Origin of the sequence: Nocardia sp. NPDC019219, assembly GCF_040632645.1 — a bacterium.
In the GTDB taxonomy this organism is placed as follows: domain Bacteria; phylum Actinomycetota; class Actinomycetes; order Mycobacteriales; family Mycobacteriaceae; genus Nocardia; species Nocardia sputorum.
On the sequence record NZ_JBEYCG010000005.1, the window covers coordinates 229,997 to 286,237 of the forward strand.

Annotated in this window: 53 protein-coding genes (2 of these 53 only partly in view); 23 read left to right on the forward strand and 30 right to left on the reverse strand. The window is 69.5% G+C overall.

Features of this window, described 5'->3' with window-relative positions:
* From ABZ552_RS12555 to ABZ552_RS12570, 4 genes are all read right to left on the reverse strand, one after another.
* Positions 1-688, reverse strand: partial view of an SCO1664 family protein gene (locus tag ABZ552_RS12555; protein ID WP_357437066.1) — the 5' portion only. It extends 116 nt beyond the left edge of the window; only the first 688 of its 804 coding nucleotides appear in the window; its start codon is at positions 686-688; its stop codon lies off the left edge, out of view.
* A gap of 4 nt (positions 689-692) precedes the next feature.
* Positions 693-1,277: a DUF3090 domain-containing protein gene (locus tag ABZ552_RS12560; protein WP_039798216.1), complete on the reverse strand. Its 585-nt coding sequence runs from the start codon at positions 1,275-1,277 to the stop codon at positions 693-695.
* A gap of 73 nt (positions 1,278-1,350) precedes the next feature.
* Entirely contained in the window at positions 1,351-2,109 is a 759-nt protein-coding gene (locus tag ABZ552_RS12565) for a histidine phosphatase family protein (protein ID WP_281880498.1), read from the reverse strand.
* 16 nt (positions 2,110-2,125) lie between these two features.
* A complete protein-coding gene (locus ABZ552_RS12570; RefSeq protein WP_357437231.1) occupies positions 2,126-3,055 on the reverse strand; it encodes an undecaprenyl-diphosphate phosphatase in 930 nt (309 codons plus the stop codon).
* A 280-nt stretch (positions 3,056-3,335) separates the two neighbouring features.
* On the opposite strand from ABZ552_RS12570, the gene ABZ552_RS12575 reads away from it, so the two are divergent.
* The 4 genes from ABZ552_RS12575 to ABZ552_RS12590 all read left to right on the forward strand — a co-directional run bounded on the left by ABZ552_RS12575 (position 3,336) and on the right by ABZ552_RS12590 (position 7,378).
* Positions 3,336-4,295: an aldo/keto reductase gene (locus tag ABZ552_RS12575; RefSeq protein WP_281880496.1), complete on the forward strand. Its 960-nt coding sequence runs from the start codon at positions 3,336-3,338 to the stop codon at positions 4,293-4,295.
* 20 nt (positions 4,296-4,315) lie between these two features.
* Positions 4,316-5,374: an ABC transporter substrate-binding protein gene (locus ABZ552_RS12580; RefSeq protein ID WP_281918592.1), complete on the forward strand. Its 1,059-nt coding sequence runs from the start codon at positions 4,316-4,318 to the stop codon at positions 5,372-5,374.
* Complete coding sequence (locus tag ABZ552_RS12585; protein WP_281918591.1) at positions 5,371-6,465, forward strand: iron ABC transporter permease; 1,095 nt, start codon at positions 5,371-5,373, stop codon at positions 6,463-6,465. Before ABZ552_RS12580 ends, ABZ552_RS12585 begins: the two co-directional genes overlap by 4 nt.
* A 94-nt stretch (positions 6,466-6,559) precedes the next feature.
* Complete coding sequence (locus ABZ552_RS12590) at positions 6,560-7,378, forward strand: heme ABC transporter ATP-binding protein (RefSeq protein WP_281880984.1); 819 nt, start codon at positions 6,560-6,562, stop codon at positions 7,376-7,378.
* A 248-nt stretch (positions 7,379-7,626) separates the two neighbouring features.
* Here the strand turns inward: ABZ552_RS12590 and ABZ552_RS12595 are convergent, their stop codons facing one another.
* The 3 genes from ABZ552_RS12595 to ABZ552_RS12605 are packed head-to-tail and all read right to left on the reverse strand — an operon-like array spanning position 7,627 to position 10,634.
* A complete protein-coding gene (locus ABZ552_RS12595) occupies positions 7,627-9,786 on the reverse strand; it encodes an MMPL family transporter (protein ID WP_281880492.1) in 2,160 nt (719 codons plus the stop codon).
* Positions 9,738-10,271, reverse strand: coding sequence for a hypothetical protein (locus ABZ552_RS12600; protein ID WP_281880491.1), 534 nt, complete (start codon positions 10,269-10,271; stop codon positions 9,738-9,740). The genes ABZ552_RS12595 and ABZ552_RS12600 overlap by 49 nt, the downstream gene beginning before the upstream one ends.
* A gap of 6 nt (positions 10,272-10,277) precedes the next feature.
* Positions 10,278-10,634: a hypothetical protein gene (locus tag ABZ552_RS12605; protein WP_281880490.1), complete on the reverse strand. Its 357-nt coding sequence runs from the start codon at positions 10,632-10,634 to the stop codon at positions 10,278-10,280.
* 153 nt (positions 10,635-10,787) lie between these two features.
* Here ABZ552_RS12605 and ABZ552_RS12610 point away from each other — a divergent pair, with 153 nt between their 5' ends.
* Genes ABZ552_RS12610 through ABZ552_RS12620 form a run of 3 tightly spaced genes read left to right on the forward strand, consistent with a single transcriptional unit; the run spans position 10,788 to position 13,181 of the window.
* Positions 10,788-11,801 (forward strand): hypothetical protein, encoded by a 1,014-nt coding sequence (locus ABZ552_RS12610; RefSeq protein WP_281918590.1) that lies wholly within the window; start codon positions 10,788-10,790, stop codon positions 11,799-11,801.
* Entirely contained in the window at positions 11,801-12,100 is a 300-nt protein-coding gene (locus tag ABZ552_RS12615; RefSeq protein ID WP_245676123.1) for a DUF5703 family protein, read from the forward strand. The genes ABZ552_RS12610 and ABZ552_RS12615 overlap by 1 nt, the downstream gene beginning before the upstream one ends.
* 4 nt (positions 12,101-12,104) lie before the next feature.
* On the forward strand, positions 12,105-13,181 hold the full coding sequence (locus ABZ552_RS12620; protein WP_281918589.1) for a quinone-dependent dihydroorotate dehydrogenase: 1,077 nt from the start codon (positions 12,105-12,107) through the stop codon (positions 13,179-13,181).
* Positions 13,182-13,191: 10 nt separating this feature from the next.
* Here the strand turns inward: ABZ552_RS12620 and ABZ552_RS12625 are convergent, their stop codons facing one another.
* Positions 13,192-13,575 carry a hypothetical protein gene (locus tag ABZ552_RS12625; protein WP_281918588.1) on the reverse strand — a complete coding sequence of 128 codons (384 nt, stop codon included), beginning with the start codon at positions 13,573-13,575 and terminating at the stop codon, positions 13,192-13,194.
* A 745-nt stretch (positions 13,576-14,320) separates the two neighbouring features.
* Here ABZ552_RS12625 and ABZ552_RS12630 point away from each other — a divergent pair.
* The 3 genes from ABZ552_RS12630 (at position 14,321) to ABZ552_RS12640 (ending at position 18,560) form a co-directional block, all read left to right on the forward strand.
* Positions 14,321-15,802: a carbohydrate kinase family protein gene (locus ABZ552_RS12630; RefSeq protein WP_357437075.1), complete on the forward strand. Its 1,482-nt coding sequence runs from the start codon at positions 14,321-14,323 to the stop codon at positions 15,800-15,802.
* A complete protein-coding gene (locus ABZ552_RS12635) occupies positions 15,799-16,536 on the forward strand; it encodes a GTP cyclohydrolase II (RefSeq protein WP_281918586.1) in 738 nt (245 codons plus the stop codon). Before ABZ552_RS12630 ends, ABZ552_RS12635 begins: the two co-directional genes overlap by 4 nt.
* 191 nt (positions 16,537-16,727) lie before the next feature.
* Positions 16,728-18,560 (forward strand): long-chain fatty acid--CoA ligase, encoded by a 1,833-nt coding sequence (locus ABZ552_RS12640; RefSeq protein ID WP_281918585.1) that lies wholly within the window; start codon positions 16,728-16,730, stop codon positions 18,558-18,560.
* A gap of 67 nt (positions 18,561-18,627) precedes the next feature.
* On the opposite strand, the gene ABZ552_RS12645 is transcribed toward ABZ552_RS12640, so the two are convergent.
* Positions 18,628-19,215 carry a TetR/AcrR family transcriptional regulator gene (locus ABZ552_RS12645; RefSeq protein ID WP_281880477.1) on the reverse strand — a complete coding sequence of 196 codons (588 nt, stop codon included), beginning with the start codon at positions 19,213-19,215 and terminating at the stop codon, positions 18,628-18,630.
* A 115-nt stretch (positions 19,216-19,330) separates the two neighbouring features.
* On the opposite strand from ABZ552_RS12645, the gene ABZ552_RS12650 reads away from it, so the two are divergent.
* On the forward strand, positions 19,331-20,410 hold the full coding sequence (locus ABZ552_RS12650; RefSeq protein ID WP_281918584.1) for a Gfo/Idh/MocA family oxidoreductase: 1,080 nt from the start codon (positions 19,331-19,333) through the stop codon (positions 20,408-20,410).
* 224 nt (positions 20,411-20,634) lie between these two features.
* Here ABZ552_RS12650 and ABZ552_RS12655 read toward each other — a convergent pair whose 3' ends face one another.
* Entirely contained in the window at positions 20,635-21,165 is a 531-nt protein-coding gene (locus ABZ552_RS12655) for a CYTH domain-containing protein (RefSeq protein WP_281918583.1), read from the reverse strand.
* Between the two features lie 195 nt (positions 21,166-21,360).
* On the opposite strand from ABZ552_RS12655, the gene ABZ552_RS12660 reads away from it, so the two are divergent.
* Positions 21,361-22,491, forward strand: a complete 1,131-nt coding sequence (locus ABZ552_RS12660; protein WP_281918582.1) for an NAD(P)/FAD-dependent oxidoreductase — start codon at positions 21,361-21,363, stop codon at positions 22,489-22,491.
* A 105-nt stretch (positions 22,492-22,596) separates the two neighbouring features.
* On the opposite strand, the gene ABZ552_RS12665 is transcribed toward ABZ552_RS12660, so the two are convergent.
* Together ABZ552_RS12665 and ABZ552_RS12670 are read right to left on the reverse strand one after the other, a co-directional pair.
* On the reverse strand, positions 22,597-22,845 hold the full coding sequence (locus ABZ552_RS12665) for a hypothetical protein (RefSeq protein WP_357437080.1): 249 nt from the start codon (positions 22,843-22,845) through the stop codon (positions 22,597-22,599).
* Positions 22,838-23,329 carry a DNA-directed RNA polymerase subunit beta gene (locus ABZ552_RS12670; protein ID WP_357437083.1) on the reverse strand — a complete coding sequence of 164 codons (492 nt, stop codon included), beginning with the start codon at positions 23,327-23,329 and terminating at the stop codon, positions 22,838-22,840. The genes ABZ552_RS12665 and ABZ552_RS12670 overlap by 8 nt, the downstream gene beginning before the upstream one ends.
* Positions 23,330-23,609: 280 nt before the next feature.
* On the opposite strand from ABZ552_RS12670, the gene ABZ552_RS12675 reads away from it, so the two are divergent.
* The 4 genes from ABZ552_RS12675 to ABZ552_RS12690 all read left to right on the forward strand — a co-directional run bounded on the left by ABZ552_RS12675 (position 23,610) and on the right by ABZ552_RS12690 (position 26,351).
* Positions 23,610-24,452: a helix-turn-helix transcriptional regulator gene (locus ABZ552_RS12675; protein ID WP_357437233.1), complete on the forward strand. Its 843-nt coding sequence runs from the start codon at positions 23,610-23,612 to the stop codon at positions 24,450-24,452.
* Positions 24,449-24,655: a DUF397 domain-containing protein gene (locus tag ABZ552_RS12680; RefSeq protein ID WP_281880466.1), complete on the forward strand. Its 207-nt coding sequence runs from the start codon at positions 24,449-24,451 to the stop codon at positions 24,653-24,655. The genes ABZ552_RS12675 and ABZ552_RS12680 overlap by 4 nt, the downstream gene beginning before the upstream one ends.
* 119 nt (positions 24,656-24,774) lie before the next feature.
* Entirely contained in the window at positions 24,775-25,182 is a 408-nt protein-coding gene (locus ABZ552_RS12685; protein WP_281880464.1) for a YciI family protein, read from the forward strand.
* On the forward strand, positions 25,179-26,351 hold the full coding sequence (locus ABZ552_RS12690) for a DUF6596 domain-containing protein (protein ID WP_281880463.1): 1,173 nt from the start codon (positions 25,179-25,181) through the stop codon (positions 26,349-26,351). Before ABZ552_RS12685 ends, ABZ552_RS12690 begins: the two co-directional genes overlap by 4 nt.
* 63 nt (positions 26,352-26,414) lie before the next feature.
* On the opposite strand, the gene ABZ552_RS12695 is transcribed toward ABZ552_RS12690, so the two are convergent.
* The 4 genes from ABZ552_RS12695 to ABZ552_RS12710 form a co-directional block, all read right to left on the reverse strand.
* Positions 26,415-26,834 (reverse strand): hypothetical protein, encoded by a 420-nt coding sequence (locus tag ABZ552_RS12695; protein WP_281880982.1) that lies wholly within the window; start codon positions 26,832-26,834, stop codon positions 26,415-26,417.
* Between the two features lie 354 nt (positions 26,835-27,188).
* Entirely contained in the window at positions 27,189-27,722 is a 534-nt protein-coding gene (locus tag ABZ552_RS12700; protein WP_281880461.1) for a YbhB/YbcL family Raf kinase inhibitor-like protein, read from the reverse strand.
* 22 nt (positions 27,723-27,744) lie between these two features.
* Complete coding sequence (locus tag ABZ552_RS12705; protein WP_281880460.1) at positions 27,745-29,106, reverse strand: M20/M25/M40 family metallo-hydrolase; 1,362 nt, start codon at positions 29,104-29,106, stop codon at positions 27,745-27,747.
* A gap of 105 nt (positions 29,107-29,211) precedes the next feature.
* The gene (locus tag ABZ552_RS12710) at positions 29,212-29,733 is read right to left on the reverse strand and encodes a GtrA family protein (RefSeq protein ID WP_281880459.1); all 522 of its coding nucleotides are present in this window, start codon (positions 29,731-29,733) and stop codon (positions 29,212-29,214) included.
* A 107-nt stretch (positions 29,734-29,840) separates the two neighbouring features.
* Between ABZ552_RS12710 and ABZ552_RS12715 the strand changes: the two genes are divergently transcribed.
* From ABZ552_RS12715 to ABZ552_RS12725, 3 genes are all read left to right on the forward strand, one after another.
* A complete protein-coding gene (locus ABZ552_RS12715) occupies positions 29,841-32,234 on the forward strand; it encodes a beta-ketoacyl synthase N-terminal-like domain-containing protein (RefSeq protein ID WP_281918578.1) in 2,394 nt (797 codons plus the stop codon).
* 173 nt (positions 32,235-32,407) lie between these two features.
* A complete protein-coding gene (locus tag ABZ552_RS12720) occupies positions 32,408-32,809 on the forward strand; it encodes a VOC family protein (RefSeq protein WP_281880455.1) in 402 nt (133 codons plus the stop codon).
* Between the two features lie 167 nt (positions 32,810-32,976).
* Positions 32,977-34,431, forward strand: coding sequence for a serine/threonine-protein kinase (locus tag ABZ552_RS12725; RefSeq protein WP_281880453.1), 1,455 nt, complete (start codon positions 32,977-32,979; stop codon positions 34,429-34,431).
* Positions 34,432-34,444: 13 nt separating this feature from the next.
* Here the strand turns inward: ABZ552_RS12725 and ABZ552_RS12730 are convergent, their stop codons facing one another.
* Positions 34,445-35,485 carry a zinc-binding dehydrogenase gene (locus ABZ552_RS12730; RefSeq protein ID WP_281880452.1) on the reverse strand — a complete coding sequence of 347 codons (1,041 nt, stop codon included), beginning with the start codon at positions 35,483-35,485 and terminating at the stop codon, positions 34,445-34,447.
* Positions 35,486-35,539: 54 nt separating this feature from the next.
* On the opposite strand from ABZ552_RS12730, the gene ABZ552_RS12735 reads away from it, so the two are divergent.
* Entirely contained in the window at positions 35,540-36,328 is a 789-nt protein-coding gene (locus ABZ552_RS12735) for a helix-turn-helix transcriptional regulator (RefSeq protein ID WP_281880450.1), read from the forward strand.
* A gap of 59 nt (positions 36,329-36,387) precedes the next feature.
* On the opposite strand, the gene ABZ552_RS12740 is transcribed toward ABZ552_RS12735, so the two are convergent.
* A complete protein-coding gene (locus ABZ552_RS12740; RefSeq protein WP_281918577.1) occupies positions 36,388-37,014 on the reverse strand; it encodes a TetR/AcrR family transcriptional regulator in 627 nt (208 codons plus the stop codon).
* A 100-nt stretch (positions 37,015-37,114) separates the two neighbouring features.
* On the opposite strand from ABZ552_RS12740, the gene ABZ552_RS12745 reads away from it, so the two are divergent.
* Together ABZ552_RS12745 and ABZ552_RS12750 are read left to right on the forward strand one after the other, a co-directional pair.
* Positions 37,115-37,768, forward strand: a complete 654-nt coding sequence (locus ABZ552_RS12745) for a CatB-related O-acetyltransferase (RefSeq protein ID WP_281918576.1) — start codon at positions 37,115-37,117, stop codon at positions 37,766-37,768.
* A 43-nt stretch (positions 37,769-37,811) separates the two neighbouring features.
* Complete coding sequence (locus ABZ552_RS12750) at positions 37,812-39,008, forward strand: macrolide family glycosyltransferase (protein ID WP_281918575.1); 1,197 nt, start codon at positions 37,812-37,814, stop codon at positions 39,006-39,008.
* 90 nt (positions 39,009-39,098) lie between these two features.
* Here the strand turns inward: ABZ552_RS12750 and ABZ552_RS12755 are convergent, their stop codons facing one another.
* The 8 genes from ABZ552_RS12755 to gmd all read right to left on the reverse strand — a co-directional run bounded on the left by ABZ552_RS12755 (position 39,099) and on the right by gmd (position 49,210).
* The gene (locus ABZ552_RS12755) at positions 39,099-40,448 is read right to left on the reverse strand and encodes a cytochrome P450 (RefSeq protein ID WP_281880442.1); all 1,350 of its coding nucleotides are present in this window, start codon (positions 40,446-40,448) and stop codon (positions 39,099-39,101) included.
* 11 nt (positions 40,449-40,459) lie between these two features.
* Positions 40,460-41,737, reverse strand: a complete 1,278-nt coding sequence (locus ABZ552_RS12760) for an NAD(P)-binding domain-containing protein (protein WP_281880441.1) — start codon at positions 41,735-41,737, stop codon at positions 40,460-40,462.
* Between the two features lie 259 nt (positions 41,738-41,996).
* Positions 41,997-43,565, reverse strand: a complete 1,569-nt coding sequence (locus ABZ552_RS12765; RefSeq protein WP_281880440.1) for a glycosyltransferase family 87 protein — start codon at positions 43,563-43,565, stop codon at positions 41,997-41,999.
* 54 nt (positions 43,566-43,619) lie between these two features.
* Positions 43,620-44,798 (reverse strand): nucleotide disphospho-sugar-binding domain-containing protein, encoded by a 1,179-nt coding sequence (locus ABZ552_RS12770; protein ID WP_281880438.1) that lies wholly within the window; start codon positions 44,796-44,798, stop codon positions 43,620-43,622.
* Between the two features lie 4 nt (positions 44,799-44,802).
* The gene (locus ABZ552_RS12775) at positions 44,803-45,987 is read right to left on the reverse strand and encodes a class I SAM-dependent methyltransferase (RefSeq protein WP_281880437.1); all 1,185 of its coding nucleotides are present in this window, start codon (positions 45,985-45,987) and stop codon (positions 44,803-44,805) included.
* A gap of 1 nt (position 45,988) precedes the next feature.
* Positions 45,989-46,936: a GDP-mannose 4,6-dehydratase gene (locus tag ABZ552_RS12780; protein WP_281880435.1), complete on the reverse strand. Its 948-nt coding sequence runs from the start codon at positions 46,934-46,936 to the stop codon at positions 45,989-45,991.
* Between the two features lies 1 nt (position 46,937).
* Complete coding sequence (locus ABZ552_RS12785) at positions 46,938-48,191, reverse strand: class I SAM-dependent methyltransferase (protein ID WP_281918574.1); 1,254 nt, start codon at positions 48,189-48,191, stop codon at positions 46,938-46,940.
* Complete coding sequence (gene gmd / locus ABZ552_RS12790) at positions 48,188-49,210, reverse strand: GDP-mannose 4,6-dehydratase (RefSeq protein WP_350356395.1); 1,023 nt, start codon at positions 49,208-49,210, stop codon at positions 48,188-48,190. The genes ABZ552_RS12785 and gmd overlap by 4 nt, the downstream gene beginning before the upstream one ends.
* A gap of 86 nt (positions 49,211-49,296) precedes the next feature.
* Between gmd and ABZ552_RS12795 the strand changes: the two genes are divergently transcribed.
* Positions 49,297-50,055 (forward strand): polyprenol monophosphomannose synthase, encoded by a 759-nt coding sequence (locus tag ABZ552_RS12795; protein WP_281918573.1) that lies wholly within the window; start codon positions 49,297-49,299, stop codon positions 50,053-50,055.
* Here ABZ552_RS12795 and ABZ552_RS12800 read toward each other — a convergent pair.
* The 4 genes from ABZ552_RS12800 to ABZ552_RS12815 all read right to left on the reverse strand — a co-directional run.
* Entirely contained in the window at positions 50,033-50,758 is a 726-nt protein-coding gene (locus ABZ552_RS12800) for an NAD-dependent epimerase/dehydratase family protein (protein ID WP_281918572.1), read from the reverse strand. The two genes, ABZ552_RS12795 and ABZ552_RS12800, sit on opposite strands and share 23 nt — an antisense overlap.
* A 103-nt stretch (positions 50,759-50,861) precedes the next feature.
* Entirely contained in the window at positions 50,862-51,278 is a 417-nt protein-coding gene (locus tag ABZ552_RS12805) for a hypothetical protein (protein ID WP_039798180.1), read from the reverse strand.
* Between the two features lie 15 nt (positions 51,279-51,293).
* Entirely contained in the window at positions 51,294-53,168 is a 1,875-nt protein-coding gene (locus ABZ552_RS12810) for a thioesterase domain-containing protein (protein WP_281918571.1), read from the reverse strand.
* On the reverse strand, positions 53,165-56,241 hold the final stretch of the coding sequence (locus tag ABZ552_RS12815; RefSeq protein ID WP_357437101.1) for a thioester reductase domain-containing protein. Its footprint extends 9,118 nt past the window's final position; only the last 3,077 of its 12,195 coding nucleotides appear in the window; the start codon falls outside the window, past its right edge; its stop codon occupies positions 53,165-53,167. Before ABZ552_RS12815 ends, ABZ552_RS12810 begins: the two co-directional genes overlap by 4 nt.

Sequence of the window (56,241 nt, forward strand, 5' to 3'; positions counted from 1 at the left end):
CGCTGAGGGTGTCGGCGAACGCGCCCGGCAGCTGTTTGGCGAACGCGGTGATGTCCGCGATGAGCGCGTCGTCGATGGGCTGACCGGCCCAGCCCCACAGCACGGTGCGCAGTTTGTGCTCGGCGTGCAGGCAGATGCCGTGGTCGACGCCGTAGACCTGCCCGTCCACCCCTTCCAGCGCGTGGCCGCCCTTGCGGTCGGCGTTGTTGAGCAGCACGTCCAGCACCGCCACCCGGTGCAGCCGCGGATCGTCGGCGTGGATCAGCGACACCTCGTTGCCGACGTCGTCCACCGCGCGCAGCACCTCGCGGAATCCGTCGGGTACCGCGCCCGCCGGGCACAGGTCGATCAGGTCGAGCCGGTCGCCTCGGTCGGTGTGGTTGTCCACGCTCACGACCCAGCGCTGCACCATGCCGACACCGAAAGGGCCGTCGCGCAGGATGGTTTCGGGGATCACGCCCCAGCCGATGGCCTCGGAGATCAGATAGGAGGCGACCTCGCGGCCTGCGAGGGTGCCGTCGGGGAAGTCCCACAGCGGTCGTTCGCCGCGGATGGGTTTGTAGACCACCCGCAGCGGCGTCGCGGCGGTGCCGTCGACGTCGCAGACCAGGGTCACGTTGCTGGCGGTGCTCACCCGCCCGATCACCGTCAGCTCGCCGCTGTGGAATCCGTCCCCGGCCTCGGCCACCGAATCACTCCTCTAGTTCGGCCGCGCCGAAGATGTCACCGCGTTTGTAGCCGTTGGTGCGCACGCACATGTGCCCGCGCGCCGAGAGCGGCTCACCGCACAGCGGGCACGGCGGGCGGCCCGCCGCGATCACCCGGGTGGAGCGCAACGCGAATTCGCGGGCCTGGATCGGGGTGAGGAACACCCGCACCGCGTCGGGGCCCTCCTCGGTGTCGTCGAGTACCACCGACTCGTCGACCTCGGTCTCGGTGATCGCCAGCAGTTCCACCACCACCGCGCCCGCGTCGGCGTCCCAGCCCAGGCCCATGGTGCCGACCCGGAATTCGGCGTCGATCGGGGTGACCAGCGGCGCGTTGTCGCTGACGTCCTCGGCCTGCGGGGGCACTTCGGCGCCGAAGCGGCGCGCGACCTCGTCCAGTAGCAGGCCCATCCGGTCGGCGAGCACCTTGACCTGCTGCTTTTCCAGCAGCACGCTGACCACGCGCGGCTCCTGCACCGCCTGCAGATAGAACGCGCGATCGCCCGGCTCACCGACGGTCCCGGCGACGAAACGATCGGGGGTGCGGAATACATGGATTGCGCGTGACACATGCACCTCCTGATACGTGACCCTGAACGACTACCCGCGGTGCGGGGATTCCATCCGACGACCGTCCGGTTGTCTACAAGGAATCTCGGCGCTCCGCATTCCCATTATCCGCACTCCCGGTATTGCCGAGTTCGCCACCGGGGACTGGTCCGGAGGTTTCGGGTTCCGGCGACGCCGACCCGGCCGCGCGGGGTTGCCCGCCGGACGCGGCGAGGGCCGACAGGTCGGCGCCGGTGTCGTTGAGTCGCCAGACGTACGGTGCGGTCGGGGTGTAGCGCACGACGCTGATCGAGGCGGGCTCGACGACGATGCGCTGGAAGCCGTCGAGGTGGATGCCCAGCGCGTCGGCCAGCACCGACTTGATCACGTCGCCGTGGGTGCACGCCACCCACAGCGCGTCGCGGCCGTGCTGTTCGGCGAGGGCGCGGTCGTGCTCGCGGATCGCGGCGACCGCGCGCGCCTGCACCTGCGCCAGGCCCTCACCGCCGGGGAACACCGCGCCGGAGGCGTGCCGCTGCACGACCTTCCACAGCGGTTCCTCCAGGAGTTCGGCGATGGGGCGGCCGGTCCACGCGCCGTAATCCACCTCGAGCAGCCGGTCGTCGAATACCGGTTCCAGCCCGAACTTTTCCGCCAGCGGCGCGACCGTGCGCTGGCAGCGCAGCAGCGGGGAGTGCACGATGCGTTCGATGGGCAGCCCGGCCAGTCGTTCGGCCACGGTCCTCGCCTGCTCCTCGCCGCGCTCGGTGAGCTCGACGCCGGTGCTGCGACCGGCCAGGGTGCGGGCGGTGTTCGAGGTCGACACACCGTGCCGCAACAGGATCACCGTCATGCGGCCAGCCTAGCGATCATGTCGCCGAGACCACCCCGCCCGCCAGCAGACCCAGCAGGATCGCGCCGAGCACGATGCGGTAGCCGACGAACCAGTACAGCGAATGCCGTGCCACGAAACGCAGCAGCCACGCCACCGAGGCGTAGCCGACCGCGAAGGCCAGCACGGTGGCCACCAGCAGTTGCGGGCCGCTGGCGTTGAGTCCCTCACCGGCGGGTTCGAACGCGTCCGGCAGGCTGAACAGGCCCGAGGCGGTCACGGCGGGGATGGCCAGCAGGAACGAGAACCGTACGGCGGCTTCGCGTTCCAATCCCAGGAACAGGCCCGCGGTGGAGGTCGCGCCCGAGCGGGAGACGCCGGGGATCAGCGCCAGGCACTGGGCGAAACCCATGACCAGCCCGTCGCGGGTGGTGAGTTGCTCGATCGGGCGTTCCTTGCGGCCGAAGTGCTCACCGGCGGCGATGACCAGCGCGAAGAAGATCAGCATGAACGACACCAGCCACAGATCGCGGGCGCCGGTGCGGATCTCGTCTTTGAACAAGAAGCCCAGCACACCGATGGGGACGGTGGCGATGATCACATACCAGCCGATGCGGTAGTCGAGTTCGCGCTGGGCCTGCTCGTCGAGCAGGTGCCGGTGGTCGGCGGTGAGGACCGGAAGTTTCGTGGTGGGCTGATCGTGCAGGGGCAGCTGTTGGCGACCGCGCGCGGTCGCCCGTTCGCGCAGACCCGCGAACCAGGCCAAGACGATCCGCCAGATGTCCTTGGCGAAGTAGACCAGTACCGCGGCCTCGGTGCCCAGCTGGGTGACCGCGGTGAAGGAGGCGCCCGCGTCGTCGCCGAAGAAGACCGACGACACGATGCGCAGATGCGCCGAGGAGGAGATCGGCAGGAACTCCGTCAGCCCCTGCACCAGACCCAGCACCAAGGCTTGCACCCAGGTCATCGACTCGCCAACCACGAACCATCCTCCACTTCCGCCCGAAATACGGGTTGCTACCTGGGCATTGACGCGGCGTCCGGTCGTGTCGTCGTGCCTGGCGCCCCAATCACGCAGCGACAGTACAGTGTCGAGGCCCCGGCAGCGTGCCCGGCTGTTGCGCCGGCGCCGACGCGCAGGTCCGCGGGTTTCCCGCGCACCCGAGCGCGACCCACTGTGCTGGTGGGCGTCGAGTCGCGTCTCCACACTCTAGGCTTGGCGCCGTGACGAATGCGCGGACACGGTGATGGAACAGCGGACGGTGGGCCGTAGCGGCCTGCGGGTGTCGCGGATGGGCCTGGCGACCCATACCTGGGGTTCGCACACCGACGCCGAGGACGCCGCGGGGCAGCTGGTGGCGTTCGTCGAGGCGGGCGGCACGCTGGTGGACACCTCCCCCGCCTACGCGGGCGGGGCTTCGCAGCGGATCCTGGCCGAGTTGCTCGGGGATCTGGTCTCGCGCGACGAGCTGGTGCTCAGCGGGTGCGCGGGGACCGCGCCGTGGGGATTTCCCGATGCCGGGGTGCCGGGGGCGGCGCGGGTGACGGTGGACACCTCGCGGCGGGCGCTGCTGCGGCAACTGGATCGCACGCTGCTGGAGTTCGGCACCGATCACCTCGACGTGTGGAATGTCGCGGTGTGGGATCCGCGCACCCCGCTCGAGGAGGTGGCCTCGACGTTGGAGCAGGCGGTGCGGTCGGGGCGGGTGCGGTACGCGGGGGTGCGCGGGTTCGGGGCCTGGCAGCTGGCCAGTCTGGCCGCGGTGGCGCCGGTGACGGCGGCGCAGACACCGTATTCGCTGCTGGCGCGGGACGCGGAGGCCGATGTGGTGCCCGCGGCGCAGTTCCACGGGGTCGGGGTGATCGCCTCGGCGCCGTTGGCGGGCGGCATCCTGACCGGCAAGTACCGCGACGGTGTGCCCGCCGATTCGCGCGGGGCCGACGAGGCGACCGCGGCGGAGATCCGCAGTGGTCTCGATGATCGCGCCACCCGGGTGGTGGATGCGCTGGTGACCGCCGCGGACGGGTTGGGTACCTCGCCGCTGGCGGTGGCGCTGGCCTGGATCCGGGACCGGCCGGGTATCGCGAGCATGATCGTCGGCGCCCGCGACATCGGGCAGCTCACCGGTGTGCTGGCCGCGGAGACGCTGGAGTTGCCGCGGGCGATCGCCGCGGCCCTGGACGACGTCAGTGCACGCGCCGAGTAAGACAGATTAGCCTTGCCCGCATGAGCACTGCAGCGACCGGGGGTGGGCGTGGGAACGGAGTCCGAGCCGGGTGGTGGCGTGCCGTCGCGGCGTTGTTCGCGGTGGGTCTGCTGGCGGGGACGGTCGCGTGTGGCGCCGACGCCGGGTCCTCGCACGGCGGGCACGGGCCGACGACGGCGACGCTGACCGATCTGGATCCGGTGCCCATCGGGCCGGAGCCCACCCCGGCGCTGCCGGTGACGGTGCGCTCGTTCGACGGCGCGCAGGTCACCGTCACCGACGCCTCGCGCATCATCGCCGTGGACCGCTACGGCACCCTCGCCCAGATCGTGTACGCGCTGGGGCTGGGGCCCAAGCTGGTGGGGCGCAGCACCTCGGCGGCGTTTCCCGCGGTGCGGGACGTGCCGAACGTGGCCGGGGGCAACGGGTCATTGAATGTGGAGTCGGTGCTGGCGATGCGGCCGTCGGTGTTCCTCACCGACACCACCAGCGCCGCGCCCGCGGTGCGCGAGCAGTTGCGCGCGGCCGGGGTGACGGTGGTGTATTTCGATCCCGAGCGCACCATGGATGGTGTGGTGCCGCAGATCGAGGCGGTGGCGGGCGCGTTGGGGGTGCCGGAGCGGGGGCAGGCGCTGGGGCAGCGCACCCGCGACGAGATCGCCGCCGCCAGTGCCGCGGTGCCCGTCCAGGATCCGCAGCTGACCATCGCGTTCCTGTATCTGCGGTCCACCGCGATCACGATGCTGGCCGGGCCGGGGTCGGGGGCGGATGCGTTGATCGCGGCGTTGCGTGCGCGGGACGCGGGCACCGTCGCGGGATTGACAGAGCCGTTCACCGCGATCACCAGTGAGGCCATGATCGGTGCGGCGCCGGATGTGCTGCTGGTGATGTCGGACGGGTTGAAGTCCGTCGGCGGTGTGGAGGGTTTGCAGAAGGTGCCCGGGATCGCGCAGACCCCGGCGGGGCGCGACCGGCGGGTGGTGGACATGTCGGATGCGGTGCTGCTGAGTTTCGGGCCCAACACCGGCCGGGTGATCGCGGCGCTGAGTGCGGCGGTGTACGGCACCGGTCACGCATGAGTGCTTCGGGGACGCGGACGGCGCGGCCGCCGGTGCCGCCGCTGCCGAAGTCGCGGGGCCGCTCGCGGGTGCTGCTGGTGTTCGTGGTCGCGGTGGCCGGGCTGGTCGCGCTGGCGGTGGCGTCGGCGGCGATCGGGCAGGTGCCGACGACGCCCGCCGAGGTGGCCGGCAGTGTGCTGCATCGGATCGGGGTGGATCTGGGGCCGATGCCCGCGCATCCGGCGGGTGAGGTGACGCTGTGGGAGGTGCGGTTCCCGCGGGTGGTGCTGGCGATGCTGGTCGGTGCGGCGCTGGCGACAGCGGGTGCGTTGTTGCAGGGTGTGTTCGCCAACCCGCTGGCCGAGCCCGGTGTGATCGGGGTGTCGGCGGGGGCGGCGGTGGGTGCGGGCACGGTCATCGTGGTGGGCGGGGCGTTCGTGGCGGCGTGGTCGGTGGCGGCGGCGGCGTTCGTGGCGGGGTTGGCGACCACGTTGCTGGTGTATCTGCTGGCGCGCTCGGGCGGCCGCACCGAGGTCGTCACCCTGGTGTTGACGGGTGTCGCGATCAACGCGTTCGCGGGCGGGTTGATCGCGCTGCTGCTGTTCGTGGCCTCCCCCGCCGCGCGGGATCAGATCGTGTTCTGGCAGCTGGGGTCGCTCAACGGGGCCACGTGGGAGTCGGTGGGTGTGGTGGCGCCGCTGAGCGCGGTCGGTGTCGCCGCGGCGGTGCTGCTGGCGCCGCGACTGGATCTGCTGGCGCTCGGGGAGTCGGCGGCTCGTCATCTCGGCGTGGATGTGGAGCGGTTGCGCCGCAACGTGATCGTGGTGGTGGCGGTGCTGGCCACCGCCGGTGTCGCGTTCACCGGCATCATCCTGTTCGTCGGGCTCATCGTGCCGCACCTGGTGCGGATGCTGGTCGGTCCCGCGCACCGGATCCTGATCCCGCTCAGCGCCGTCGTCGGCGCGGTGGTGCTGCTGGCCGCCGATGTCGCCGCCCGTTCCCTGGTCGACAACGCCGACCTCCCGTTGGGCATGCTGACCTCCCTCATCGGCGGCCCGGTCTTCTTCTGGCTGCTGCGCCGCACCCGAGCCCGCTCCGGGGGCTGGGCGTGATCGGGCATCGTCGAGTGGCACATGGCTGCGGTGACTGCCGAGAAGTGCTGTCGGTGGTGTGCCACTCGACCGGAGGTGTGGGGTGAGGGTGCGGATGGTGCACGAGGTGCCCGGCTGGCCGGTGCGGGGGGATGTGACCGTGCGGGCGTCGGGGGTGAGCGTGCAGCGGCGCGGAGGCGGGCAGGCGCGGCGGGTGCTCGACGGTGTGGATTTCGAGGCGGTCGCGGGGCAGGTCGTGGCGCTCGTCGGGCCCAACGGCGCCGGTAAGTCGACGCTGCTGGCCGTGCTGGCCGGGGAGCTGGCGCCGAGCGCGGGGACGGTGGAACTCGAGGGGCGGCCGTTGGCGCACTGGACGACGTTGGACATGGCCCGGCGGCGGGCGGTGCTGCCGCAGACCCACACCGTCGGGTTCCCGTTCACCGCGCGGGAAGTGGTGGCGATGGGTCGCGCGCCGTGGGTGCGCACCGAACGCCGCGAACACGACGAGCAACAGATCGCCGCCGCGATGGCCGTCACCGACGTCGCGCATCTGGCCACGCGCTCGTTCCCCACCCTGTCCGGCGGTGAACGTGCCCGGGTCGCGTTGGCGCGTGTGCTGGCGCAGGACACCGCCACCCTGCTGCTGGACGAGCCGACCGCCGCCTTGGATCTCGGCCACCAAGAGGCAGTGCTGGGTCTGGCCGCCGAGCGCGCCGCGGCGGGCGCGGCCGTGGTCGTCGTCCTGCACGACCTCGGTGTCGCGGCCGCCTACGCCGATCGGGTGGCCGTCCTGGATGCCGGTGGTATCGCCGCGGACGGGCCGCCCCGGGAAGTGCTGACCACCGAGCTGCTCACGAAGGTCTACCAGCACCCGGTGGAGGTGCTCGACCATCCGGTCACCGGCGCCCAACTGGTGCTGCCTGTCCGCCGCTGATCGAGTCGACCGGCCGGTCATCTCTTCCGGGCCGAGGACCTGTGCCGAACGGCGGTGGAGACGTCACGGCTCGGGCGTGGGGCCGGTGCCCGAGGCCGCGGCGACCGCCCGGTGTGGGGCGGCCCGGGTGGTCCGACCGGCGATCGTCGGCGTCGCCCGTTCGCGGCGCGGCGCACCCGAAGCTTCGGCTGCCGGTTCTTCCAGCGGCCGGCGCCGGTGGCGCAGAGGGGGAAGCGGACCGGCGCGACCTACCGCCAGATCAGTTTCAGTACCGCGGGGGTCAGCAGCATGCGGATCACGGTCGCGTCGAGGATCAGCGCGGCGATCATGCCGTAGGCGATGTATTTCATCAGCACCAGATCGGAGAAGCCGAACGCGCCGGTGACCACGATGAGGATCGCGGCGGCGGAGGTGATCACGCCGCCGGTGTGGGCGATGCCGTAGCGGATGGCCTCGGGCGCGTCCGCGCCGGCGGCGCGCGCTTCGGACACGCGTGACAGCAGGAAGACCTCGTAGTCGGTGGACAGCCCGAACACCACCGTCACGATCAGCGCCAGCACCGCGAACATCAGTGGTCCCGGCGTGAAGTGGAAGATCCCCGCGCCGTGGCCCTCGACGAACACCCAGGTCAGCACGCCGAGGGTGGACACGAGGCTGAGCGCGCTCATCGCCACCGCCTTCACTGCCAGTATCAGAGAGCGGAACGCCGCGTACATCAATGCCAGCGCCGCGGCGACGAGGATGGCCAGCAGCACGGGCAGGCCGTCGAGCAGTCCGTTGATGCTGTCGCGTTCCAGGGCGGGCACCCCGGCGACCATCACCTGCACGCCGGGCGGTTCGGGGATGGCGCGCAGCGCGGCGATCACCCGGTCGGCGTCGCGTTTGTCGGTGAGCCCGGCGGCGAGCACGTTGAGGCCGTCTTTGGTGGGTGCGGCGGGTTCGAAACGTCCGGTCAGGCCGGGGACCTGGTTGGCGGCGTAGCGGATGTCGCCGAGCTGCTGCGGGTCGGCGCCGAGGACCACCAGTTTCAGCGGTTCGGTGCGGAAGCTGGGGAACAGGGCGTCGAAACGTTCCTGCGCCACCCGCGCCGGGTTGTCGTCGGACAGGTAGCGTTCGCTCAGGCCGCCGAATTCGATGTGGCGCATCGGGATGCTCAGGGCCAGCAGGGCCAGCACGATCGGCACCGCGACCGCCCAGGGGCGGCGCATCGCCCACAGTGCGAGGCGGGAGAAGAATCCGGCGTCGATCTGCGCTTCGGTTCTGGTGCGGGAGAACCGTTTCCAGCCCAGGAAGTCGATGCGGCGTCCGATGATGCTCAATGCCGCGGGGAGCGCGGTGACCGACAGCAGCGCGGCCAGCAGCACCGAGCTGATGCCGCCCAGCGGCACCGAGCGCAGCACGCCGTTGGGGAAGATGAACAGCGCGCCGAGGCTGAGGGCGATGATGGCCGCGGAGAACAGCACGGTGCGCCCGGCGGTGGCGACGGTGCGGGCGGTGGCTTCCTCGACGGTGCGTCCGGCGGCGAGTTCCTCCCGGAAACGGGTGACGGTGAACAGGCCGTAGTCGATCGCCAGGCCCAGGCTGACCAAGGTCATCACGGCGCTGGCGAACACGTTGACCTCGATGTGGTCGGTCAGCGCCCGCAGTCCGCCCTGGGTGCCCAGGATCGTCATGCCGCCGATGAGCACCGGCAGCAGCGCCCCGACGACGCCGCCGAACACGAAATACAGCAGGATCGCCACCAGCGGCAGCGCGATCATCTCCGCGCGCTTGATGTCGCGCTGCATGCCGGTGTTGATGCCTTCCACGATCGGCTGCAACCCCGCCAGCTGCACCGTCGTGCCGCCCGGGCCGCCGCCGGCGCGCCCGGCGCCGAGGTGATCCTTGATCGCCAGGTAGTTCTCCACCGTCGCGGTGCCCGAGCCGCGCAACCCGACGCTGGCGAAGGCATGGGTGTGGGTGGCGTCGGTGGCCTGGGCGGAGAACGGGCTGTCCCAGTAGCTGTCGATCTTCTGGATGCGATCGGGATAGGTGGCCAGCAGCCCGGCCAGGTGCCGGGTGACCGGGCCGCGGACGGCCGGGTCGTCGACGGTGGCGCCGTCGGGGGCGGTGTAGAGCAGGATCAGGTCGCTGTCGGTGTCGCGGCCGAAGGTGCGGTCGGCCAGTTCGGCGGCGGCCACCGATTCGCTGCTCTCGTCGAACCAGCCCTCCTGGGTCAGCCGTCCGGCCAGGTCGCGGCCGTACCAGCCGGAGACCAGCACGAACAGGATGAAGAAGCCGAGCACGAGGACGCGGTGGCGGTGCACGAACCGCCCCCACCGCAGTGATCCGGAACGGTGCATCGCGTCGCGGCGCCCGGTCAGCCGCAGGCCGGGGTGCGGTAGTCGGCCGAGCGCAGGATGCCGCACAGGTCGGTGCGTGAGATCTTCCACTTGCCGTCGATGAGCACGAAATGTACGACGGTGGTGCGGACCGCGGCGCCGGTGCCGTCCTTGTCCAGCCGCATGGTGGCCGTCAGCGTGCCGTCGTGGTTGTCGAACACCGGGTCGGTCACCCCGTAGACGGCGCGCGGATTGTCCTGCAGCGCCTTGTACATGTCGGGGATGGCCTGGCGGAAGGAGTCGCCGTCCTCGATGAGGGCGGTGCGTTCGCTGTCGGGCAGCGCCGGGTCCAGCGCCCGCTTGATCTGGGCGTCGAGGTCGGCGGCGGTGGGCAGCGGCGGGTGGGCTGCGCTGGAGGAGGCGGCGATCGAGGACGACAGCGAGGCGTTCGCCGAGGAGCGGGCGGCGTCGACGGCGGCTTCGTCGGTGCCGCTGTCGCAGGCGGCGGCGGCCACCGCCGTCAGCAGGCCCGCGACGGCGAGCGCGGTGCGGGCGAGTCGTGTGTGGGTCATCGCTTCCTACATACCTTCGATGACGGAGCTGATCCGTCCCAGCAGGGCACGCACGGTCGTGACGTCCCGTTCCGCGGCGGCGTCGATCGTCGCGGCGTCGGGGATCATATCCCGCACCAAGGCCGCGACACTGCGTTCGTCGTCGAGGTCGATGTCGGCGACCGTGGCTTCGGCGACCGCCAGCACGTCCTCGGGACCGGGGACGGCGTCGCCGAGGTCGCGGCGGTAGATCTCGAGCGTCAGGGTGGCGCGGATGGTGCGGAAGGTGAAGGGGTGGCCGTCGGCGGTGGTGCCGAAGCCGTGCGCGTACGCGCCGACGGTGATGTCGTCGATGACAAATCCCGACGTATGGTCGGCTTTCAACCCGGATCTCCCTGTATCGGACGGTGTGGTCTCCACCGTAACTCCGGTTACCGACATTCCGCTCGAGCCGGCACCCCGGTCGGTCGGTTGGTTGCGTCATCATGGTCAGATGGTGAGGTTGCGGAAGATTCGTCGGTAGAAGGAGTTCGGTCGATGCGCCCTCGCGGCTCGCTCGTCTCGGCATTCGCGGGTGTGGCGGTGCTGGTGCTGCTGGCGGGATGCTCCTCCGGCGCCGGCGGTCCCGACCTGCCGACCAGGGAGCCGGCCACCGCGGCGGTCGCGCCGGCGGTGTCGACGACGCCGGCCGGGCGCGTGCTGCCCGCCGGTCCGGTCGCCGAGCTGGCCGCTGATTCCGCCGGCGGGTTGCTGGCCGCTCTGGACGGGACCACCCTCACCGTCGTCGACCCGGACGCGGCCCAGCCGGTGGTGCGGACGGTGACGTTGCCCGAGCGCGCGCGCGGTCTGAGCGCGGGCAGGCCGGGTGAGATGCTGGCGGCCGCGCCGGGGCGGGTGCTGCGGGTGGAACTGTCCTCCGGCGCGGTCGGTGCGGTGGCCGTGGACGGCGAGGTGCGGTCGGTGCTGGCCCGCGCCGACGGCGGGCTGCTGGTCGGCACCGCCGACGGCCGGGTGCTGGATGTGGCGGCCGATGGTGCGGTCACCGCCACGGTGTCGGGGCTGGTGTCGGCCGACGAGCTGGCCGAAGCCGGCGGCGAGGTGACCGTGCTGGACCGGCATCAGACCGCGATCTTCGAGCTCGACCCGGGCGAGCGGCGGCCGGGATTGGCGTTGCGGGCCGGTGACGGGGCCACACGCCTGATCGGCGACACGCGCGGCCGGTTCGTGGTCACCGACACCGCGGGCGGTGAACTGCTGGTCTACACCGCGGGACCGCTCGTGTTGCGCCAGCGTTTCCCGGTAGGATCTTCGCCTTACGCACTCGCCTACGATCAGCGGTCCGACACCGTGTGGGTGACGTGTACGCAGCGCAACGAAGTCGTCGGATTCGACCTGTCGACTGGTATACCGAAGGAAGTGGGCCGCTACGCCACCGTCCGGCAACCGAACTCGGTGGCCGTCGAGCAACGCACCGGTGATCTGTTCGTGGGGTCCGCGACCGGCGACGGTCTGCAACGGATCGGTGCGGAGGATCGGAAGAGAGGGCACTGATGGCTCGGACACCACGCGCGGGCGAGGATTCCGCGGCAGCTGCCGATCCGGCAGCACACCGGGGGCGCGGGCGCGCACTGCCCGCGGGCTGGGAGACCACCAGCGACGACTACGAATACGTGCCGCTGCGGCTGCCGCCGGATGTCACGCGGGTGACCGCGTCCATGCGGCTGGCCATCCAGGCCGAGTTCGGCGGCTGGGAACTCTCGCGGGTGCGCGCCTACACCGACGGCAGCAGGCGGGTGCTGCTGCGGCGGCGAAAATCCGCCCTACTACCCCAGCCCGAACCCGGAATGTGAGCCGATGTACGCCCTGCTACTCCGACTGATGTTCCTGGTCGCGCCGGAACGCATCCATCATCTCGTCTTCGCCGTCATGCGGTTCGCCGCCTGGTTCGCGCCGCTGCGCTGGACGATGAGCAAACTCCTCGTCACCCGGGATCCGATCCTGCGCGCCGAGGCGTTCGGGGTCGAGTTCCCCGCGCCGCTGGGCCTGGCCGCCGGTTTCGACAAGAACGCCGACGGCGTCGACGCCTGGGCGCCGCTGGGGTTCGGTTTCGCCGAGATCGGCACCGTGACCGCGCAACCGCAGCCGGGCAATCCCGCACCGCGGCTGTTCCGGCTGCCCGCCGACCGCGCCCTGATCAACCGGATGGGTTTCAACAATCACGGCGCGGCCGCGGCCGCCGAACGGCTGCGCGCGCGTCGCGGCGGAGTGCCGATCGGCGCGAACATCGGCAAGACCAAGATCGTCGAGCCGCAGGCCGCGGCCGCGGACTACGCCGTCAGTGCCGCCCTGCTGGGCCCGCTGGCCGATTTCGTGGTGGTCAACGTCAGCTCCCCCAACACGCCGGGTCTGCGGGATCTGCAAGCGGTGGAGTCGCTGCGCCCGCTGCTGCGGGCGGTACTGGACAGTGTGCGGGTGCCGGTGCTGGTGAAGATCGCTCCGGATCTGTCCGACGAGGACATCGACGCGGTCGCCGATCTGGCCGTGGAACTCGGGTTGGCGGGCATCGTGGCCACCAACACCACCATCCGCCGCGACGGTCTGCGCACCGATCCGGAGGAGGTGGCCGCCATGGGCGCGGGCGGGTTGTCCGGCCCGCCGGTCGCCGACCGTTCACTCGAGGTGTTGCGGCGGCTGTACCGGCGGGTGGGTGATCGGCTGGTGCTGATCTCGGTCGGCGGCATCGAGACCGTGGACCAGGCGTGGGAACGCGTTCTCGCCGGGGCGACGCTGTTGCAGGGCTACACCGGTTTCATCTACGGCGGCCCGTTCTGGATGCGCCGCATCCATCGAGGCCTGGCGCAGCGGTTGCGCGCCGGGGGGTATCGCAGCCTCGGTGAGGCCGTCGGCGCGGAGCACACAGCGCACGCCTGAACCGCGGCGCTCAGCCGTGCACGAACGGCGGTTCGGGAGTGCGCACGCGCCGGGTCCACGGACTGTGCCCCGGCGGCGCCGGATCTCCCTTGGGTCGCAGTTCCCGGCCCAGCCGCGCGGCCATGGCCTTGGCGAGCAGGATCACCGCGTGGTCGCGCAGGATGCCCAGTTGGTCGGCGTAGACCTCGACGCGGGCCTGGGTCATGCGGTCGTGTACGACGTGGGGGTCGCTGAGCAGTTCGTCCAGCGACATCCCGGCCAGGGCCTGAGTGCGGGTCAGCCGCCGGTCCGGTAGCCAGCTCAGCCGCCAGCTGTCGGGCGCGTCGGTGTCGCGGTAGGCCGATTCCGGGGTTATGTCACTGGTCATCGTCCATTCGGTGGTGTGGATGGTCATCGCGGTCTCCGGTGCGACAGGTGGAGTGAGGCCGGCTCCAGGGCGCTGAGTCTGATGGTCACGAATGCCTCGCGTCGTGCCTCCACTGGTGCGGCGCGGCGGGGGCGCCGCATCGTGCATTCCGCCGGGGCCGGCGGTGTGGTCGGCCGGGCGGAGAACTCCGCTGCCGGGCCTGGTGGTCCAGGGGGCGGCTCGCAGGTGTGCGGCGGTCGGGGGAATCGCAGCGCGGGGCGAGCGGGGTGGATAGGGGCGACCGGGGTGTGCGCGGTCGGATCGGTGTGACGGCCGGCGCCACGAGGGTGACCGGATCCGTGGAGCCCGCCGCGTGGCGGGCGCGACGCCGAGGGGGCGAGCCCGAGACGGTGTGTGCTCGCGCGCCGGCGTGGAGCGGGCGATGACGGGTGCGTTGCCGTGCGGGGTGTGCGGCGGCTCGTTTAGTCCATCACCGGCTTCGGCACCAGCTCGGTATCGGATCCGGCGGGGCGGTGGCGCCGTCGCCGTCGCGGCTGCCGTATCTGAAGAATCATTCTGCTCACCAGCCCTCCCGATGTGCCTGGTGGTGCGATGGGGATCGCCACATCCAGTGTGGCATTTGCCGTTCCCCGCGCGCAATTGCCGTTGTAGTTTGGTAATTGACTATTTGCCCGCTGGCTAAACCCGATTTGCGTGGCCAACATGCGCGCGACGCCCCGGTATCGCGCCGATAGAGGAGGGTGGCATCGCCATGGTCGCGCAGGATTCGGCAATGGTTGCCGTTCGCAATATCCTCACCCGGTTGTGCAAACGGTCGGGGCTGAGTTCGGATCGGTTGCGCAGCACCGAAATCGACGTGCTGCCCCTGCTGGATCTGCTGGCCGTGCGGCAGTACGCGCGGCGCGCGGGCATCGATCGGGAAGAGGCGGTGCTGCCGCTGGTGCGTGATCTGGCCCTGCGGTTGGACCCCACCGACCGGCTCGTCGTCGACGCGGAATTGGCGCTGGGGTTGTTGCGCGAAAACCCGCCCGCCGGTGTGGATCCCGGTCTGCTCTACGCCGGGGATCTGGGTGAGCGGCGGGAGTACCTCGCCGAGCAGTGGGCGGTGCTGCACCAAGCCGTTGGGGCGCAACCGGTTCCGAGCACGCTGACGGTGCGCTCGCTGCGCGGTGCTCCCGAGCGCCGGGCGTTCACCGAGCTGGCCGCGCAGCTGGCCACGGCCTCGGTGTTCGACGGCGCGCACGTCGTCGACTTCCGCGAGCCCGCGCGAACCGTTGCGGCCGAAGCTGTTACGGCGGATTCCCGCGGTGTGGTCACGGTGATCGGTGACGCGGTGATCGACCACATGTACGTGGTCGACCGGATCCCCGGGCCGGGAGGCACCACACGCGGCAGTTATCGGGAACATCCCGGCGGTAAGGGGCTCGCCCGTGCGGTCGCGGCGGCCCGGCTCGGGTTGCGGGTGCGGCTGATCTCGGCGGTCGGCGACGACGACGCCGGCGGCCGCATCCTGGAATACCTGCGCAGCGAACGCGTCGACACCGAACTGGTCAAAGTGGTGCCCTACGCCCCGACGCCGGTGACCGCGGTGATCGTGGCCGGTACCGGGGCGGCGAGCACGATCGGCTGCAAGGACGAGCGAATCCGATTGAGCGCCCAGGATCTACGCAGCGACGCGATCCGCTCGGCGATCGCGGCGTCGGAGGCGGTGTTGCTGACCTTCGAACAACCGACCGGGGTGATCGAGCAGGTCATGGGGCAGCTGCGCAGCCTGCCGCGGCGGCCCCTGGTGGTCGTGCATCCGGCGCCGCGGCTGGATCGGCCCCAGTACTTGTATCAGCACCTGGGCGTGGTCGATTACCTCGTCGGTGGCGACAAAGACCTGCACGCGCTGGCGATGGCCTCCGACGGCGTTCCCGCGAACGGGGAGCAGACCGCCACCCGGCTGCGCGCACTCGGGGTCGGCGCGGTCTGCGCGATCCAGGATTTCCGGTGCGCCGTGTGGTCGGACCAGCTCAGCGACCGATTCCAGCCGTTCCCGACGGCGCTGGACGACTCGGTCGGCGCTCACGCTGCCTTCTCCGCCGCCCTGGTATATCGTCTCGTTTCGACGCGCCGCCCCGCCGCACGCAAGGACTACGTCTGGGCGACCGCCGCAATGGTGGCGACGCAATCGATCGGGGATGTCCCCGGGGCAATGCCACTGGTGAGTGAGGTCGAGCGAATTTACAAACTCGCTACGGAGGAGCATTGACCAACGTTGTGGATCCTGCCGACACCGAGCATCGGTTCCGTCGCAACGGGCAAGATCTGCGAGTTCGGGTGGTGGAGTTACGCGGGGGCGGTGAGCAGGGGCACCTGCTGTTGTTCGGGGCGGTCGCCGACGGCTGCCTGGTGCGGGTGCATTCGCGCTGCCTGTACGGGGAAGCGCTGCGGTCGCAGGACTGCGACTGCGGGCCGGAACTGGACAAGGCGCTGGATCTCATCCAGGCCGCCGGCTCCGGGGTGCTGGTCTACCTCGAGCAGGAGGGCCGCGGCGCGGGGCTGATCGCCAAGGCGCTGGGTTACCGGGAAAGCGAGCGCTCCGGCGCGGATACCTTCACCAGCTACGAGACGCTCGGCTATCCCGCCGATGCCCGCACCTATTCGGCCACCGCCCGGGCGCTGGCCGAACTCGGGCTGCGTTCGGTGCAGCTGCTGACCAACAATCCCGCGAAGGTCGACGCGCTGCGGCAGGAGGGGTTACAGGTCACCGCGGTGCCGCTGCGTACCAGGGCGCTCAGTGAGCGGGCCCGCGAGTATCTGGAGGCCAAACGCACCCGGCGCAAGCACTGGATCCCGACGGATTCCGCGCCGTGGGCACTGGACGACGGCGACCGCGCCGCGGCCGAACAGCCGACGGCCGTCGACCCGGTCGTGATCACTCCCGGTGACCACGTCCGTCCGCGTCCGGGCCCCGGCTCCGCGCCGGATCTGATCGGTGCCTGAAGGATTGTTGAAGTTTGCCCCACCCCGCCTCCCGCCTGTGGCTACCATGAGTGAGCCGCGCCACATGTGGCGCGCCGACTCGTGAGAGGCTGACAGCGCAATCGCCGCGCCGTGTCAGGGCTTCGAGTCCCGGATCGGGCGCCGGCGCAGACCGGCCTCCGGTTCACGCCAGCGCTACCGGGAACAGGGATATGACGACAACAGAAATCGGATACGCGCACCAGTCGGGCAAAACGGTGTACACCGTGCCCGCCGCATTCCAGGAGACCGCGCGGCTGCGCCCCGACCAGATCGCCTTGCGCAAAGTGGGCGGCACCCAGGAATACACCTGGCGCGAGTACGCCGAACGGGTGCGTTCGATCGCCGCCGGCCTGGCCGGCCTCGGCGTCGGCCACGGCGACACCGTCGGCATCATGCTCACCAACCGCCCCGAGTTCAATCTCGTCGACACCGCCGCGCTGCATCTGGGCGCCACCCCGTTCTCCATCTACAACACCAGCTCCCCCGATCAGATCTCCCACTTGTTCACCAACGCGGGCAACAAAGTCGTGGTGACCGAACAGCTGTTCCTCGACCGCATCATCGCGGCCGGAGTGCCGGTCGAGCACATCATCATGGTCGACGGACCTGCCGAGGGCGCCGTCACGCTGGAGGAAGTCGAGGCCGCACCCGCCGCCGACTTCGATTTCGACGCCGCCTGGCAGGCCGTCGGCGCCGATGACCTGGCCACCCTGATCTACACCTCCGGTACCACCGGCCCGTCCAAGGGCGTGGAGATCACCCACCGCAACGTGCTGGCCCAGATCATCGTCCTGGTCAACGGCCCGTTGCAGGTCGGCCTCGACGACCGGGTGGTGTCCTACCTGCCTGCCGCTCACGTGGCCGACCGGATCTCCGCCCATGCGCTGAACCTGCTCACCGGCATCCAGATCACCACCGTGCCCGACCCGCGCGAAGTCGCCGCCGCCCTGCCCGACGCGCGCCCGACCACCTTCTTCGGTGTCCCGCGCGTCTGGCAGAAGATCAAGGCCGGTGTCGAGGGCAAACTCGCCGAAGAACCGAGCCCGGTCAAGAAGGCGCTGGCCAACTGGGCGATCGCCACCGGTGTCGCCGCCGCTCGCGCCGATCTGGCGGGCAAAGGCCGCGGTCCCCTGCTCAGCGCGCAGCACAAGATCGCCGAGACCCTGGTGTTGTCCAAACTGCGCCACGCCCTGGGCCTGGAGCAACTGAAAGTCGCCTCCTCCGGCGCCGCCCCCATCCCGCCGGAGACCCTGGAATACTTCCTCGGCCTCGGCTTCACCGTCAGCGAGGTGTGGGGTATGTCGGAAACCACCGGCGTGGGCACCTACACCGAACTGGACAAGCCGCGTCCCGGCTCGGTCGGGCGCGCCGCCGACGGCGTGGAACTGCGGCTGGACGCCGACGGCGAGGTGCTGGTGCGCGGCGCGATCGTCACCCGCGGCTACCGCAACATGCCCGACAAGACCGCCGAGGCCATCGACTCCGACGGCTGGCTGCACACCGGTGACATCGGCACCCTCGACGCCGACGGTTACCTGCGGATCGTGGACCGCAAGAAGGAACTGATCATCAACGAGGCGGGCAAGAACATCGCCCCCAGCAATATCGAGAACTCGGTGAAGGCCGTCTCCTCGCTGATCGGCCAGGTCGTCGCCATCGGCGACGCCAAGCCCTACATCGCGGCCCTGATCGTGCTCGACCCCGACGTCGCCGCGCTGCGGGCGAAGGAACTCGACGCCACCGGCGAGGACATCGCCGCCCTTGCCACGCGCAAGCAGATCGTCGACGAGGTACTCGCCGCGGTCCAAGCGGGCAACGCCAAACTCTCGCGCGTGGAACAGATCAAGCGCTTCACCATCCTCGGCGCGGTCTGGGAACCCGGCGGCGACGAGCTGACCCCGAAGATGTCGCTCAAACGCGCCCCCATCGCGGCCAAGTATCAGGCCGAGATCGAGGCCCTGTACGCCAAGGAGCCCTCCGAACAGGTCATCAGCGTCAAATAGGCCCGACGGAAAGCGCTGTGGCCCAAGTCTTTTCGGGCTCACAGCGCTTTTCGGCTCCCGGCGCGGTCTACGCGCCTTCGTCCAGGAGTGTGCGCAGCGCCGAGGTGCCGATCCGCCGCAGCTCGTCGCGGCTGCGCCCGGCCGCGGCCTGGACGGCGATGCCGTCGGAGATCGTGTGCACGAGTGCGGCCAGGGCGGCCGGCTGGTGGCGAGACGGAAGGTCGGTGGCCTGCTCGAGCCGCCTGCGCAGCGCCGCCTCGCCGGCTTTGCGTACCGCGACGGCGTCCTGGCGTGCGGCGTGCGCGTCGGGTCCGCTGGCGTGAACGGTTTTGACGCACAGACAGCCGGGGGGCGTGTTCTCGCCTGCGGTCAGGTCGATGGCCCCGTGGATCAGCCGCTCGATGACCTCGCGGCCGGTGGGCGCGTCCAGCGCGTCGGCGGCGTAGGCGCCGGGACCGTCGAGGTAGCGGGCAAGAACCTTGCCGAACAGTTCCTCTTTGTTCCCGAAGGCGGCATAGAGACTGGGCTTGTTGATGCCCATGGCGGCGGTCAGGTCGGCCAGCGAGGTGCCCTCGTAGCCCTGCCGCCAGAACACCTCCAGCGCGCGGTCGAGTGCCGTGGCTGCGTCGAACGAGCGTGGGCGTCCGCCAGGCATGCCGTCCCTCCATGCTCTCTCCACGTTTTTTACCTATCGGTACATTACCTCTTGTGCGAGCCCGGCGTGCCGCCTAGTTTGATACCGAAAGGTACATAACTAAGGAGCGACGTACATGATCCGAGTCGGGGTTGTCGGGGCCAGCGGTTGGGCCAACAGCTCACACCTGCCCGCGCTCACAGCGCTCGAGGAGTTCGACGTGACCGCGGTCGCGACGACCAGCCAGGCCAGCGCGGACCGCGCGGCCGCCGCCCACGGCGCGCGGCACGCCTTCGCCGACGCCGACGAACTCATCGCACACCCTGAGGTCGACCTGGTCGTGGTCTCGGTGAAGGCTTCCGGGCATGCCGCCGTGATCCGGGCCGCGCTCGCCGCGGGCAAGCACGTCGTGTCCGAGTGGCCGCTGGGCGTCGACGCCGACGAAGCGGGCGAGCTGACCGCCGCCGCCACCGCCGCGGGCGTCGTTCACGCGGTCGTCCTCCAGGGCCACCACTCCCCGAGCGCCCGTTTCGCCGCCGACCTCGTGGCCGACGGCCGGATCGGCGCGCTGGAATCGGTCGCGCTGGTGGCGGAGGGCGCCCCCTGGGGCGGCAGTCGAATATGGCCGAACCTGGTATTCGGCCTGGATCCGTCGGAGGGAACCAACATCCTGACCATCATGGCCGGTCACTTCCTGGCCGCACTCGAACGAGCCGCGGGCCCGCTGACCGAAGTCTCCGCACGGCTGCCCCGCACGCACGACCGCGTGCTCGTCACCGGGACGGAGCGGGGCGTGCCCAACGCCACGCCCAGCCACGTGCTGCTGCACGGACAGCTGGCCGGTGGCGCCACCGCGTCGGTCGCCGTGCACGGCGGCAACGGTCCGGCCCGGTACGGGTTCCGGCTCGAGCTCGTCGGCAGCGACGGAACGTTGACCGCCACCCCGGCCCAGCCCGGGACATTCATCCACTGGGGCGACTGGGACATCCGGATCGGCGACGAGGTCCTGACCGTGCCCGACACCTATCGCACCGTCCCCGTCGGCGTCCGGTCCGGCCCACCGGCCAACATCGCGGCCCTCTACCAGGAAGTCGCCCAGGCCATCGGCGAAGCCCGGCAACCGCATCCCAGCTTCGAGACCGCCCTGCGCCACCACCGGCTCCTCGCCGCCATCGAACAGTCCGCGGCCGAGGGAATCGTGCGGACCATCTCGTAGCCGAAATGTAGCGCGTATCGACCGACCCGGCTTCCGTCGCCTGCTCGACGAATCCCGGACCACCGACCCGGACCGAATCGTCAGCGGTGCGGCGCGCCGCCGCATCGGTGCGCGGGCTTACCAGCCCATCCGGGCCCACACGAAGGCGAGCGTATTCGGCCGGCGGCCGCACCGAGGCGTGCCACTCAGGTGCATCGGCATCGGCGCGGAGCCGGGATCGCTACTCAGAACCGGAGTTCGCGCACGGTGTTGAGGTCGATGCCGTGCCGTGCGTAGATCTTGATCGTGTTCTCGCCGGTCAGATCGGCTTCGGTGTAGCCGAGCAGTCCGGCGATGCGGACTACTTCGTCCTTGGTCGCGGCTTCGATCTCCAGGTACGGCGGGATCCGCGGCCAGGTATCGATCTCGAGCTGCGCGCCGTCGAGCACGAAGCTGATCCGCTCGGTCTCCTGGTAGGACTTCGCCGTGAACCCCAGCGTCTCGAGCAGGGCGTTGGTGGCGGCGAAATCGTCGACGCCCACCTCCACTTCGTGGGTGCCATCGATGGCGTCGCTGGTGATGTGCTTGACCGCGAGGGTGGTGCCGTCGCCGTTGTCGCGCAACCGGATCCACTTCGATTCATCACCGGGCGTGACGTCGTACACATAGCGGCGCATGAGCCGCTCGCCGAGCTTCCGGCCCCCCTTGTCGACGATGTGCCGTTCGATGGCGTCCGGGTCGATATCGAGGATCTTGGCTTCGTGCTCGATGGGCACTGCTGACTCCTGTTCGGATCGGCGGTCCACCGAACTTACCGGCTGCCGGCCGCTGCGGCCTCCCGCAGGCGGGGCAAGGTCACGCCGGAGGCGGCTCTGTCGCGAGCCGGCATTCACCCCATTCGGGGGATGGACGCATGAGGGTGCAAGCCAGGCGCAAGGGCTGTGCAACCCCTGCCCAGCACCCTCGTCACCATGACCAATCCAGTAACGATCATCGGCGCCGGACTCGGCGGACTCGCTCTGGCCCGCGTCCTGCACGTCCACGGCGTCCCGGCCACGGTGTACGAGGCCGAACCGACCCCGACGGCGCGCACGCAGGGCGGCATGCTCGACATCCACGACTACAACGGCCAACTCGCCCTCGCGGCGGCCGGACTGACGGACGAATTCCGCGGCCTCATCCTGGAAGGCCGCCAGGCGATGCGGATCCTCGACCCGAACGGGACCGTTCTGCTCGACCAACCCGACGACGGCACCGGCGGACGCCCCGAGGTGCAGCGCGGCGAGCTACGACAACTGCTGCTGGACTCGCTGCCGACCGGCACCGTCCGGTGGGGCAAGAAGCTCAGTGGTGTTCGTGCTCTCGGTGCGGGCCGCCACGAGGTGACCTTCGCCGACGGCGGCACGCTCGTCACGAGCCTGCTGGTCGGCGCCGACGGCGCGTGGTCACGGGTCCGGCCGCTGCTGTCCACCGCCGTACCCGACTACACCGGCGAGTCGTTCGTCGAGACCTACCTGTACGACGCCGACACCCGCCACCCCGCCGCCGCGGCAGCGGTCGGCGGCGGGTCGATGTCGGCGCCCTCGCCGGGCCGAGAGATCCACGCACACCGCGAAAAGGGCGACACCCTGCACGCCTACGTAGTGCTCGCCAGACCGTACGACTGGTTCGCCGCCATCGACTTCACCGACGCCGCCACGGCCACCGCACGAATCGCGCAGGAATTCCACGGCTGGGCGCCGGAACTCACCGCGCTGATCACCGACACCGACATCCTGCCGGTCTGGCGCCCGCATTACACCCTGCCCGTCGGGCACCGGTGGAATCGGGTGCCGGGGGTGACCCTGCTCGGCGACGCCGCCCATCTCATGCCCACGAACGGCGAAGGCGCCAACCTCGCCCTACTCGACGGCGCCGAACTCGGCAACGCCCTCGCCGTGCACCCCGACGACATCGAGACCGCCCTCACCGAATACGAGCAAGCCATGTTCGCCCGCAGCACCAAGGTCGCCACCGAATCCGCCGAGTTGTTCGGAGACCGATACGACGGCACGGCCGAGGGCCTGGTCGCCGCGTTCACCGCACCCGAGCGCATCCGCTGAGCCCACGCCACCGCGCGGGGTATCCGCGCCTGCCGCGGGCGTGCGTGGATCGCTATTCGGATTCGCCTACCCCCCGCCACCGCGGAGCGTTCGGGTTGCCGGCTCTCACGGCTCCAGATACAACCGCTCGCACGGCAGTCGCGGATACCCGTCGGTGTCCTTCATCGATACCTCGACCGCGTCGTGCCAGTGCCGGGCACGCCACTCCTGGACGAACAGGCACGCGGCGGTCACGCAGGCGACGAAGTCCATCCGGAGGCCGTGCCAGAACACGGACAAGTGCACATCCGGCTCGGACGGCAGCGGAGATCCACGGCGCGGCAGTGATTCTTCGGCCTCGGGCGTCTCACGCATACGCGATGCCACGCTTCCGGCGGGCGATGCGCTCGGCTACGCATCCACGGATCGCGGCCACGACGACGCTTCCGGATGGACGAAAAGGGCTGTCCGGCAGAGTAACCCAGGCGCGAAAGGCGGTGCCCCGATCTGCCGGACCCGGCAACGCCACGGTTCCGCCCGCGCACACCAACGAGACGTCGAGCCCGAACATCTCCGCGAACAACGTGATGTCACCGGGCAGGTCGGGCTGCGTCAGATACGTCCACCGCTTCGACCGGGGATGCGACATGATCGGCCCGACCCTGTGGTGATGCCGCTGCATCCACACCTTCACGTCCTGGCCCAACGTGGCGGGCATGATCACCGCCCACGCCACCCCCATGCGTAGGACTATGCGCCCCACCTGAGGTGGATCGACCTGCGCGGGCAGGTCGCACACCTGCCGGTAGTAGGCGCACCACGCCAGCGGCGTATTTCCGAAAGGTGTCCGGCCCAGCATCGAACCCCCTGCTCAATCGCACAAAAGTTGCGGTGCGCCAGCTTCGCGGTAGCCGCCGTCGTTGTAGGCAGGAGATGCCCACGGAGACCTCGCATTCCGCTCCTACGGTCTGGCGCACTCCCAGTAGACGCCTGAGCCAAGCATTTTGGAATATTCCATGGCGCGAGTAGCCTAGATTTCTCCCCATCTTCCAGGCTTGCTCCGCAGATCCTTCCAAATTCACACAACGCCGTGAGGTTGGCTAATGACTGAGAGTCCGGGCTCCACAGTTCCCCGTCGCATGTTGGGTCGCCGACTGCGTCAGCTACGCGAGGCGTCCGGTGTGACCGTCGCGCAAGCGTGCAAGGTCATCGAGGTGTCCCCGCAGACCATGTGGCGGCTGGAGGGCGGCCAGGGCGTGAAACTGAAGGACATCTACATCAAAGCCCTCTGCGAACTGTATGGAGTAGCAGAGGACGACGCGGCAGCATTGACGGGCCTTGTCCGTGAGACCAAGAGGACTGGATGGTGGCATGCCTACGGCGATGCGGTGCCGACCTACTTCGATCTCTATCTCGGGCTCGAAGAAGCTGCCCGGAAGCTGACGACCTTCCATCTCACGCTGCTGCCCGGCCTGCTCCAGACTCCTGGCTACCGGCGTTCAGTGATTTGGGGTGCGTATCCCGGTATGCCTACCTCGGATGTCGAGCGTCGAATCGAGATTGCGACCAAGCGTCAGGAACGCTTACGGGAATCGCGTCACCGCTTCACCATGAACGTATTTCTCGGAGAGGCAGGGCTGAGATACCAGATCGGCGGACCGGCGGTTATGTCGGAACAACTCCACCATCTCTTGGCCGTTTCGCGGCTGCCCACCGTCACTCTGCGGGTGGTGCCACTCCGAACCGAGCGCGTATTGCCGCTGGTAACAGGGTCTTTCACGCTGATGGAGTTCCCAGAGCTGCAATCTTTCACCGAGCCTCCAGTGGTGTACGTTGAGGGCTATACGGGTGCGCTCTACCTGGACAAGCCAAGTGAAATAGACCAATACAAGACAGCATGTAAGGCGATTCAGACCGCCGCGTTGGATGAAGAAGAAACCAGGGAACTGGTGTTGAAGATCGCTAAGGAGTATGCCGAGTGAGTACCGACCGGGCCGAGGCGGCGTGGTTCAAGAGCAGTCGCAGCGGACCCAACCAGGATTGCGTCGAGGTGGCATATCTGGAGGACGGGACGATCGGCATGAGGGACTCCAAGGACCCGTCCGGTCCGGCCCTCGTGTTCACCCCCAGGGCGTGGGACGCGTTTACCGCCGGGTTGGCTGATGGGGCGCTCGAGCAGTCGTAGAACAATCACAAACCAGAAGGCGCGAAAAAGTTCGGCGGCGGATGTCGAGAACGTCGTGACGGCTCCGTCCCAGGGGTGAGCGACCAACCGGGGTCGCAGGTTCCGGAAGGATGGATGTCATGGCGAAGTACCTGCTTCTCAAGCACTACCGAGGCGCGCCGGCGGCGGTCAACGACGTGCCGATGGATCAGTGGACGCCCGCGGAGATCGAGGCGCACCTCGAGTACATGAACGACTTCGCCGCCCGCCTGGAAGGCACCGGCGAGTTCGTCGACGGCCAAGCCCTGGCGCAGGAGGGGGCGTGGGTGCGCTACGACGGCGAGGGCAAGCCCCCGGTGACCGACGGCCCGTTCGCGGAGACCAAGGACCTGATCGCGGGGTGGATGATCATCGACGTCGACTCCTACGAGCGCGCCGTCGAGCTGGCCGGCGAGTTGTCCGCGGCGCCCGGCGCGGGCGGCAAGCCGATCCACGAGTGGCTCGAGGTGCGGCCGTTCCTGACCGCCGCGCCGACCGTCACCGAGTGACGGCCGCCGACGCGGTGGACGAGGCCCAGCTGCGGGATCTGATCCCCGGCGTCCTGACAGCCCTCGTCCACCGCGGGGCGGATTTCGCGACCGCCGAAGACGCCGTGCAGGAAGCGCTGATCCGGGCCGTCGAGACCTGGCCGAAGCAGCGCCCCGGCGACCCGAAGGGGTGGCTGATCACCACGGCGTGGCGGTGCTTCCTCGATCTCGCCCGCTCCGATCTCGCGCGGCACCGCCGGGAGCTGCGGGACTGCGAGGAGCCACCGCCCGGACCCACCACCGCGGTGGATGAAACGCTGCAGCTCTACTTCCTGTGCGCGCACCCCAGCCTCACCCCCGCGTCGGCGGTTGCCCTGACATTGCGGGCCGTCGGCGGTCTCACCACCCGCCAGATCGCTCAGGCCTACCTCGTGCCCGAAGCGACCATGGCCCAGCGGATCAGCCGCGCCAAACGGACCGTCGCCGGCGTCCGGCTGGACCGTCCCGGAGACCTGCGCACCGTGCTGCGGGTGCTGTATCTGGTGTTCAACGAGGGATACAGCGGCGATGTCGACCTCGCCGCCGAGGCGATCCGGCTGGCCAGGCAGCTGGCCGCGACCACCGGCGACCCGGAGGTCGCGGGCCTGCTGGCCCTGTTCCTGCTCCACCACGCCAGGCGCGCGGCCCGCACGCGCGCCGACGGCAGTCTCGTGCCGCTGTCCGAGCAGGACCGCAGCCTCTGGCGGCGCGACCTGATCGCCGAAGGCGTGCTGGTGCTGCAAGCGGCGCTGGCCCGCGACCGGCTCGGGGAATACCAGGCGCAGGCCGCGATCGCGGCCCTGCACGCCGACGCGCAGACCGCCGAGGAGACCGACTGGGTGCAGATCGTCGAGTGGTACGACGAACTGCTCCGGTTCACCGACAGCCCGGTGGTGCGGCTCAATCGTGCCGTCGCGGTGGGTGAGGCGGACGGACCGCGGGCGGGGCTGGCCGCGCTCGCCGACCTCGACCCGGCGCTGCCGCGATACACCGCTTCATCCGCCTACTTGCATGAGCGCACCGGAGACCTCGCCACGGCAGCGCAGCTCTACGCGCGGGCCGCCGCACAGGCGCACAACCTGGCCGAGCGCAACCACCTCACCCTGCGGGCGGCAACCCTGCGCCAGCGCCTGTCGAGTGAAGGAGGATGAGCGACCGATCTCGCGGTCGCCCGCTTCGACGCGGCACCGCGAGCCGTGCACTCCGAGGCGGGGCTACCCCAACTGTTCCACGGCGAAGCCGGCCAGCAGCACGGCGAATCCGCCGATCTCGCCGATGATCAACGCGGCGAGAACGAAACGCATCGACGGCGGTGGATTGCGCATCTGGTTGTCGGTCTCACGCTGCAAGCCGAGCCGGATGTAGTTCGCGATCGTCACGACGAACAGCAGGATGATGGCCCCCGCCGCGACGGCGTTCACCGCGGTGGGCCAGCCGGACAATTCGACGAACCACGCGATCAATCCGGTCGCGAAGGAGTACAGCAGTGCGGCTCGGTGAGCGATGTCCACGTAGGGGTGGGCCAGACCGTCCGGCGAGGTGGTCATCGCCTGCCACTTCCATACCCCGAGCACCAGTGCCCACAGGAAGATGAGCCCGGCGAAGAAGAGCACCCAGGCCGTTTCCGTGCGAATGATCAAGTTCGTACCCTCATCAGTCCTCGCACGCCCTATTGGGCGGCTGTCCAGCGGCAGCGTAGCCCCTCCGGCCGGTCGCGGCCCGGGAGAAACGAACCAATACTGGGAAGACCAACCGGTCGGATCGGATGCGGTCCTACTCGGCTACGGGCTCGCCATACGGAACGAAAGAGGCGCGACACACGGTGCTCCGCCAGCCGTGATCGGTCGCGGTCAGCGCTCGGCCGCGAGGATCCCGCGGCCACGGCTCGCGCCAGGTTCACGCCCGCTCCGAAACCCGCGTCGAAACCGCGCTGGAGAAAGCACCGTGGCCCCGAGCGTTTCGCTCAGGGCCACAGTCATGCCGAAGGGCTACTTCTGCTCGTAGGTGGCGACCAGGGTCGCGCGAGCCAGCGTGTGGGAGAACAAGTTGAAGCCCAGGTAGGCCGGGCTGGCGTTCTCGTCGATGCCGAGGCTTTCGACGTCGACGGCGTGCACGACGATGAAGTAGCGGTGGGGGCCGTGGCCGGGCGGCGGGGCCGCGCCGACGAAGCCGTGGAATCCGCCGTCGTTGCGCAGGGTGATCGCACCGGTCGGCATCGCGCCGCCCTCTTCGCCGCTGCCCGCGCCCGCGGGCAGGGAGGTCGCGCTGACGGGAATGTCGGCGACGACCCAGTGCCAGAAGCCGGAGGCGGTGGGTGCGTCGGGGTCGTACACCGTCACCGCGAAGCTCTTGGTCTCCGCAGGGAAACCCGACCAGGACAGCTGCGGGGAGATGTCCTGGCCTCCCGCCCCGAAGATGCCGCTGACCTGCTCGTTCTTGAACGGCTGCCCGTCGGTGACGTCGTCGGAGGTGAGTGTGAACGACGGCACCTGCGGAAGCGCGTCGTAGGGGTTGTAGGTCATGAAACCTCTCTTCCGGATCGGATCAGCTGTGCAGTAGGAAGTGTTCCAGCACGCGGGTGCCGAATTCGAGGGCCTCCACCGGCACCCGCTCGTCGACGCCGTGGAACAGGGCGGTGAAGTCCAGCTCCGGGGGCAGCTGCAACGGCGCGAAGCCGAAGCAGCGAATACCCAAGCGGGCGAACGCTTTCGCGTCGGTGCCGCCGGAGAGCATGTAGGGCACGGTGCGGCCGCGCGGATCGTGGGCCAGCACGGCGTTGTTCATCGCGTCGACCAGATCGCCGTCGAAGGTCGTCTCGTAGGAGTCGAGCTTGGTGATCCACTCGCGTTCGACGTCGGGGCCGATCAGCTCGTCCACCTCCTGCTCGAACGCCGCCTGCCGCCCGGGCACCACGCGGCAGTCCACCACCGCTTCGGCGGTCTGCGGGATCACGTTGGCCTTGTAACCGGCCTGCAGCATGGTGGGGTTCGCCGTGTCGCGCAGGGTGGCGCCGATGATGCGGGAAATGGTGCCCAGCTTCGCCAGCTGGCCCTCGATGTCGGGGCTCGCCGGATCGAACTCCAGGCCCGTCTCCTCGGCGACGGCGGCGAGGAACGCGGCCACCGAATCCGAGAGCACCAGGGGGAAGGTGTGTTTGCCCAGCCGGGCCACCGCCTCGGCGAGGATGGTGACCGCGTTGTCCTCGTGCAGGAACGAGCCGTGACCGGCGCGGGCCTTGGCCCGCAATCGCATCCAGCCCAGGCCCTTCTCGGCGGTCTCCACCAGGTACAGCCTGCGCTCGGTGCCGTCGGGCCGCGGTACGGTCAGCGAGAACCCGCCGACCTCCCCCACCGCCTCGGTGACGCCGTCGAACAGATCGGGGCGGTTGTCCACCAGCCACTGCGAGCCCCACTTGCCGCCGTTCTCCTCGTCGGCGAGGAAGGCGAAGACCAGATCGCGCGGCGGCACCGTGCCCTCGAGCTTGAACTGGCGCGCCACCGCCAGCGTCATCCCCACCATGTCCTTCATGTCGATCGCGCCGCGACCCCACACGTAACCGTCGCGCACCGCGCCGGAGAACGGGTGCACGCTCCAGTCCGCGGCTTGGGCGGGCACCACGTCCAGGTGCCCGTGGATCATCAGCGCGCCACGACTGCGGTCGGCTCCCTCCAGCCGCGCGAAGACGTTGCCGCGCCCGTCCGCGCCGGACTCGACGTATTCGGTGACATATCCCGCTTGATGCAGCTGGTCGGCCACCCACTGCGCGCATTCGCGCTCCCCCTTGGTGGTGGCCAGATCGCCGGTGTTGGAGGTGTCGAAGCGGATCAGCGTACTGACCAGCTCCACCACTTCCGATACCGCGCGGGAGCTTCTGTTCGGGTCGATTCCTTCGCCAGTTGCGGACACGCTCCCTTTCCTACCACCCGCGCGGCCGGGCGAACGTCCGGCCGGGGTATCGCGGCGAGGCGATTCGGCCCGTACGGTGCGCGATCACGCATGGCAGGGTTGCCGTCAGGGTGAGCGGAACTCCCCCGCCGCGCCGGGCCCCTGCACCTCGTCCGGGAACACCACCCGCACGAATGCCCAGAACCGGAACACCATGCCCAGCGCCGTGCCGATGAGCTGCGCGGCGACGAAGTCGGCCAGGTTCTGGGTGAAGCGGGAGACCTCGGGCACCTCGAGATGCAGCACATACCGCGACACCCACAGCGGTGCGGTGTTGATCGCGACGGCCAGGAAACTGACCAGATAGAACAGCGCGGCCTCGTGATGACCGCGCCGCCCGCCGCGCCCGTCGAAGGACCACTGCTTGTTGAGCACATACGACAGCGTGATCGCCGCCAGCACCGCGACCACTTTCGCCGTGACCGGATGCGCCTCGAGCACAGTGCTCTTCAAAGTCAGGAAAACCGCGGTGTCCAGCGTGAACGCGGCGACACCGACAGAGGCGAAACGTAATAGTTCTCGACGCCGTGCCTCGCCCCCCAGCGCGGACGTCACCCGAGCGAAAACGGGACGTTCGGAAAACAGCACAGGTAGAGTCTCCGGCACATGTCCCTACCCCACAACAAGATCGGCGGATTCACCGCCTCACCCGCTGCGCGGGTGTGCGGCCGGTGGATCGCGGGCAGGTGAATAGCGTGAAGAAGGCCAAGCGGCGCATCCGTCCCCAGCCGGAGGTCGACGCCGCGGCGCGTGCCGCGGAGCCCATCGCCGTGATCGGCATGAGTTGCCGCTTCGCCGGAGGCGCCGATTCACCGGAAGCGTTGTGGCGGTTGCTGATCGAGGAGACCGACGCGATCGCCGACGCGCCCCCGCCCGGCCGCTGGCCGGGGGATCATCTCGGCTCCGACCGAGCCGCCGCGGGCAAGACGGTGTCGGTCGCCGGTGGGTATCTGGCGGATGTCGCCGGCTTCGACGCCGAGTTCTTCGGCATCACCCCGCGCGAGGCCGCCGACATGGATCCGCAGCAACGCTTGGCACTGGAATTGGCTTGGGAGGCATGCGAAGACGCGGGGATCCGGCCCGATCGGGCGCCGCGCACCGGTGTGTACTTCGCCAACAAGTTCAACGATTATCGCGCCGTCAAGCTCGCCAGGGGCGCCACCGCGATCACGCCGTTCACCAGCACCGGAGATGTCGAAGGCGTGATCGCCAACCGGGTGTCGTACGTCCTGGGTTTCGATGGACCCAGCATGACCGTGAACGCCTCCTGCGCCGGATCGCTGGTCGCCGTGCATCTGGCCTGCCAGGCCCTGCGGGCAGGGGAGAGCGCGCTGGCCCTCGCGGGTGGCGTGCAACTGAACCTGATACCGGAGACCGCGATCGGATTGTCCGCGCTGGGTGTGCTGTCCGCCGGTGGCCGATCCCGCGCCTTCGACGCCTCCGCCGACGGCTACGTGCGCGGTGAAGGCGGCGCGGTCGTCGTGCTCAAACCACTGCGCCAGGCCCTGCGTGACGGCGACCGCGTCTACTGCACCCTGCTCGGCAGCGCCACCAACAACAACGGCAGGCACCACTCCATGCCCGCCAGCAGCGCCGACGGGCAGCGGCAACTGCTGCGGCGGGCCTGCGAGCGGGCGGGAGTGGACCCGTCGACGATCGACTACGTCGAGGCGCACGGCACCGGCACCGCCGTCGGTGACCGTGCCGAACTTTCCGCGTTGGCCGCGGTGTACGGCGCGGGCAGAGCTCTCGGCGAGCCGCTGATCGTCGGCTCCGTCAAGACGAATATCGGGCACACCGAGGCGGCCGCGGGCGTGGCCGGACTGGTGAAAGTCGCGCTTGCCGTGTCGCGTCGGCGGATCCCGCGCAGTCTCCACTTCGACCGTGTGCCCGCCGAGTTCGATCCCGCCGCGACCGGAGTGCGGGTGGCCGACACCGCGATGGCGTGGCCGCGCCACGACGGCCCCGCGCGCGCCGCGGTGAGCGCGTTCGGTTTCGGCGGCTCGAACGCTCACGTCCTCGTCGAAGCCGCGCCCGCGTTGGAACCGGTCGGCGACAGCGGCGTCTCGGAGCGGCTGGTGGTGCTGTCCGCACGCAGCGAAGCCGCGCTGCGGGAGCACGCACGTCGGCTGCGGGAGTATCTCGTGGACCATCCGGATATCCGCTTGGGGGACCTCGCGCATACTCTCGCCACGAGAGCCGTTCTCCAGCAGCGCATTGCGACGGTAGCCGACGATGTCGACCAAGTTGTGGAATTCCTCGACGCCTATCTCGACGGCGCCACCGAGGACGCCGACGCAGACGAGAACGAGGTGCTGGGCCTCGTGCTGAGCGCGGCCCTGCGTCCCGGCGCCGTGGCTCGTCGCGACCTACTGCGCGCGGCGGGCACGCTGTTCGAGCGTGGCGTGGAACCCGACTGGGCGGCGGTGAACCCGCCGGGCCGCACGATCTCGCTGCCCACCTATCCGTTCCAGCGCGAACGGCACTGGGCGGACCCGCAGGCCCAGGACCAGGCACTCGGCGTCGCCGCGCCCGCGACGCCTGCGCGGGACGAATCGCTCGTCGAAATCGCTTCTCCTGACGGATCGGTTCGAAGGTCGCCTGCGGTGGCGTCGGTGACGACTCCGGAAAGAATCGTGACCACCGCGACGGTTGCCGACTCGCTACCGCGCCCGGCAGCGCTCGCGTCGCCCTCTGGGGCCGGAGAGCACGGAACTACGCCTGGTCTCGCGGCGCTCGCCACCCTGGTCACCACCGAACTGGCCGAAGTCGTCGGCATCGCGCCCGACCGGGTGGCCGTGCGGCAGAACTTCGAGCAGCTCGGGATCGGCTCGGTGCACGCCGTGGAGCTGTCGGCGCGCCTCGGGGCCCGCCTCGGTGTCGACGTCCCCGCCGCCGTCATCTGGGGCTGCCCCACCGTCGAGTTGTTGGCGGCTGAGCTCGACCTCCGCCTCACCCCGGCGAACCCGGCGACGGAGGCGCCGTCCCCGGCCCCCGCCGCGCCGGAGGCGGATCAGCGACCGCCGGGGGCGGAGGAAGTCCTCTCGACCGCGGAACTGCTGGCGTTGAGCCGGGAACTGCTCGGCTGAGCCCGACACGCGAGCGCCGCCGCGCTCGACGCGGCCGTGAGCGGGCGTTTCTCCCTCTTACCGTCGCGCGACAGCTCGAATGGGCGGTTGGGCTCGAGCAGCCGGCGTGCTCTGTGCCACCGAGAGGGCCTGGCATCCCGAAGGAACTGCCGTGCGCGCGTAGTGTCGCGTGCATGGCTTGCAGGATCACCGAACTCGTCATCGACTGCGCCGATCCGCAACGGCTCGCCGACTTCTGGTGCGAAGTCCTCGGCTACGTCGAACTCGGCTGGGAGGGCGACGCTCTGGAGATCGGGCCACCCGGAACCGGGTTCGGAGGGCCGCAGCCCACAGTGGTGTTCCTTCGCAGCACCGAGCCGAAGCGCGGGAAACTGCCGGTCCACTTCGACGTGAATCCCACCGACCGCGAACAGGACGCCGAACTGGAGCGGCTACTCGCCGCCGGCGCGCGCAAGGTCGACATCGGCCAGCCCGCCGACGCACCGTGGCATGTACTGGCCGATCCGGAGGGGAACGAATTCTGCCTGCTCCGCCGCCGGGTCGAGGTGTCGACAGGCCATCCGGGCGTCCGGTGACGACACCCGACGGGGTGCCGGAAGCGATCGACCGAGACGAGCCGGTATGCCGAGAAGGCGCACGCGATGGATCGGCCGCGTGATCGCGGTCTGAGCGCCGCTGATCCGGAAACGGGGGGTTATGCTGCCTGCGGTCCGGGTGGGCCGGGATCGGAAGGGGGCCATCGGTGTTGAGGCAGCAGGAGTCGTTCGCCGGGTACCTGATCGAGGGCGTGCTCGGGCAAGGCGGCATGGGGACCGTCTATCTGGCCCGCCACCCGCGCCTGCCACGACTGGTGGCGCTCAAACTGCTCAATCGCGCGGTGTCCGAGGACGAGGAGCTGCGCAGACGTTTCGAGCAGGAAGCCAATGTCGTTGCCCGCCTGGAACATCCGGGCATCGTGGGCGTGTACGATCGCGGCACGCACGACGGGCACCTGTGGATTTCCATGCAGTACGTCCGCGGCACCGACGCCGCCCGGCTCGATCCCCGGTCCACCCGCCCGGAACAGGTCCTGCAGATCGTCGGCGATACGGCGAAGGCGCTGGACTACGCACACAGCCGAGGTGTGCTGCATCGTGACATCAAACCGGCCAACATCCTGATCGCCGAGCCGGAAGCGGGTCGCGAAACACGCGCTCTGCTCACGGATTTCGGGATCGCGCGATTGCTCGACGCCGACACCAAATTGACGGCCACCGGAACGTTCACCGCCACACTGGCCTATGCCTCACCGGAACAACTGTCCGGTGAGCCGGTCGATCACCGCGCCGATCAATACTCCCTCGGCTGCACCCTCTACACGATGCTGGCAGGGCAACCGCCGTTCCCCTCCACCAACCCCGGTCAAATCGTCGCCGGACACATCGCCAAGCCGGTGCCGCGGCTCAGCGACATCCGGCCGGAGCTGCCACGGCGACTCGACGAGGTGATCGCCCGCTCGATGGCCAAACACCGCGACGAACGCTTCGCCGGCTGCGGCGATTTCGCGGCGGCCGCGGCGGCGGCCCTGCACGGTGAGGTTCCCGCCCCGGCACCCGCGCCGACTTTCGTCAACCAGCGCTCGGCCCACCCGGCCACGGCGATCGACCCGTGGCCGCGTTCGGCCCCGACCATGCTGAACCAGCCTTCGGAGCCCCGGTGGCGCGCCGAGCAGCTCCCGCCGCTGCAGCCGCTCACGCCCGTCCACGATCCCGTCCGGCCCTCCGGCGTGGTGCCCCGGATCGGCGCCGTCATCGCGTTCGCGTTCGGGTTGGTCTTCTGCCTGATCCTCGCCAACGGAGTGCATGAGCTGATGACCCCGCGCATCGAATACGGTCACCGCCAGACGCTACGTGAGACCGCGCTCGAACTTCTGCCCCCCATTGCCATCGCCACCACGATGGCGCTGTTGCTGATCGGCGGCTCGATCGGACTGTTCCGGCGCAGGCGAGCGGGCCGCGTCGCCGTGGCACTCGGCACCGGGATCATCACGCTCGTCTGCCTGGTCGGCTTGGGCGCGAGCCTGACCGGCGACAACCGCGCCAGCGACTTGATCTTCGTCGGCACAGTCCTGCTGTTCTCCTGCACGGGGTTGCTGTGCACCATGTCCCCCGCGACCAGGCGCTGGCTCGCCGACAGACCTGCCGGAAACCGGCTATGAGCCCGGCGAGTGCTCAGGGCGCCACGACGACCTTTCCGGTGGCTCGGTTGTCATCCATGTACCGGTGGGCGGCGACGATGTCGTCCAGAGCGAAAACGCGGTCGAGGTTGGGTCGATAGACACCGGCCTCGACGGCGTGGATCACCCGCTGCAGCACGGTGGCGCCCGCGCTGCCCTTGATGGTGTCGCTGTGGAAGGCCGTGAGCTTCGTCCCGGATGGGATCATCGCTATCGGTTCGAAGTCCGAGATCAGCCACCCACTCAGCGAACCGGCCACGCACACCGTCCCGCCGCGGCGGACCAGGCGCAACGAGTCCGTCGCCGTGCGAGCCCCGACGAGATCCAGCACGTAGTCCGGACCCTCGGGCCAGACCGCGTGCACGCTCGCCGCGAGCGATCCATCGTCGTCGAGCAACACGTGGTCGACACCGGCCGCGGCCACCGTGTCGATCTTGCCGTGCCGCCGAGTCGTGGCCGCGATCTCGATGCCACACCCGGAGGCGATCGACGCGGCCGCCATCCCCACCGACGAGGTCACGCCACGGATCAGCAACCGCCCCCGGGCATCCGGCGCGACCCCCAGCGCATCCAGTGCGCCCTGCGCGGTCAGGTATGTCTCGGGTAGCGCGGCCAGCACCGCCCACGGCAACGTGGTGGTGACCGGCATCAGCAGCGAATTCGGCAACAACGCGTACTCGGCGTAGCCGCCGTCGAATGCCCGGCCCATCTCACCCATCACCGCCGCGACGGTCGCGCCGACCGGCAACGAGGGGTCGGTGGAGGCTGCCACGATTCCCACGCATTCGATCCCGAGCACACGGGGGAACCGCACGTTCGGGGAATGCCCTTGACGGGTTCGCAGCTCCGAGCGGTTCAAGCCCGCGCCCTGCACCCGCACCAGGCTCCAGCCCTCGCGCACCGCCGGTACCGGCAGCTCACGGATCTCGAGCACCTCCGGGCCGCCCGCCCGCAGGCAGACCGCCGCCCGCATCGTCGTACTCGTCGCGTACCGCATCGCGTCGGCAGCGCCGTCTGATCGAAGAACATCACGCATGCGTCCACTGTCGCCGCAAGACCGTGCGGCCGACCACCGATAGAATGCCAACTCATGCCCGTTGGCCGCCAACTTCCCCGGCCCGGTCCGGCATCCCGGCTGATGCCGTCGGCAGGGGTGCATCTGTGGCCTTCGGGGGGAACGATTTCGGCGCATTCGCATGCCCGTGGACATCTGGTGTACGCGGCCCGTGGCGTCCTGTCCGTGCACACCGAACGGGGCACATCGATCGTTCCCGCCAATCGCATCGCCTGGACTCCCGCCGAGTTCACGCACTATCACCGCGCGCACGGCGACACCGATATGCGGATCGTCTTCCTGACCCCCTCCCTGGCCCGGCTCGTACCGGGCCATCCCGCCGTGTTCCTGGCCTCCGACCTCGCCCGGGAAATTCTGCTCACCCTCACCGGCCCCCGCGAGCACGACCGCGCCGCACGCGCTCGCCTGCATCGCGTCCTCGTCGATGAACTCCAGGAAGCACACGAGCAGCCACTCGTGCTGCCGCAACCCCGCGACGACCGACTGCGAGCCGTCGCGCGGATGCTCTACGACAACCCCGCCGACAACACGCCACTGGCCGAGATCGGGCGCGCGATCGGAGCCAGTGCCCGCACCCTCAGCCGCCTGTTCCACCACGAGCTCGGCATGACCTTCTACGAGTGGCGCACCCAGCTACGCATCTACCACGCACTGGTGTTGCTCGCCGACGGCCACGACACCACCCGCGTAGCGCACGCCTGCGGCTGGGCCAACCCCAGCAGCTTCACCGCAGCGTTCACCCAGATCGTCGGCACCACCCCGGGCCGCTACCGCACCGGTCACCGCCACCGCGCCGCCCCATGACCGGTCGGCGCATCTGGGCCCTGTTCCCGTAGAGCGACGGCGAACGACATGGCGCGCCGTCACACGCTCCCTTCCCGGCGGACGCAGAAGGCACCTGCGGCAGCCGCCAGGACCGCTGCCTGCGCGGCCCGTTCCGGGAGTTGCGGGTCCGGATCGGCACGCAGAAGCACGATCTCGTGGTAGAGCGGCGCCGTGGCGGCGATCAGCAGGCTCCGCGCGTCCGTGTGCTGTGCGGGGAGTTCACCGCGCTCGATGGCGCGCTCGACGAGGATCTCGCACTGGGCGTACCGGTCCGTCCACAGCCGCGTCTGGGCCCGCGCGGCCTGTTCGGAATGGAACGAGGCGGCCATCAAGGCGACAGCGAGCGACGGTTGTACGACGAGGGATTCCCGAATCTCCTGGTTGAGGGCCGTCAGATCGCCACGCAGCGAGCCGGTGTCCGGCGGCTGCCAGTCGATTTCGCCGGCGGCGTCGATGACGTCCACGAGCAGGCCGCCGACATCGCGCCAACGCCGATAGACCGTGGCGCGGTGTACTCCGGCCCGCGTCGCGACACCCTCCATCGTGAGTCGTTCGTGACCGCCTTCGGCGAGTTCGGCGCGCACCGCATCGAGAACCTGGGCGCGGATGCGGGCGGTGCGACCGCCCGGACGGCGGTCGGTCGTCGTGTCCCATGAGTCTGTCATCGGCAATCAGTATCCGGTTGATCAAGGCGGCATGGCTGTGCCAGCATCTTAATGCGACAGATGTCGCTCTAGGATCCAGTGGAGAGGAACCGCCTTCGCGATGCCGCCCGTTCCCGCCGACCCCACCGTGCTGCACCCGATGCCCGAGCACCCGCGCGTGGTCCTGCTCCGGCCGTTGGTGAAGTCGCCGCTGATCGAGGTCGGCGACTTCTCCTACTACGATGATCCCGACGACCCGACCGCGTTCGAGACGCGCAACGTCCTGTACCACTACGGTCCCGAGCGGCTCGTCATCGGCAAATACTGCGCGCTGGGGACAGGCACCCGGTTCATCATGAACGGCGCCAACCACCGCATGGACGGCCCTTCCACCTTTCCGTTCCCCACCATGGGTGGCTCCTGGGCAGAGCACTTCGATCTGATCACCGACCTGCCCGGTCGGGGGGACACGGTCGTCGGCAACGACGTGTGGTTCGGCCACGGCGTCACGGTCATGCCCGGTGTACGCATCGGGTACGGCGCGATCGTCGCCGCCGGCGCCGTGGTCACCGGCGACGTCCCCGACTACGGCATCGTCGGGGGCAACCCCGCCCGGCTCATCCGCACCCGTTACGACGCCGCGGACATCGCCCGGCTCGTCGCCCTGGCGTGGTGGGACTGGCCTTTGCAGCACATCACCAGGCACATACGGACGATCATGTCGGGAACCGTCGCCGACATGGAGGCCGCCGCCGCTGAGATCGACCGGCCCTGACAACGAGCCCGCACCCGTCCCGCGCCAGAAACGAGTGTCACCCATGTCCCCTCGCCGCGCCCATATCGCGATGGTCGGCATCCCCATCGTCAGCCATGTCCTGCCCAGCCTCGCGCTCATCCGCGAGCTGGTCGCGCGCGGGCACCGGGTCACCTACGCCAACGACCCGTTCGTGGCCGACCGGATCGAGTCCACCGGCGCGGAACTGGTCGCGTGCACCTCCACGCTGCCCGTCGCGGACAACGACTGGCCCACCGATCCCATCGCCGCGGCGGCCCTCTTCCTCGACGACGCCGTGCAGGCGCTGCCGCAACTGCGCGCCGCCTACGACGACGATCCGGCCGACCTGTACCTCTACGACATCGGCGCCTACGCCGCGCGCGCCCTCGCTGAAGCGCAGGGCCGTCCCCTCGTGCAGCTGTCCCCGACGTTCGTCGGCTGGGACGGCTACCAGGAGGAAGTCGCGGCGCATCTGCGGAAGCTGCCGGGCGCCGACACATACCGGGACAGGTTCGGGCGGTGGCTCGCCGACTGCGGGGCGGCCACCACGGACGTGGACACGTTCTCCGGCCCGCCCGCCCGGGCCATCGCCCTCATCCCGCGCGCGATGCAGCCGCACGCCGATCGAGTCGACACCGGCACGGTGACCTTCGTCGGCCCCTGCTTCGACAGCCGAGCGGACACCGGCGGCGGGACCCGTCCGGCGGCCGCAGATTATGTGCTGCTGATCTCGCTCGGTTCGGCGTACACCCGCCGACCGGCGTTGTACCGCCAGTGCATCGCCGCCTTCGGGGACCTGCCCGGCTGGCATGTCGTACTCCAGATCGGCAAGTACACCGGCCCGGAGGAACTCGGCGCCATTCCGCCCAACGTCGAGGTGCGCTCCTGGGTCCCGCAGCGGGCGATCCTGGAACAGGCCGACGCCTTCGTCACCCACGCCGGCATGGGCGGCTGCGGCGAAGGGCTCCACGCCGGCGTCCCCATGATCGCCGTGCCGCAGGGTGCCGAGCAGTTCATGAACGCCGACCGGCTCGTGGAACTCGGCGTCGCCCGCCGCGTGGACACCGCCGACGCGACCGCCGAGACCCTCCGCGCGGCGCTGAACGACCTGGTCACGGATTCGGAACGGATCGGCCGATCCAAGCAGTTGCAGGCCGCGGTCCGGGCCGAGGGCGGCACGCCGCGCGCCGCTGACCTCATCGAGGACATCCTGTCCGCCGCCGGAGGCCCCGAGCTGTGAGCACTGCGGCTTTCCTCGCCAGCTGGCGCCGACGTCATTCGAGGACCTGTAGCTGCGGGACAAGCGCGGGAACTCCGTCCAGCGGCACCGTCAGGTCGTCGCGGGTTCGGTGACGCGGCGGACCGGGCGGATGCGGATGCCGAACTCCGGGCGCAGGTTCACCGACGCCAGCGGCACCACCGGGTGGGTGGCGTCGAGTTCGAGCCGGAACCGCTGCACCGTCATGGCGAGGATCAGCACCATTTCCGTCATGGACATGTCCTTGCCCAGGCAGATGCGCGGGCCGCCGGAAAACGGGAAGAACGCGAACTTGTGCCGCTCGGCCACCGCGGCGTCGGCGAAACGCTCGGGACGGAATTCCTCCGGGTCCTCCCACAGCCGCTTGTCGCGGTGGATGTAGTACATGCACAACGTGACTCGCGCGCCCGCCGGCACGTGGTAGCCGCCGATCTCGTCATCGGCGATGGGCGTGCGCTCGACGATCCACGCGGGCGGGTACAGCCGCATCGTCTCCTCGATCACCATGCGGCAATAGCTCAGCTGTCCCAGATCCGCGAAGGACGGGGTGCGGTCGCCGAGTACGGTCCGCACCTCCTCGGCCAGTTTCTCCTGGATCTCGGGATGGGTGGCCAGCAGGTAGCAGGCCCACGACAGCGCGTTGGCCGGGGACTCGTGCCCGGCCACGAGCAAGGTCTTGATCTCGTTGAGCAGGTCCTCCTCGCGCATGCCCTGCCCACCTTCGTCGCGGGCGCGCACCAGCGCGGTGAGCACATCGGTGGTGTCGCCGCCGCGGCGGCGTTCATCGATGAGATGGCGCACCACCTCGTCGAGTTCGCCCACCTTGCGCGCGACCCGGCGCGCCTCCGGGGTCGGGAACGACTGCGGCAGTTTCACCGGCGCGTTCACCCGCTTCATGATAAACGCGAACGCCGCGCGCATCGCGTCGGTCACCTGGGTGGTGCCGGTGGACAGGTCGATGCTGAACAGGATGCGGCCGGTCACCGCGAGCAGCAGCTTGACGAAGTCGTCGTAGATGTCGCGGAACTGCCCGGACGCGGCGTCCCAGTCGTCGAGCATCGCCGCGGCGCTGTCGGTGATGTCGTCGGCGAAACCCTTGACGTGCGAGTGGGAGAACGCCGGGGAGATGAGTTTGCGCTGTTTACGCCAGTACTCCAGGTTGTTGGTGGTCAGCTGCCCGTCGCCGAGCAGGATGCTGAACTCGTCGTAGATCGGGCTCTTGCGGTAGTTGGTGTAGTTGTCCTTGAGGACGTACTCGGTCATCGCCGGGTCCGCGACGAGGTAGACCAGCATCGGGCCCGCCTTGACCCGCACGACGTCGCCGTAGCCGTCCAGCAGCGCGCCCACCGTAGTCAGCGGGTTCTTCGCCAGTTTCGGGAGCATGCGTCCGGTTTCCACCAGACCGGGCCCGGGTGCTTTCATGGTCCGACCTTTCACTTCAAGAGCTTGGAGTGCTTGCGCAGCTGGTTCACGTAGTCCTGTTTCTCCACCACCAGCGGGTACTGGTCGGCGTGATAGAGCCGCAGCCCGGCATACAGGTCGGGCTGGGGGCCCCGGGCGGCGCGATCGAAACGCTCGACCCGGCGGGGATCGCTCGCCTTGGCGCGCAGGTACTCGGCGACCAGTCCGGCTTGTTTCTCGTAGACGTCCCAGTGCGAGCCGATCGGGCGCACCATCCCGACCACGAAAAGGTTCCGAGGGTGCGGCGGGAAGATGTTCAGATACAAGCCCGGTCGCAAGCTGCCCTCCGGCCAGTTCAGCTCGGCCCGGTCGACGACGGGATAGTTCGGCACGAACCCCGTCGCCAGCACCACCAGGTCGACCTTCTCCTCGGTGCCGTCGGCGAAGGTCACCCGGTCGTCGTCGATCGCGGTGACATCCGGTTTGGGCGTGATGTCGCCGTGGGTGTAGTGATGGTGCAGCTGGTCGCCGAGCATCGGGATGACGATGCCCGCACCGAAATCGGGCACCGGAAGCCCGAACGAGCGGGAGCGGCCGCGCAGGTAGGAGAACAGCCGCTCGAAGGCCCGCTTGCGCAGCGGCCGCCACATCCGGCCTTGGAGCATGCTGTCGGTCGGGCGGCCCAGCATGTACTTGGGCATGCAATAGAACCCGCGCCTGCTGCTGTGCAGGGTCAGCGCGGCATTGACCGCGCAGTCGGACAGGATGTCGGCCGCCGACTGCCCGGCCCCGATCACCAGCACCCGCTTGCCGAGCACCTGTTCGGGCGTGCGGTACTCGCTCGAATGCAGCACGGGCACCGTGCCCGAGCCGGGGATGTCGACGCGACGCGGCGTACGGTCGTGCCCGGTGGCGATGACGACACCCGCGTAGCGTCGCTCCGACCCGTCGGCCAGCGTCACCGACCAGCCGTCCGCGCCCGGCTCGACGCGTCGCACCGCGGTGTTCAACCGGATACGCGGCCACAGATCGAAGGCGTCGGCGTAGGAGTGCAGATAGCGCAGCACCAGTTCGTGCCCGGGATAGTCGGGATAGTCCTCGGGCATCGGAAAACCCGAGAACGCTTGCACCCCTTTGGAAGCGATCACGTGGGTATTGCGGCTGACCGGTGAATCGGGCCGTCGGGCGTCCCAGATCCCGCCGATTCCGTCGGCCGCTTCTAGCACCTCGAAATCCAAACCCGCCGCGGCGAACTCGCGTGCGGTGGCCAAACCGGCCGCGCCCGCGCCGATCACGCAATAGGTGCTCATCTGTCCCCTCTCCGCTGCCCGCTGGCCTGACCGCTCATGCTGTGTTCGATTTCGGCATGTGCGGGGCCTTGCGTGGTTACGCTTCGCTGCCGCCTCCGGGCCTGACCGCTCATGCTGTGTCTGTTGTCGGCATGTGCGGGGCCCTGCGTGGTTACGCTGCGCTGCCGCCTCCGGGCCTGACCGCTCATGCTGTGTTCGATTTCGGCATGTGCGGGGCCTTGCGTGGTTACGCTGCGCTGCCGCCTCCAGGCCTGACCGCTCATGCCGCGCCGACCCGTTCGGTTCGGGGAGTGTCTTCCTGCGGCGGCGCGGGTTCCGGCTCGGTGCCCGCGCTCGCCCGCCAGGCCACAACGAAGCAGGCGACGTAGATGACCGTTTGCGCCACGAGCGTGAAGTAGACGTTCTCGTTGTAGACCGCGATGATCAGCCAGGCCACGGTGAGCAGGGCGACGGTGCGTTTGCCGCCGCGCATCAGCCCGGCGTACACCGCCAGCATCCACACCGCGCCGACGGCGATGTACACCCACGGCCCGAACGGGGCGCGGAACGACGCCAGCGTCAGCACCGCCAGCCAGATGGCCAGCTGCTCCGCGCGAACCCGAGGGCCCTCGGCCCCGGCGGACAGCCGCCGGTGGATGCGGATCGCCGTGACGGCCACCAGAATCAGCAGCAGCAAGGTGTAGACGTTGGTGATCACGCGGGCGGGGCCGACGGGGTCGCCGATGTCCCAGCCCATGATGTTCGCTTTGTACGGCAGCCCGAACGGCGAATAGTTGACCAGCTGGTTGGCCCGTTCCACCAGCACGAACTGGTGGAATTCCCCGCTGGCCAGCCGCTGCCAGGTGCCGTCGGACAGGAACTGCCGCCACGGCTCCCAGCCGAAGATCGCCAGCGTGGCCAGCGAATACAGCCCACCGAACACCGCGGTCCACACCGCGGGCCGCCACCGTCGCTGGACCAGCAGATAGACGAGCAGGATCGCCGGGGACACCTTGGCGATGATCGCAAATGCAAGCGCCGCGCCGCCGAAGATGTTGCGCCGCAGCTGGAACAGGACCATGGCCCCCGCGCCACCGACGTACAGCACCAGCACGTGGATATTGCCGATCTGCAAGGTCGCAAGCGTCGGCAGGCTGAGCCACACGACCGGGGTCAGCGCCGCCAGCACTCCGCCCTGCCTGCCGCCGATCCAGCGGGCGATGGCGAACATGGCCACCAGCACGATCGCCACGTACAGCGAGTAGTACAGCGCGCGCAGCGTCGCGAAATCGTGGCTGAACAGCAGCAGCAACCGCGGCAGCAGCAGGAACGGCGGCGGGTAGAGGTAGGCGTCGCGATCCTGCGGGGTCACCGCGGGCAGCACCGAATCCGCCTGGGGCGATTCGTAGCGGTGACGGTCGTAGAGACCGGCCGGGTCGTGTTCGGCCATGAGCGCGCCGCTGACGTATCCGGACAGGTGGGTCTTCTTGACCAGGAAGTCGTCGTCGGCCGACAGCGAGGCGTCCACGTTGTCGGCGTCGAGGATGAACTGCGTCAGCCGGGCCAGCACCGCGACCACGAGCAGGATCACCACGCTCCACAGCACCCGCACCACGATCGGTTTGCCGCGCATCACCTGCCGCCACTCCTCGGGCACGGTCGGCACGAACAGCACGAACAACACCGCCGCGCACGCGATACCGAGCACCGCGGTCACCGGCCCCGGTAGGCCGGTGAGCGAGAGCGCGATCATCACGACGGGGACGAGAATGCCGACGACGAACACCGCGTACATCGCGGCGAAGTAGTCGAGTGAACCCCGGAACCGGGTCCATGTCCTGGATATCATCTGCACCTACGGCTTTCGGTTCCCGCGTCGCCCGGTTCGGGCCGCGCGGACGGTCTATCTGGTCGCTGCTGCGGTGTGCTCGGCCAGCAGCGGAACGACCTGCGCCACCACCTCGCCCGGGGCGGGTGCGGCACGCAGGTCGGCGCCGATCTGCTCGGCGGCGGCGCGGTAGCGGGGTTCGCGCAGCAGCGCGCGGATCGAGGCGGTCAGCGCTTGGATGTCGCCTTGACCGGTGGGCGTCTCGGCGGCCAGCCCGGCCCCGCTGCGCACCAGGCCGCGGGCGTAGTCGAACTGGTCGAACATCTGGGGCAGCACCAGTTGCGGCAACCCGAACCACCCCGCGGTGAGGCCGGTGGTCGAGCCACCGTGGTGCACCAGCAGATCGCAGCCGGGCAGGAACAGGTTCAGCGGAACCTCTTCCACGACCCGCACATGGCCGGGCAATTCACCGACCGTGGCCCGGTCGGGCGCCGACAGCGCGACGACCACCTCGGCGTCGTCGATGTCGCCGAGCGCCGCGAGCACCGACTCCAGTGGCCGCGGCCCGGTCAGGCCCAGCGTGCTGCCGCCCATACAGACCGCGATCCGCTTGCGGCCCCGCTCGGCGCGGTGCCACGTCGGCAACGCGCCGGTGCCGTTGAACGGTACGTAACCCAGCGGCGTGCCCGGCACGGCGTCGGGCGCCTGCAACCTCGGCGGGCAGATGTCGAGCACCGCCACCGGATCGGCCAGCCGCGTGCCCGCCTCGGCGGCGAGCGCTGCGGTGCGTTCGGTGAAGGGCCCGCCGGTGGGGTCGATTCCCCAGCGGTGCACCAGGACCGGCAGATCCAGTTCGGCGCCGAGCGCACGGCCGACGGTGGCCAGCGGATCGGTCAGGACGACGTCGGCTTGCCAGTCGGTGGCCACCTCCGCGAACGTCTCGAGGTATCGGCGGGCATGGTTGTGCCAGTTCTGCGCGGCGACCTGCCACAGGCCCTGTCCGCTGGACTGATCGCGGTCGGCGAACAGCGGAAGCGGGAACATGCCCGGATTAACCTGGGTGCGCAACTGGTCCATCGGCACGTTCAGCGCGGTCAGCTCGACGGCGTTGAGGCCGGAGCGCAGCGCCGTGGCCGTCACGTCGTTGCGCGAGGCGACCAGCACTTCGTGGCCGGCCAGCCGCAGCGCCCAGCAGAACGGCACCATCGCCAGCAGGTGACCCGACGAGGGCACCGGCACGACAAGAAACTTCATCCGATCACTCCTTCGGCTTCATCCACTCCATCGGATTGGTGTGCCGAGGCACCCATGATGGAGCCGATTGCTCGGCATTGCGGCGTTTTTCGATCACCACGATGTTGTGGTAGAAGTGCAGCGCCCCGATCCAGTCGTCGAAAGCGCCTGCCACGCGGCCGGATTCCTTCTCGAATTCCTGTTGGTGCAGACCGTCTACCAGGGTTTTCAGGTAGCCGATGGTGGTGGCCGGATCGTTGGTGGCGGTGCTGCTGCCGCCCCAGCCCGACCAGTAGGAGGTCTGGGTGTCCTCCACCACGTACAGCCCGCCCGGCCGCAGGTGCGCGAACAGCGCCTGGAACGAGGCGATGACGTCACCGCTGATGTGACTGCCGTCGTCGATGATGATGTCGAACGGGCCGAGCGAGCTGCCGAGCCCGTCGAGGAACGCCGGATCGCCCTGATCGCCGCGCAGCGGTTGCAAGCGCGGCTCGGCGATGCCGGACTTGTCGAAGAAGTCCAGCCCGAAGATCAGGCCCCGGCGGAAGTACTGCTTCCACATCCGCAGTGAGGCGCCGCCGACATCGGGCGCGGTGTATCCGCCGATGCCCAGTTCGAGGACGCGCACGCGGCTGTCGCGCAGGGGTGCGAAGTGGCGCTCGTAGTGCTGGGTGTACCAGTGCCCGCCCCACTTGTCCGAACCGAAGTGCAGCGACAGCGCGTTGAGGTCGTAGTGGTGCGGGCGGCAGGCGGTGACGATACGGTCGGCGGCGACCGCCGCGGCGTCGCGGGCCAGCCGCCACGGATCGTCCGGGGCGAAACTGCCCGGCCCCGGCTCGTCCTTGATCGCGATGGCGCGCGTGCCGAGCGCGGCGTCGGGCGGGCCGTAGACCGCGCGCAGCAGTTCCACCAGATCCTGCCGCACCACCAGCCACGGATCCTCCAGCGTGCCGGGAGCGACGGCGGGGTCGTCGGCGCCGACGGTGAGCAGGTAGTCCAGCTGCTTGCCCTCGTGGGTCAGCTCGAATACCGCCGTCACCGGTTGTCCGGGCCGGGGTCCGTAGTTCGCACGCCAGGCGATCTCTTTCAGCACCGCGTCGGCGACGGTCTCGGTGCCGATCTCGCCGATCCGCGCGGCGGTCTCCTCGTAGACGCCGTCGGCGACGGAGATCAAGTGGGCGGCGAGGACATTCTCGTCGTTCAAGGTCACGTCATCCATCCGTTCCGCCGGTGCGCACCGGCCTCGATTCCTCCACCAGGCGCACGCCCTCGGCGACGAGCATGGCGCGCACCATGCCGTGGAAATCCACCGAAGGACGCCACCCGGTCCGCTCGCGCAGCCTCGTCGCGTCGCCCGCCAGCGGTTGCCTGCCGCGGGTGAGCACCGAGGAACGTTCGCGGACATGGTCGTTCCAGTCCAGTCCGGCCATGCCGAACGCCGCCGCGCAGAACTGCGCGACCGTGTGGTGTTCGCCGGTGGCGACGACGAAGTCGTCCGGCTCGTCGAGGGCCAGGATCCGTGTCATCGCCTCGACGTAGTCCGGTGCGTATCCCCAGTCGGCGCCCGCGTCCACCTTGCCCACCTCCACCGTGCCGGTCTCGCCGCGCTGGATCCGGGCGACGGCGCGCACGATCTTGCGGGTGACGAACTTCTCCGCGCGCAAGGGCGATTCGTGGTTGAACATGATCCCCGCCGCCGCGAAGACGCCCCGGGCGCGGTAGGCGCGGCAGGTCAGCAGGCCCGCCGCCTTGGTCACGCCGTAGATCGAGTCCGGTCGCAGCCCGCTGCGCTCGTCGCACACCGCGGCGGCGTCGGAGCCGAAGATATGCGACGAGGCCGCGTAGAACAGCCGGGTGCCGGTGCGGTGCCGGTCGATCGCCTCCGCGAAGTGGTGCACCGGCAGCGTGTTCACCCGGTGCGAGGCGCGGGCCAGTTCGCGCGGGTCGCCGTGGTCGTCCTGCGAGGAGTGCTGCACCGCCGCCAGCAGGTACACCTGCGCGGGGCGTTCGGTGGCGATCAGTTCCTCGACCGCGGCCGCGTCGGTGATGTCGACGGGGCCGGCGCGGCCGATCCGCAGCACACGTTCGCCGCGCGCGGCGAGCAGGTCCGACAGCAGCGTGCCGTCCTGCCCGGCCGCGCCCGTGACGACGACGGTCATCTCACACCACGTCCAGTTCCGGCAGCGGGAACACCAGCCGCCCGCCCGCCGCGCGGAAGGCGCTCTCCCGCTCCAGCATCATGGTTCGGAAATGCCAGGGCAGCACGAAGAACTGGTCGGGCGCCAGCTCCCGCGCCTGTGTCTCGGAGACGATCGGGATCGCGCTGCCCGGGGTGAACTTGCCGAACTTGTCGTCGTTGACCTCCGCGATGCACGGCAGGTCCTCCGGGCCGATCCCGCAGTGCTGCAGCACCACGTTGCCTTTCGTGGAGGCGCCGTAACCGAGCGTGCGCAGACCGGCCTTGCGGGAGCGGTCGAAGAAATCGCGCACCTGCTCGCGGTGCTGGTCGACCCGTTTGGCGAAGTCGGCGTATGGCTGGGAGGTGTGCAGCCCGAGCGCGGACTCCTCCTGCCGCATCCGGTCCAGCACCGCGGCATCGGCAGCCGACGCGACCCCTCGCTTGCCCAGCGTGAGCGCGAAGCTGCCGCCGTTGACGGCATTGCGTTCCACCTCGAGCACCACGAATCCGCACCGCCGCGCCATCCACTCGATCTGGTCGAGGGTGTAGTACTCCAAGTGCTCGTGACAGATCGTGTCGTAGGAGGTGGTGGCCAGCATCGCGGGCAGATAGCTCTGTTCGAGCACCCAGACGCCGTCGTCGGTGAGACTGTCGTACACCGCGCCCATGAATTCCAGCGGATTCGGCACGTCGTAGAACATGGCGATCGAGGTGATCACCTTGGCCCGTCGCCCCTCCAGCACCGATTCGGCCAGTTCGCGGGTGAAGTAGCCGGTCACCAGCCGCACGTGCGGCGGATAGAACCGGCGGAACTTCTCCCCCAGCGGGTCGATGCCCAGAATCGTCGCCGACCCTTCGGGGTAGGCGCGCAGCAGCGTCGCGTCGTTGCTGCCGATGTCGATCACCAGATCCTGCGGCGACAACGGCACCCGCTGCCGGATGCGGGCCACCCGGTGGGCGAGGTGGTCGATCATCGAGCGGTTCAGCCCGGAGCGGTATCCGTAGCCGGGGGAATACATTTCGTCGAAATCGGCCGTGTGGCGCAACTGCACCAGCCCGCACTCCGCGCTGCTCTCGGGCACACAGCGCACCAACTCCAACGGGTAGCGCGGCACCTCGGTCGGATCGGTGGCCGGGAACACCCCGGTCAACGCCATGGTGCCGAGATCGACCACCGACTCGAGCCGGGTGTTCCCGCACACCCGGCAGGCCTGCACCGCCACTGCTTGCGTCACGCGTTCTCCATATCGTGGGCGACCATCAACTCGACCAGTTCGGTGAAACTCGTACGGGGTTCCCATCCGAGCTTCTCGCGCGCCTTGCTCGGATCACCGGTGAGATGATGCACCTCGGCGGGCCGGAAATAGGTCGGATCGACCTCGACCAGCACCCGCGACGTCCGCCGGTCGATCCCTTTCTCCGCCAAACCTGTTCCTTCCCAGACCAATTCGACACCGGTGGCCGAGAAGGCGGTCTCGCACAGCTCACGCACGCTGTGTGTCTCGCCGGTGGCGATGACGTAATCGTCGGGTTCGGCCTGTTGCAGCATGAGCCACATCGCTTCGACGTACTCCTTGGCGTATCCCCAGTCCCGGCGGGCGTCCAGGTTGCCGATATAGAGCTTGTCCTGTTTGCCCTGCGCGATGCGCACCGCGCCGCGAGTCACCTTGCGGGTCACGAAAACCTCTCCGCGCCGGGGTGATTCGTGGTTGAACAGGGTGCCGTTGACCGTGTACATGCCGTAGGCCTCGCGGTGGTTCACCGTGATCCAGTACGCGTACAGCTTCGCCACGGCGTACGGCGAGCGCGGATGGAACGGTGTCTGCTCGCTCAGCGCCACGTCGTGCAGCCCGCCGTACAGCTCGGAGGACGAGGCCTGGTAGAACCGGGTCGCGATGCCGGTCTTGCGGATCGCGTCCAGGATGCGCAGCGTGCCGATCGCGTTGGTCTCCGCGGTGAACTCCGGGATCTGGAACGAGATGTGCACGTGCGACTGCGCGCCCAGGTTGTAGATCTCGGCCGGCCGCACGTCCTCCAGGATCCGGTTGAGACTGCTGGAATCCATGAGATCCCCGTAATGCAGAAACAGCCGGCGTTGGGAATGCGTATCGGAATACAGGTGGTCTATCCGATCGGTATTGAAATTCGAGGCACGCCGGATAATCCCGTGCACCTCATATCCTTGCTGCAACAGGAATTCCGTCAGATAAGACCCGTCCTGGCCCGTGATGCCGGTTATCAGCGCCTTTCTCATCAAACCTCCAACCCCGAGACTAACGGGTCGCAAAAAAGCGGGCAATACCTATCTTTCGGTCGCCGCCGGTATTAGAATTCGATTGCATGAGCGCGGCCTCCGAAAAAACTCTGGTAATGATTCCGACGTACAACGAGCGTCGCAACGTGGGCCCGTTGCTCGCTCAGATCCTGGAACAGGGCTCCGATTTCGACGTCCTGTTCGTCGACGACAATTCTCCGGACGGCACCGGAGATCTGCTCGATGAGCTGGCCCGACAGCACGCGCCCCGCATCCATGTGCTGCACCGGGCCGGTCGCCAGGGCGTGGGCTCCGCACACCAGGCCGGTATCCGCTGGGCTTACGCGCAGGGATATGCGCACATCATCACGATGGATTCCGATTTCGCGCATCCGCCGTCGTATCTTCCGGCATTGCGCGCCGCCGCTGCGGGGTTCGACGTCGTGGTCGGATCGCGGTATCTGAAAGAGGACAGCCTGGCCGACTGGACTCCCTTCCGCAAGATCCTCACCCGGGTCGGGCATTTTCTGACCGTGACACTGTTGCGGATGCCCTACGATGCCACCGGCGCGTTCCGATACTACCGGCTGGACGCCGTTCCGGTGGCGGTTTTCGATCGCGTCCGATCGACCGGCTACTCCTTCTTCTTCGAAAGTCTCTACATTCTCGCCACGAATGGCTTCCGGATCGAGCAGGTGCCGATCCATGTCCTCAACCGCACCGCGGGCGCGTCCAAGATGCGCACCCGCGACGTGGCGACCAGCGTGCGTTTCCTGCTCACGCTGTGCGCGGAGAAGTACCTGCGCCCCAGCAGGCATCGCGTCACCTCGCCGGTGCACCGCTGACCCTCCGCCCGGCCAGCCAGTCGATCACCGCCGCCGCCTCCGGCCAGTCCGGGCCGGTGGCGGTGATCGGGAACTGGTCGTCGACATAGTCTTTGGCGAAGGGCGAGTGCGAGCCCACCGCGTCGCGCACCTCGGACAGCGTCACGGTGGTGCGTGCGCCGACCTCGCGCAGTCCGGTGTCGCCGAGGTGGCCTGTGATCCACTCGGCGCACCAGTCCACGGGGGCGAAGCTCTGCCGTGAGCGGCCACTGGCGAACACCGGACGGTCGGCGGCCATGTCCGCCAGCACGCCCTTGCGGTAGTCCCCGCCGTACATCGGGCCGAGCCGCACGACGAGCGTGTCGGGGCCAGAACACAGCTGCTCCGCCTCCGCGCGATGGCGGCCGTAGACCGTGTCCAGCTGGGTGCGCGCGGAGATGCTGCTGATCTGCACGAACCGCTCCCAGCGCCACTGCTCACGCAGCAAGCGCGTTTTGTCCACCGTCTCCCGCCGGTCTTCCTCGGGATGCTGTTCGGCCCAGAACCTCTTCGACGGGCAGGCGGCATTGATCAGCACGTCGTAGCGACCTGCCGTGCGATGCCGTTCGTGGTCGGCGCGCAGCACCGGCACCACCTCCGTCCGGCCGTTCCGCTCGAGCGCTTCCACCAGCGCGGAGCCCACGTATCCGGCGGCGCCCGCCACAGCCACACGTAACCGGCTCACCTCGAGTCCCTTCCAGGAGTCACGAGACTCCATCGGCGCGCACGGGGGCCGGGCATACCGGGCCGGCATGCTCCTGCGTGGCTTCGCTGTCCGGTCGCGGCGTTCACGCGCCGTTGCCTTCCAAGGTGTGCGGCAGCGGCGCCACCTGCACGATCGGCGGATCGCACTCGTCCCACGGCTTGGTCAGCATGGCGACGAACGTCAGCGGGGTGATCGAGTACACGGTGTGCATCACCCCGATCGGTGTGCGGGTGCAGATGCCCTTGCCGACGTGGATGAACTCCTCGGGGCAGTCCGGGTCCTCGTGGTCGTCCTTGGTCACCAGCACGCCGTTGCCCTCGACGAACAGCAGGTATTCGACGAAATGCGGGTGGTAGTGCAGGCCGCGCACCTTGCCAGGGTGCATGTAGATCAGGTTGAACTCGAGCAGTGGTTCCGGCGGGACCCAGGTGAAAATGCCGCCGCGCCCGTCGCGGACGGTGTCGAGGTTGCACGACGGGGTGAGGACTTCGACCTTCATTACTGCATCCCTTCATCAGGCGGGTACCGCGTCGGGGCGGACAGCGGCGAGCTTGTCCGCGAGCGAGGCGAGCAGCGCGGCGCGCTGCTCGACGAGAAAGAAATGGCCGCCGGGCAGCAGCTCGGTGGAGCGCAGCCCCGGCAGGACGTCGCGCCATGCCTCCAACTGGGTGACCGCGACCTGGCGGTCGTCGCGGCCGCCGAACAGGTGGGCCGGGCACGTCGGGGCGGCGGCGGGGGCGAAACGGTAGTCGTCGAAGATCTCGAAGTCGCTGCGCAGCGCGGGCAGGAACAGCGCCATCACCTCCGGCGTCTCACGCACCTCCGGCGGGATCCCGCCGTAATGGCCGACCGCGGCGGCGAACTCGTGATCCGGCAGTTGCGACAAACGGCCGGGCCTCGGTAGGTGCGGGGCCACCGCGCCGCCGAGGAACAGCGCCCGCGGCGCGACGCCCGCGGGCAGACGGCGGGCGACTTCGTAGGCGGTCAGCGCGCCGAGACTGTGGCCGAAGAATGCGAACGGCAGCTCGGTCAGGGGCAGCACCTGGGCCAGCGCGACGTCGACGAGGTCCGCGAAGCGGCGGATCGGTGTCTGCGCCAGATGCCGCTGCCGGGCGGGCAGTTCGATCACGCAGAGCTCCACCCAGTCGGGCAGGCTGCGCCGCCACGGGGTGTAGGCGGCGGCTTTGCCGCCGGCGAACGGCCAGCAGAACAACCGCAGGGCCGGGGCGCCAGCGGTCTTGCGATGGATGGTCAGCCCGCCCGTCTCGGCCGGGTGCGATGCGACGGGGGCGGCCGACGTTGCGACCGCAGCCGGAGCGATCACTACCGCAGCGGGTTCCGGTTCGATGGTGGCCGGAGGTGTCACCGGTGCGGCGACGTTGTCGGCCGGGATGCTTCCGAGCCCGGGGACGGCCGGTGGTGCCGCCGAATCCGGAGGAGTCGCGGCGCCAGTGGTGGTCGGGGCCGATTCCTCGAGGAGGGCACGCAGATCACCGACCGTCGCGATCCGGGACACCGGCGCATCCAGCGTCGCGAAGAACTTCGACAGCGGCGCGGACGGACCGACCTCGTAGCGCGGTGTGCTCGCGCGCAGTAGTGCGCGCATGTTCGCGGTCCAGCGCACCGGCGCGGAGATCTGGCGGACCAGATGCTCGGCGAGAGTTTCGGGCTGGTGGAACTCCCCGGTGTAGTTCGAGGTCACCGCGACCGCGCGCTCGGCGCGCATGCGCGGCGCGCAGTCGGCGAGGTGCCCGGCGAATTCGGCCTCGATGCCGCGCATCCAGCGGGAATGGAACGGCGCGCTCACCCGCAGCGCAACGAACCGCAGATCCGGATGACGTTCGGCGAGCAGGATGCGCGCGGCCGCGATCGCGTCGCGCGTACCGCTGATGACCAGCTGGTCGGTCGAATTGTCGTTGGCCACCTCGGCGCCCGCCTCGGCCACCAGTTCGGCCACCCCGGCGCCGGTGATGCCCGGCAGGATGAGGGCGGCCATCGCACCCGCGCCCTCCGGCACCGCGCGTTGCATCAGCGCGCCCCGCGTGCGCACGAGCCGGACCCCGTCGGCGAGTTCGAAGACGCCCGCCGCGACCAGCGCGGCATACTCGCCGAGACTGTGTCCGCCGAAAGACACTGCCTTGCTGTCGAATTCGGTTGCCAGCACTCGATAGGCGGCGATCTCCATCGTCAGCACGCACGGCTGGGTGTACTCCGTGCGATGCAGTCGCGGATCCCGCTCGGTGCAGATCCGCAGCAGGTCCTCGCCCACCGCGTCGCTCGCCTCGGTGAACGTGTCGCGTGCGACGCGGAATTCGGCGCAGAAGTCCGCTCCCATCCCGGTCCGCTGGGCGCCTTGCCCTGGGAAGACGACTGTGCACTCGGCGCTCATCGCAGCACCTCCGCGGTCGGCTCGGCCCCGCGCGGCGCGGGGATGTAGCCCACCTCGGCGCAGTGCGTGAGGTAGGTCCGCACCAGTTCCTCGGTCGGCGGGCAGTCGATGCCCGCCGCGCCGAGTACTCGCCGGGTGTAGGCGCAGTCGGCGTAGGAACTCTCCTCGTAGTGGATCGTGCCGAACAACTCGATGCCGTACTTGAACATCTCCAAGGTCTGGCTGTCGTAGACGTCGTCGGTGCCCAGCCGGTAGATCTGCCGGTCGGTGGCCCTGCGGTGGAATTCCTCGAGCGGCACCAGCTCCACTTCGTACCCGGCGCGCTGGACATAGCGCACCACGTCGTAATAGCGGCGGATGTCCGGATTGGTCAGGTGGTAGGTCTCGCGATAGGTGGGACGCTGCGTGGCGATGTGCACCATCGCGGCGCTGACGTAGTCGACCGGGGTGATGTCCCAGTGCACCGGCGTCAGCATCGTCTCGCCGGTCTCGATCATCGTCTTGAGGATGTCGTAGTACGCGCCTTTGACGCTGACCTCGGAGAACGGGTAACGGCCGGTGCGGCTGTCGCCCATGATGTTGCCCGGGCGCACGATGTCCCACAGCAGCCCGCGCTCGCTCGCCGCCCGGATCAGTTTCTCCGACTCGTACTTCGTCTGCTGATAGGGCAGATGGTCGTAACCCTGGCCCAGTTCGAGGTCGCGCTCGGTGAACGGCGGGTTGTTGAAGTTGAGCCGGTCGCCCAGCGCGCTGAAGCTCGACACGTACAGCAGGTACTTGCCGCGCGAACTGAGCGCGAATTCCACGGCGCGGCGGGTGCCTTCGACGTTGATCGGGGCCAGCGCGTCGTAGAAGGTGACCAAGGTGGTGCGGCCCGCGGCGTGGATGGTCAGGTCCACGTCGTCGGCCAGGCGCCGCCAGGTGACCTCGTCCAGGCCCAGTCGTTCACTGGAGACGTCGCCCAGCACCGTGGTGACGCGTTCGGCGAACGCCTCGTCCAGGGTCGCTTCCGGATCGTAGGTGCCGAGGAAGTGCTTGATCCGGCGCTCGGCCGCGGCCACGGTCTTGCCGCGCACCAGGCAGGTCACCCGCACATCGGTGCGGGTGAGCAGATCGTGCAGCAGCTTGCCGCCCAGCACACCGGTGACGCCGGTGATGAACACCGACCGCACCGGGATCGGGGCGTCCATGGTCACTACGGGGATGTCCTGCTGCGCAGCCGTGGCCGCGGCGACCGTGGTGGGGCGCGGCCCCTCCTGCGCCGCGCCGGTGATGATCCCTTCGTCCACCAGGTAGCCCGACAGCGACGCGATGGTCGGATACAGCTCGGTCGACTCCGCCGGGATCTTGACGTCGTAGTGCTTCATCAGGCGGTTGAGCATTCGGACGGTGGCCACCGAGTCGAACCCGAAGTCGGCGAACTCGGCGTCGAGATCGAGATCGTCCGGGTCGGTCTTGGTCAGATCGGCGAAGATGTCGCGGATGTGCTCGGCGAGCCGATCGCGCAACGCGCTGTCGGATTCGTCGCCGGACGGCTCGGTGCCGGCCGGTTCGGGGGAAACGACCGCAGGCGTCTCGACCGGTTCACTCGGAATAGCCTGCTGCGCACTGCCATTGGTGGCATGCCCGTTGCGCAGCTGCGCCTGCGGCACTTCCGTCTCCTGCGCGACGACCGTTTTCGCGACCACCTGCGCGGTCGGGTTCGTGCGCCGGCGATAGTCCGCGGGCACGATCCAGAACCTGCGCCGCGCGAACGGGTAACCGGGCAGGCCGACGATCCGGCCGAAGGGCTGCTCGTAGCCCTGTTCCCAGTCCACAGTCCATCCACCGGCCCACAGCTCGGCCACCCGCGGCAGGTTGCCCGAGCGCAGCAGCGCGCGCACTTCGGCGCGCTCGGCGTCCGACTCGCCGGGCAGTTCGTCGAGGTCGCGGTGGGTGCGGGCCACGCCGTGGAAGACCAGCAGCCCCTCAGCGGGTGCGGGCGCGCTGGAATCGGCGGTGCTGTCGAGCAAGGCGACCAGTTCGGCGGTGGAGGTGGCCACCACCGCGAGGCGATGGTCGAACGCGGCCCGGCCGACGGCCAGCGTCCACGCCACGTCGGGCAGCGACAGCGGGTGGTCGCGCAGCCGGTCGGCGGTGCGGGCGGCCAGTTCCGCGAGCCGGTCGGCGTCGCGCGCCGACAGCACCACGATCCTCGGTCGTCCGTCCTCTGGGGTCGGTGCGGTTGGCTCGGCGTCGGTGAGGATCAGGTGGGCGTTCGATCCGCCCGCGCCGAACGAGCTGACGGCGGTGACGCGCGGGCCCCCGTCATCGAGGCGCGGCCACGGCGTGGGCCGATCGATGACGCGGAACGGTGTCGCCGCGAAGTCGATTCCCGGGTTCGGCGGGTCGCTGTGCAGGTTGGGTGCGATGGTGTCGTGGCGCAGTTGTAGCAGCGCCTTGACCACGCCCGCCGCGCCCGCCGCTGCCTCCAGATGCCCCACACTGGATTTCGCCGAGCCGATGCCGCAGTAGCCGCGCTCGGCCGTCGAGCGGCGATACGCCTTGGTCAGCGCCGCGATCTCGATGGGATCGCCCAGCGCGGTCCCGGTGCCGTGGGCCTCCACATAGCCGATGTCGCCCGCGTCGACGCGCGCCGCGGTCAGCGCCCGGCCGATGAGATCGGCTTGGGCGACGGGGTTGGGGACGGTGAAACCGTTCGTGCGTCCGCCGTGGTTGAGCGTGCTGCCCCGGATCACCCCGTGGATGCGGTCACCGTCGGCGCGGGCATGCCGCAGCGGTTTGAGCACGAGGGTGACCACCCCCTCGCCCGGCACGTAGCCGTCACCGCCCGCTCCGAACGATCGGCAGCGGCCGTCGGTGGATGCCCAGCGGCCGTAGCCCAGCAGCAGGTATTTGCCGGGGTGGATCGACACGTTCACCCCGCCGGCCAGGGCGTAGGCCGCTTCGCCGCGGCGCAGGCTCTCGCATGCCAGATGCAGCGCGGTCAGCGACGCCGAGCACGCCGTGTCCACCGCGAGACTGGGGCCGTTGAACCCGAGGTGGTAGGAGACCCGGTTCGCCACCGCGAAGT

What these genes read in the sequence shown, in the direction of transcription:
- ABZ552_RS12670 (WP_357437083.1), bottom strand. Translation starts at nt 23,329, where the DNA reads ATGCTGGGCCGGACACCTTTCGGAAATACGCCGCTGGCGTGGTGCGCC.
- ABZ552_RS12765 (WP_281880440.1), bottom strand. Translation starts at nt 43,565, where the DNA reads ATGATATCCAGGACATGGACCCGGTTCCGGGGTTCACTCGACTACTTC.
- ABZ552_RS12570 (WP_357437231.1), bottom strand. Translation starts at nt 3,055, where the DNA reads ATGACCTGGGTGCAAGCCTTGGTGCTGGGTCTGGTGCAGGGGCTGACG.
- ABZ552_RS12720 (WP_281880455.1), top strand. Translation starts at nt 32,408, where the DNA reads ATGGCTTGCAGGATCACCGAACTCGTCATCGACTGCGCCGATCCGCAA.
- ABZ552_RS12780 (WP_281880435.1), bottom strand. Translation starts at nt 46,936, where the DNA reads ATGACCGTCGTCGTCACGGGCGCGGCCGGGCAGGACGGCACGCTGCTG.
- ABZ552_RS12620 (WP_281918589.1), top strand. Translation starts at nt 12,105, where the DNA reads ATGTACGCCCTGCTACTCCGACTGATGTTCCTGGTCGCGCCGGAACGC.
- ABZ552_RS12600 (WP_281880491.1), bottom strand. Translation starts at nt 10,271, where the DNA reads ATGACCCACACACGACTCGCCCGCACCGCGCTCGCCGTCGCGGGCCTG.
- ABZ552_RS12575 (WP_281880496.1), top strand. Translation starts at nt 3,336, where the DNA reads ATGGAACAGCGGACGGTGGGCCGTAGCGGCCTGCGGGTGTCGCGGATG.
- ABZ552_RS12760 (WP_281880441.1), bottom strand. Translation starts at nt 41,737, where the DNA reads ATGAGCACCTATTGCGTGATCGGCGCGGGCGCGGCCGGTTTGGCCACC.
- ABZ552_RS12740 (WP_281918577.1), bottom strand. Translation starts at nt 37,014, where the DNA reads ATGACAGACTCATGGGACACGACGACCGACCGCCGTCCGGGCGGTCGC.
- ABZ552_RS12805 (WP_039798180.1), bottom strand. Translation starts at nt 51,278, where the DNA reads ATGAAGGTCGAAGTCCTCACCCCGTCGTGCAACCTCGACACCGTCCGC.
- ABZ552_RS12630 (WP_357437075.1), top strand. Translation starts at nt 14,321, where the DNA reads ATGGTTGCCGTTCGCAATATCCTCACCCGGTTGTGCAAACGGTCGGGG.
- ABZ552_RS12795 (WP_281918573.1), top strand. Translation starts at nt 49,297, where the DNA reads ATGAGCGCGGCCTCCGAAAAAACTCTGGTAATGATTCCGACGTACAAC.
- ABZ552_RS12645 (WP_281880477.1), bottom strand. Translation starts at nt 19,215, where the DNA reads ATGCCTGGCGGACGCCCACGCTCGTTCGACGCAGCCACGGCACTCGAC.
- ABZ552_RS12580 (WP_281918592.1), top strand. Translation starts at nt 4,316, where the DNA reads ATGAGCACTGCAGCGACCGGGGGTGGGCGTGGGAACGGAGTCCGAGCC.
- ABZ552_RS12745 (WP_281918576.1), top strand. Translation starts at nt 37,115, where the DNA reads ATGCCGCCCGTTCCCGCCGACCCCACCGTGCTGCACCCGATGCCCGAG.
- ABZ552_RS12650 (WP_281918584.1), top strand. Translation starts at nt 19,331, where the DNA reads ATGATCCGAGTCGGGGTTGTCGGGGCCAGCGGTTGGGCCAACAGCTCA.
- ABZ552_RS12565 (WP_281880498.1), bottom strand. Translation starts at nt 2,109, where the DNA reads ATGACGGTGATCCTGTTGCGGCACGGTGTGTCGACCTCGAACACCGCC.
- gmd (WP_350356395.1), bottom strand. Translation starts at nt 49,210, where the DNA reads ATGAGAAAGGCGCTGATAACCGGCATCACGGGCCAGGACGGGTCTTAT.
- ABZ552_RS12810 (WP_281918571.1), bottom strand. Translation starts at nt 53,168, where the DNA reads ATGAGCGCCGAGTGCACAGTCGTCTTCCCAGGGCAAGGCGCCCAGCGG.
- ABZ552_RS12735 (WP_281880450.1), top strand. Translation starts at nt 35,540, where the DNA reads ATGCCCGTTGGCCGCCAACTTCCCCGGCCCGGTCCGGCATCCCGGCTG.
- ABZ552_RS12665 (WP_357437080.1), bottom strand. Translation starts at nt 22,845, where the DNA reads ATGCGTGAGACGCCCGAGGCCGAAGAATCACTGCCGCGCCGTGGATCT.
- ABZ552_RS12625 (WP_281918588.1), bottom strand. Translation starts at nt 13,575, where the DNA reads ATGACCATCCACACCACCGAATGGACGATGACCAGTGACATAACCCCG.
- ABZ552_RS12755 (WP_281880442.1), bottom strand. Translation starts at nt 40,448, where the DNA reads ATGAAAGCACCCGGGCCCGGTCTGGTGGAAACCGGACGCATGCTCCCG.
- ABZ552_RS12730 (WP_281880452.1), bottom strand. Translation starts at nt 35,485, where the DNA reads ATGCGTGATGTTCTTCGATCAGACGGCGCTGCCGACGCGATGCGGTAC.
- ABZ552_RS12640 (WP_281918585.1), top strand. Translation starts at nt 16,728, where the DNA reads ATGACGACAACAGAAATCGGATACGCGCACCAGTCGGGCAAAACGGTG.
- ABZ552_RS12610 (WP_281918590.1), top strand. Translation starts at nt 10,788, where the DNA reads ATGCGCCCTCGCGGCTCGCTCGTCTCGGCATTCGCGGGTGTGGCGGTG.
- ABZ552_RS12750 (WP_281918575.1), top strand. Translation starts at nt 37,812, where the DNA reads ATGTCCCCTCGCCGCGCCCATATCGCGATGGTCGGCATCCCCATCGTC.
- ABZ552_RS12770 (WP_281880438.1), bottom strand. Translation starts at nt 44,798, where the DNA reads ATGAAGTTTCTTGTCGTGCCGGTGCCCTCGTCGGGTCACCTGCTGGCG.
- ABZ552_RS12590 (WP_281880984.1), top strand. Translation starts at nt 6,560, where the DNA reads ATGGTGCACGAGGTGCCCGGCTGGCCGGTGCGGGGGGATGTGACCGTG.
- ABZ552_RS12660 (WP_281918582.1), top strand. Translation starts at nt 21,361, where the DNA reads ATGACCAATCCAGTAACGATCATCGGCGCCGGACTCGGCGGACTCGCT.
- ABZ552_RS12685 (WP_281880464.1), top strand. Translation starts at nt 24,775, where the DNA reads ATGGCGAAGTACCTGCTTCTCAAGCACTACCGAGGCGCGCCGGCGGCG.
- ABZ552_RS12675 (WP_357437233.1), top strand. Translation starts at nt 23,610, where the DNA reads ATGTTGGGTCGCCGACTGCGTCAGCTACGCGAGGCGTCCGGTGTGACC.
- ABZ552_RS12615 (WP_245676123.1), top strand. Translation starts at nt 11,801, where the DNA reads ATGGCTCGGACACCACGCGCGGGCGAGGATTCCGCGGCAGCTGCCGAT.
- ABZ552_RS12585 (WP_281918591.1), top strand. Translation starts at nt 5,371, where the DNA reads ATGAGTGCTTCGGGGACGCGGACGGCGCGGCCGCCGGTGCCGCCGCTG.
- ABZ552_RS12700 (WP_281880461.1), bottom strand. Translation starts at nt 27,722, where the DNA reads ATGACCTACAACCCCTACGACGCGCTTCCGCAGGTGCCGTCGTTCACA.